Origin of the sequence: Streptomyces sp. NPDC045431 (assembly GCF_040646655.1) — a bacterium.
Lineage (GTDB): Bacteria > Actinomycetota > Actinomycetes > Streptomycetales > Streptomycetaceae > Streptomyces.
In genome coordinates this window covers 386,191-439,979 of the sequence record NZ_JBEZAQ010000003.1, presented here as the reverse complement: position 1 = coordinate 439,979, position 53,789 = coordinate 386,191, and the positions used below count along the sequence as shown (strand labels likewise).

At 71.8% G+C, this 53,789-nt stretch carries 58 protein-coding genes, 1 tRNA gene and 1 pseudogene (2 of these 60 only partly in view); 28 read left to right on the top strand and 32 right to left on the bottom strand.

Annotation, left to right across the window (positions count from 1 at the left end; genetic code table 11):
* The 8 genes and pseudogenes from AB0A69_RS10595 to galU all read right to left on the bottom strand — a co-directional run.
* A protein-coding gene (locus AB0A69_RS10595; protein WP_361418077.1) for an FBP domain-containing protein crosses the window boundary here: on the bottom strand, window positions 1-392 show its 5' portion. 103 nt of this gene lie to the left of the window's left edge; only the first 392 of its 495 coding nucleotides appear in the window; the start codon lies at window positions 390-392; its stop codon lies beyond the left edge, outside the window.
* Between the two features lie 290 nt (window positions 393-682).
* A tRNA-Ala gene (locus AB0A69_RS10590) sits at window positions 683-756 on the bottom strand.
* A gap of 81 nt (window positions 757-837) precedes the next feature.
* Window positions 838-1,899, bottom strand: coding sequence for a gephyrin-like molybdotransferase receptor GlpR (glpR, locus tag AB0A69_RS10585; protein ID WP_361418074.1), 1,062 nt, complete (start codon window positions 1,897-1,899; stop codon window positions 838-840).
* Between the two features lie 144 nt (window positions 1,900-2,043).
* Window positions 2,044-2,646 carry a GNAT family protein gene (locus tag AB0A69_RS10580; RefSeq protein ID WP_361418456.1) on the bottom strand — a complete coding sequence of 201 codons (603 nt, stop codon included), beginning with the start codon at window positions 2,644-2,646 and terminating at the stop codon, window positions 2,044-2,046.
* A gap of 14 nt (window positions 2,647-2,660) precedes the next feature.
* Window positions 2,661-3,131, bottom strand: coding sequence for a MogA/MoaB family molybdenum cofactor biosynthesis protein (locus tag AB0A69_RS10575; protein WP_361418453.1), 471 nt, complete (start codon window positions 3,129-3,131; stop codon window positions 2,661-2,663).
* A 95-nt stretch (window positions 3,132-3,226) separates the two neighbouring features.
* Window positions 3,227-3,825 (bottom strand): annotated as a pseudogene (gene moaC / locus AB0A69_RS10570) (cyclic pyranopterin monophosphate synthase MoaC).
* 33 nt (window positions 3,826-3,858) lie between these two features.
* The gene (glp, locus tag AB0A69_RS10565; RefSeq protein ID WP_361418071.1) at window positions 3,859-5,169 is read right to left on the bottom strand and encodes a gephyrin-like molybdotransferase Glp; all 1,311 of its coding nucleotides are present in this window, start codon (window positions 5,167-5,169) and stop codon (window positions 3,859-3,861) included.
* Window positions 5,170-5,172: 3 nt separating this feature from the next.
* Window positions 5,173-6,075: a UTP--glucose-1-phosphate uridylyltransferase GalU gene (gene galU, locus AB0A69_RS10560; RefSeq protein ID WP_361418068.1), complete on the bottom strand. Its 903-nt coding sequence runs from the start codon at window positions 6,073-6,075 to the stop codon at window positions 5,173-5,175.
* Between the two features lie 94 nt (window positions 6,076-6,169).
* On the opposite strand from galU, the gene AB0A69_RS10555 reads away from it, so the two are divergent.
* A complete protein-coding gene (locus AB0A69_RS10555; protein ID WP_361418450.1) occupies window positions 6,170-6,781 on the top strand; it encodes a 5-formyltetrahydrofolate cyclo-ligase in 612 nt (203 codons plus the stop codon).
* Between the two features lie 74 nt (window positions 6,782-6,855).
* Here AB0A69_RS10555 and AB0A69_RS10550 read toward each other — a convergent pair whose 3' ends face one another.
* Entirely contained in the window at window positions 6,856-9,693 is a 2,838-nt protein-coding gene (locus tag AB0A69_RS10550; protein WP_361418065.1) for a penicillin acylase family protein, read from the bottom strand.
* Window positions 9,694-9,949: 256 nt separating this feature from the next.
* Between AB0A69_RS10550 and AB0A69_RS10545 the strand changes: the two genes are divergently transcribed.
* The 6 genes from AB0A69_RS10545 (at window position 9,950) to AB0A69_RS10520 (ending at window position 15,398) form a co-directional block, all read left to right on the top strand.
* Window positions 9,950-11,437, top strand: coding sequence for a potassium/proton antiporter (locus AB0A69_RS10545; RefSeq protein WP_361418447.1), 1,488 nt, complete (start codon window positions 9,950-9,952; stop codon window positions 11,435-11,437).
* A 321-nt stretch (window positions 11,438-11,758) separates the two neighbouring features.
* Window positions 11,759-13,051 carry an MFS transporter gene (locus AB0A69_RS10540; protein ID WP_361418062.1) on the top strand — a complete coding sequence of 431 codons (1,293 nt, stop codon included), beginning with the start codon at window positions 11,759-11,761 and terminating at the stop codon, window positions 13,049-13,051.
* 69 nt (window positions 13,052-13,120) lie between these two features.
* Complete coding sequence (locus tag AB0A69_RS10535) at window positions 13,121-13,432, top strand: FmdB family zinc ribbon protein (protein ID WP_361418059.1); 312 nt, start codon at window positions 13,121-13,123, stop codon at window positions 13,430-13,432.
* Between the two features lie 87 nt (window positions 13,433-13,519).
* Window positions 13,520-14,371, top strand: coding sequence for an S-methyl-5'-thioadenosine phosphorylase (locus AB0A69_RS10530; protein WP_361418056.1), 852 nt, complete (start codon window positions 13,520-13,522; stop codon window positions 14,369-14,371).
* A 146-nt stretch (window positions 14,372-14,517) separates the two neighbouring features.
* A complete protein-coding gene (locus AB0A69_RS10525) occupies window positions 14,518-14,826 on the top strand; it encodes a hypothetical protein (RefSeq protein ID WP_361418053.1) in 309 nt (102 codons plus the stop codon).
* A gap of 62 nt (window positions 14,827-14,888) precedes the next feature.
* The gene (locus AB0A69_RS10520; protein ID WP_361418050.1) at window positions 14,889-15,398 is read left to right on the top strand and encodes an MscL family protein; all 510 of its coding nucleotides are present in this window, start codon (window positions 14,889-14,891) and stop codon (window positions 15,396-15,398) included.
* A gap of 76 nt (window positions 15,399-15,474) precedes the next feature.
* Here the strand turns inward: AB0A69_RS10520 and AB0A69_RS10515 are convergent, their stop codons facing one another.
* Both AB0A69_RS10515 and AB0A69_RS10510 read right to left on the bottom strand, forming a co-directional pair.
* Window positions 15,475-15,681 carry a hypothetical protein gene (locus AB0A69_RS10515; RefSeq protein WP_361418047.1) on the bottom strand — a complete coding sequence of 69 codons (207 nt, stop codon included), beginning with the start codon at window positions 15,679-15,681 and terminating at the stop codon, window positions 15,475-15,477.
* Window positions 15,682-16,155: 474 nt separating this feature from the next.
* Window positions 16,156-16,320 (bottom strand): LxmA leader domain family RiPP, encoded by a 165-nt coding sequence (locus tag AB0A69_RS10510; protein ID WP_361418044.1) that lies wholly within the window; start codon window positions 16,318-16,320, stop codon window positions 16,156-16,158.
* A 443-nt stretch (window positions 16,321-16,763) separates the two neighbouring features.
* On the opposite strand from AB0A69_RS10510, the gene AB0A69_RS10505 reads away from it, so the two are divergent.
* Window positions 16,764-16,928, top strand: coding sequence for an LxmA leader domain family RiPP (locus AB0A69_RS10505; RefSeq protein ID WP_361418044.1), 165 nt, complete (start codon window positions 16,764-16,766; stop codon window positions 16,926-16,928).
* 216 nt (window positions 16,929-17,144) lie between these two features.
* On the opposite strand, the gene AB0A69_RS10500 is transcribed toward AB0A69_RS10505, so the two are convergent.
* The 3 genes from AB0A69_RS10500 to AB0A69_RS10490 form a co-directional block, all read right to left on the bottom strand.
* Window positions 17,145-17,717, bottom strand: coding sequence for a helix-turn-helix domain-containing protein (locus tag AB0A69_RS10500; RefSeq protein WP_361418444.1), 573 nt, complete (start codon window positions 17,715-17,717; stop codon window positions 17,145-17,147).
* Complete coding sequence (locus AB0A69_RS10495) at window positions 17,633-17,872, bottom strand: hypothetical protein (RefSeq protein ID WP_361418482.1); 240 nt, start codon at window positions 17,870-17,872, stop codon at window positions 17,633-17,635. Before AB0A69_RS10495 ends, AB0A69_RS10500 begins: the two co-directional genes overlap by 85 nt.
* 151 nt (window positions 17,873-18,023) lie before the next feature.
* Complete coding sequence (locus AB0A69_RS10490; protein ID WP_361418041.1) at window positions 18,024-18,197, bottom strand: hypothetical protein; 174 nt, start codon at window positions 18,195-18,197, stop codon at window positions 18,024-18,026.
* Window positions 18,198-18,562: 365 nt separating this feature from the next.
* Here AB0A69_RS10490 and AB0A69_RS10485 point away from each other — a divergent pair, with 365 nt between their 5' ends.
* Complete coding sequence (locus AB0A69_RS10485; RefSeq protein ID WP_361418038.1) at window positions 18,563-19,558, top strand: LuxR C-terminal-related transcriptional regulator; 996 nt, start codon at window positions 18,563-18,565, stop codon at window positions 19,556-19,558.
* Here the strand turns inward: AB0A69_RS10485 and AB0A69_RS10480 are convergent.
* The 3 genes from AB0A69_RS10480 to AB0A69_RS10470 form a co-directional block, all read right to left on the bottom strand.
* The gene (locus tag AB0A69_RS10480; protein WP_361418035.1) at window positions 19,488-20,825 is read right to left on the bottom strand and encodes a cation:proton antiporter; all 1,338 of its coding nucleotides are present in this window, start codon (window positions 20,823-20,825) and stop codon (window positions 19,488-19,490) included. The genes AB0A69_RS10485 and AB0A69_RS10480 overlap by 71 nt on opposite strands.
* Window positions 20,826-20,886: 61 nt before the next feature.
* Window positions 20,887-22,062 carry an ABC transporter permease gene (locus tag AB0A69_RS10475; RefSeq protein WP_361418032.1) on the bottom strand — a complete coding sequence of 392 codons (1,176 nt, stop codon included), beginning with the start codon at window positions 22,060-22,062 and terminating at the stop codon, window positions 20,887-20,889.
* A complete protein-coding gene (locus tag AB0A69_RS10470; protein WP_361418029.1) occupies window positions 22,059-22,979 on the bottom strand; it encodes an ATP-binding cassette domain-containing protein in 921 nt (306 codons plus the stop codon). Before AB0A69_RS10470 ends, AB0A69_RS10475 begins: the two co-directional genes overlap by 4 nt.
* A gap of 154 nt (window positions 22,980-23,133) precedes the next feature.
* Between AB0A69_RS10470 and AB0A69_RS10465 the strand changes: the two genes are divergently transcribed.
* Together AB0A69_RS10465 and AB0A69_RS10460 are read left to right on the top strand one after the other, a co-directional pair.
* Window positions 23,134-23,547 (top strand): hypothetical protein, encoded by a 414-nt coding sequence (locus tag AB0A69_RS10465; RefSeq protein WP_361418026.1) that lies wholly within the window; start codon window positions 23,134-23,136, stop codon window positions 23,545-23,547.
* Window positions 23,547-23,876, top strand: a complete 330-nt coding sequence (locus AB0A69_RS10460; RefSeq protein WP_361418021.1) for a transcriptional regulator — start codon at window positions 23,547-23,549, stop codon at window positions 23,874-23,876. Before AB0A69_RS10465 ends, AB0A69_RS10460 begins: the two co-directional genes overlap by 1 nt.
* Window positions 23,877-24,164: 288 nt before the next feature.
* Here AB0A69_RS10460 and AB0A69_RS10455 read toward each other — a convergent pair whose 3' ends face one another.
* The 4 genes from AB0A69_RS10455 to lxmK form a co-directional block, all read right to left on the bottom strand.
* Window positions 24,165-24,320, bottom strand: a complete 156-nt coding sequence (locus AB0A69_RS10455) for an LxmA leader domain family RiPP (protein ID WP_361418018.1) — start codon at window positions 24,318-24,320, stop codon at window positions 24,165-24,167.
* Window positions 24,321-24,559: 239 nt separating this feature from the next.
* Window positions 24,560-25,906 carry an NAD(P)/FAD-dependent oxidoreductase gene (locus tag AB0A69_RS10450; RefSeq protein ID WP_361418015.1) on the bottom strand — a complete coding sequence of 449 codons (1,347 nt, stop codon included), beginning with the start codon at window positions 25,904-25,906 and terminating at the stop codon, window positions 24,560-24,562.
* 26 nt (window positions 25,907-25,932) lie between these two features.
* Entirely contained in the window at window positions 25,933-26,976 is a 1,044-nt protein-coding gene (locus AB0A69_RS10445) for a T3SS effector HopA1 family protein (protein ID WP_361418012.1), read from the bottom strand.
* A 1-nt stretch (window position 26,977) separates the two neighbouring features.
* Complete coding sequence (gene lxmK / locus AB0A69_RS10440; RefSeq protein ID WP_361418009.1) at window positions 26,978-28,084, bottom strand: class V lanthionine synthetase subunit LxmK; 1,107 nt, start codon at window positions 28,082-28,084, stop codon at window positions 26,978-26,980.
* Window positions 28,085-28,241: 157 nt separating this feature from the next.
* Between lxmK and AB0A69_RS10435 the strand changes: the two genes are divergently transcribed.
* The 12 genes from AB0A69_RS10435 (at window position 28,242) to AB0A69_RS10380 (ending at window position 38,709) form a co-directional block, all read left to right on the top strand.
* Window positions 28,242-29,561 carry a pitrilysin family protein gene (locus AB0A69_RS10435; protein ID WP_361418006.1) on the top strand — a complete coding sequence of 440 codons (1,320 nt, stop codon included), beginning with the start codon at window positions 28,242-28,244 and terminating at the stop codon, window positions 29,559-29,561.
* On the top strand, window positions 29,558-30,826 hold the full coding sequence (locus AB0A69_RS10430) for an insulinase family protein (RefSeq protein ID WP_361418003.1): 1,269 nt from the start codon (window positions 29,558-29,560) through the stop codon (window positions 30,824-30,826). Before AB0A69_RS10435 ends, AB0A69_RS10430 begins: the two co-directional genes overlap by 4 nt.
* A gap of 10 nt (window positions 30,827-30,836) precedes the next feature.
* Window positions 30,837-31,814 (top strand): LLM class flavin-dependent oxidoreductase, encoded by a 978-nt coding sequence (locus AB0A69_RS10425; protein WP_361418000.1) that lies wholly within the window; start codon window positions 30,837-30,839, stop codon window positions 31,812-31,814.
* Entirely contained in the window at window positions 31,811-32,440 is a 630-nt protein-coding gene (locus AB0A69_RS10420; RefSeq protein WP_361417997.1) for a flavoprotein, read from the top strand. Before AB0A69_RS10425 ends, AB0A69_RS10420 begins: the two co-directional genes overlap by 4 nt.
* Window positions 32,437-33,387 carry a hypothetical protein gene (locus AB0A69_RS10415; RefSeq protein ID WP_361417994.1) on the top strand — a complete coding sequence of 317 codons (951 nt, stop codon included), beginning with the start codon at window positions 32,437-32,439 and terminating at the stop codon, window positions 33,385-33,387. Before AB0A69_RS10420 ends, AB0A69_RS10415 begins: the two co-directional genes overlap by 4 nt.
* A 46-nt stretch (window positions 33,388-33,433) precedes the next feature.
* Complete coding sequence (locus AB0A69_RS10410) at window positions 33,434-33,793, top strand: helix-turn-helix domain-containing protein (RefSeq protein WP_361417991.1); 360 nt, start codon at window positions 33,434-33,436, stop codon at window positions 33,791-33,793.
* Window positions 33,790-35,562 carry an ABC transporter ATP-binding protein gene (locus AB0A69_RS10405; RefSeq protein ID WP_361417988.1) on the top strand — a complete coding sequence of 591 codons (1,773 nt, stop codon included), beginning with the start codon at window positions 33,790-33,792 and terminating at the stop codon, window positions 35,560-35,562. Before AB0A69_RS10410 ends, AB0A69_RS10405 begins: the two co-directional genes overlap by 4 nt.
* A gap of 1 nt (window position 35,563) precedes the next feature.
* Complete coding sequence (locus AB0A69_RS10400; protein WP_361417986.1) at window positions 35,564-35,716, top strand: hypothetical protein; 153 nt, start codon at window positions 35,564-35,566, stop codon at window positions 35,714-35,716.
* 131 nt (window positions 35,717-35,847) lie between these two features.
* Window positions 35,848-36,246 (top strand): hypothetical protein, encoded by a 399-nt coding sequence (locus AB0A69_RS10395; RefSeq protein ID WP_361417983.1) that lies wholly within the window; start codon window positions 35,848-35,850, stop codon window positions 36,244-36,246.
* Window positions 36,247-36,325: 79 nt separating this feature from the next.
* A complete protein-coding gene (locus AB0A69_RS10390) occupies window positions 36,326-36,631 on the top strand; it encodes a hypothetical protein (RefSeq protein ID WP_361417979.1) in 306 nt (101 codons plus the stop codon).
* A gap of 114 nt (window positions 36,632-36,745) precedes the next feature.
* On the top strand, window positions 36,746-37,795 hold the full coding sequence (locus AB0A69_RS10385; protein WP_361417975.1) for a P1 family peptidase: 1,050 nt from the start codon (window positions 36,746-36,748) through the stop codon (window positions 37,793-37,795).
* 143 nt (window positions 37,796-37,938) lie between these two features.
* Entirely contained in the window at window positions 37,939-38,709 is a 771-nt protein-coding gene (locus tag AB0A69_RS10380) for a DUF6227 family protein (protein ID WP_361417972.1), read from the top strand.
* 196 nt (window positions 38,710-38,905) lie between these two features.
* Here the strand turns inward: AB0A69_RS10380 and AB0A69_RS10375 are convergent, their stop codons facing one another.
* Complete coding sequence (locus AB0A69_RS10375) at window positions 38,906-40,309, bottom strand: MFS transporter (protein WP_361418441.1); 1,404 nt, start codon at window positions 40,307-40,309, stop codon at window positions 38,906-38,908.
* Between the two features lie 194 nt (window positions 40,310-40,503).
* Here AB0A69_RS10375 and AB0A69_RS10370 point away from each other — a divergent pair, with 194 nt between their 5' ends.
* Window positions 40,504-41,526 carry a transcriptional regulator gene (locus tag AB0A69_RS10370; protein WP_361417969.1) on the top strand — a complete coding sequence of 341 codons (1,023 nt, stop codon included), beginning with the start codon at window positions 40,504-40,506 and terminating at the stop codon, window positions 41,524-41,526.
* On the opposite strand, the gene AB0A69_RS10365 is transcribed toward AB0A69_RS10370, so the two are convergent.
* On the bottom strand, window positions 41,502-42,143 hold the full coding sequence (locus tag AB0A69_RS10365) for a methyltransferase domain-containing protein (RefSeq protein WP_361417966.1): 642 nt from the start codon (window positions 42,141-42,143) through the stop codon (window positions 41,502-41,504). The genes AB0A69_RS10370 and AB0A69_RS10365 overlap by 25 nt on opposite strands.
* A gap of 39 nt (window positions 42,144-42,182) precedes the next feature.
* On the opposite strand from AB0A69_RS10365, the gene AB0A69_RS10360 reads away from it, so the two are divergent.
* Both AB0A69_RS10360 and AB0A69_RS10355 read left to right on the top strand, forming a co-directional pair.
* Window positions 42,183-42,698, top strand: a complete 516-nt coding sequence (locus tag AB0A69_RS10360) for a hypothetical protein (protein ID WP_361417963.1) — start codon at window positions 42,183-42,185, stop codon at window positions 42,696-42,698.
* Window positions 42,695-43,174: a GNAT family N-acetyltransferase gene (locus AB0A69_RS10355; RefSeq protein ID WP_361417960.1), complete on the top strand. Its 480-nt coding sequence runs from the start codon at window positions 42,695-42,697 to the stop codon at window positions 43,172-43,174. The genes AB0A69_RS10360 and AB0A69_RS10355 overlap by 4 nt, the downstream gene beginning before the upstream one ends.
* A 181-nt stretch (window positions 43,175-43,355) precedes the next feature.
* Here the strand turns inward: AB0A69_RS10355 and AB0A69_RS10350 are convergent, their stop codons facing one another.
* From AB0A69_RS10350 to AB0A69_RS10335, 4 genes are all read right to left on the bottom strand, one after another.
* The gene (locus AB0A69_RS10350; protein WP_361417957.1) at window positions 43,356-43,757 is read right to left on the bottom strand and encodes a hypothetical protein; all 402 of its coding nucleotides are present in this window, start codon (window positions 43,755-43,757) and stop codon (window positions 43,356-43,358) included.
* Entirely contained in the window at window positions 43,754-44,002 is a 249-nt protein-coding gene (locus AB0A69_RS10345) for a hypothetical protein (RefSeq protein ID WP_361417954.1), read from the bottom strand. The genes AB0A69_RS10350 and AB0A69_RS10345 overlap by 4 nt, the downstream gene beginning before the upstream one ends.
* 154 nt (window positions 44,003-44,156) lie before the next feature.
* Window positions 44,157-45,413, bottom strand: coding sequence for a helix-turn-helix transcriptional regulator (locus tag AB0A69_RS10340; RefSeq protein WP_361418438.1), 1,257 nt, complete (start codon window positions 45,411-45,413; stop codon window positions 44,157-44,159).
* 352 nt (window positions 45,414-45,765) lie between these two features.
* Complete coding sequence (locus AB0A69_RS10335) at window positions 45,766-46,779, bottom strand: sigma-70 family RNA polymerase sigma factor (RefSeq protein ID WP_361417951.1); 1,014 nt, start codon at window positions 46,777-46,779, stop codon at window positions 45,766-45,768.
* A 150-nt stretch (window positions 46,780-46,929) separates the two neighbouring features.
* On the opposite strand from AB0A69_RS10335, the gene AB0A69_RS10330 reads away from it, so the two are divergent.
* Window positions 46,930-47,463: an N-acetyltransferase family protein gene (locus AB0A69_RS10330; protein ID WP_361417948.1), complete on the top strand. Its 534-nt coding sequence runs from the start codon at window positions 46,930-46,932 to the stop codon at window positions 47,461-47,463.
* Here AB0A69_RS10330 and AB0A69_RS10325 read toward each other — a convergent pair.
* The gene (locus AB0A69_RS10325; protein ID WP_361417945.1) at window positions 47,460-49,721 is read right to left on the bottom strand and encodes a VCBS repeat-containing protein; all 2,262 of its coding nucleotides are present in this window, start codon (window positions 49,719-49,721) and stop codon (window positions 47,460-47,462) included. The two genes, AB0A69_RS10330 and AB0A69_RS10325, sit on opposite strands and share 4 nt — an antisense overlap.
* Window positions 49,722-49,773: 52 nt before the next feature.
* The gene (locus AB0A69_RS10320; protein ID WP_361417942.1) at window positions 49,774-50,589 is read right to left on the bottom strand and encodes a class III extradiol ring-cleavage dioxygenase; all 816 of its coding nucleotides are present in this window, start codon (window positions 50,587-50,589) and stop codon (window positions 49,774-49,776) included.
* A gap of 125 nt (window positions 50,590-50,714) precedes the next feature.
* Here AB0A69_RS10320 and AB0A69_RS10315 point away from each other — a divergent pair, with 125 nt between their 5' ends.
* Window positions 50,715-51,215, top strand: coding sequence for a MarR family transcriptional regulator (locus AB0A69_RS10315; RefSeq protein WP_361417939.1), 501 nt, complete (start codon window positions 50,715-50,717; stop codon window positions 51,213-51,215).
* 15 nt (window positions 51,216-51,230) lie between these two features.
* Here AB0A69_RS10315 and AB0A69_RS10310 read toward each other — a convergent pair whose 3' ends face one another.
* The 3 genes from AB0A69_RS10310 to AB0A69_RS10300 form a co-directional block, all read right to left on the bottom strand.
* Window positions 51,231-52,268: a putative sulfate exporter family transporter gene (locus AB0A69_RS10310; RefSeq protein WP_361417936.1), complete on the bottom strand. Its 1,038-nt coding sequence runs from the start codon at window positions 52,266-52,268 to the stop codon at window positions 51,231-51,233.
* The gene (locus tag AB0A69_RS10305) at window positions 52,268-52,831 is read right to left on the bottom strand and encodes a cysteine dioxygenase family protein (protein ID WP_361417933.1); all 564 of its coding nucleotides are present in this window, start codon (window positions 52,829-52,831) and stop codon (window positions 52,268-52,270) included. Before AB0A69_RS10305 ends, AB0A69_RS10310 begins: the two co-directional genes overlap by 1 nt.
* Before the next feature lie 84 nt (window positions 52,832-52,915).
* Window positions 52,916-53,789: the 3' portion of a LysR family transcriptional regulator gene (locus tag AB0A69_RS10300; RefSeq protein ID WP_361417930.1), read on the bottom strand. 32 nt of this gene lie beyond the right edge of the window; only the last 874 of its 906 coding nucleotides appear in the window; the start codon falls outside the window, past its right edge — the gene reads right to left on this strand; the stop codon is at window positions 52,916-52,918.

The window sequence follows — 53,789 nt, the reverse complement described above, 5'->3', positions numbered from 1 at the left end:
CGCTTCTTGCCGCGTACGTAGAGGGAGCAGTCCAGGTCGGTGCACACGTACAGGCCGACCGAGTTGCCCTCGCGCCCGGCCGCCCCGGCCTTGCGCGCCGTCATCAGCGTGACGCCGCTGAGCGGGTGGGTGGTCAGACAGATCGAGCACAGACTGCGCCGCAACCCGGCGGCCTGCCGCGAGGCGAGACGCAGCGCGACCCCGACCACCTGCTCGCCGCGTTCGGCGACCAGGTAGGCGCGGTCGGGGGCGGACAGATCACGCCAGCCGAGAAAGTCCAGGTCGTCCCACGGCCGCTCGGCCAGGTCCCGCGGGAGGGGGAGGCGGGCGGCCTCGCCCTTCGAGCAATTGACGAACGAGGCACGGATGGTGCGCTCAGTGACTGCCTTCATGGTCAAGGACCGTAGCCAGCCTAGGACCACTAGGCAAAGGATTAATGCCCCTAGGGTCCAAGGGAGGCGGCACCGCAGGCCGCCGCGGCACAGTCGACCCGCCCGATTCAGGAGTAGGTCGCCGAAGCGACGTACGGAGGAGGCCGTGACATCCCCGCAGCGCTCGGCCCAGACGAAGGCGACCGGCACCGGTCCGCCCAGGACGACTCACCGGCGCACTGGGTACTTCGCTGCGGTACAACAGCTCGAAGCCCCCGCCCGGTTTCCCCGGCGGGGGCTTCGATGTTGCGTGGACCTGAGGGGATTTGAACCCCTGACCCCCTCGATGCGAACGAGGTGCGCTACCAGTCTGCGCCACAGGCCCTTGCGACGTGTGAAACATTAGCATCCCGATCGGGCTGCTTGGAAATCCGTTCCCCGTCGGCGGCGCCGAGGGAGACCCGCGTCACTCGTTGGCCGCGCGCGGGCGGTCCTCGTCCGCGTACTGGTCGAAGAGCGGCGTGCGGCCGTGGTCGCGCGTGCGGCGCGGTGGGGGCGGCGTCGCGCTCGGGTTCGGGTTCTGGCGGGTGGGCGGGGGCGGGGTCGGCTCCGCCACGGAGGAGCGGGCGGCGCTCCAGGTCTCCGGGTCCGTGACGTCGACGCCGCCCGTGGCCCGGGGGGCCACCGGGGCGGTGACGTAGGTGGGGAGCGGGACGGGGACCGGGTCCCAGCTGTCGCCGCGCGCCGGGCCCCGGTCGCGCTGCTGGTCCACCCACTCCGCGTGGTCCGTCTGCTCCACCAGCGCGCGGCGGCCCGCCTCCTGCGGGGAGACCGCGGGCGCCGGCTCCGGCTGCGGGCCGGCCGACTGCGGATCGGCGGGCTCCTGCTCCGGGGCGGGCCGGGGGCGGCGGCGGCTTTCGCGCAGGCGCTGCGCGGCGGCCTCGGCGCGGCGCCGGTCCATGACGTACACGAAGCGGCGCCGCTCCTGGGCGCGCAGGTGCACGATGTACGCGCTGAGCAGGACCGCCGGAATGCCCGGGGCCCACAGGAACGCGAGGCCGCCGACGGCCGCGACGATCGCGCCGAAGGTGAACGCCAGGAACAGGACCACCGTGGTGCGGCGGCGCCGGGCGAGGACCCGGGAGCGGCGGGCGCGTTCGGCGGCGGCGCCGGCCGCGCGCGGACGGCCCGCCGGGCGGGGCCTGGCGGGCGGGGCGTCGGGGACCTCCAGGCGCGCCTCCGTCAGAGCCGGGGGCGCGGCGAAGGCCCGGACGTCGACGGAGCTCAGATGCTCCGTCTCGGCGTCCGGGTCGGCCTCGGGCCCCACCTGTCCGGCGGTGCGCCGGTCCAGCTCCTTGGCGTACCGGCGCTCCATCCCCGCCCGTCCGGACAGGAGCCGGATGGCGGTGCTGAAGCGTTCCGTCGGACGGGCCTCGTTCAGCTCGTCCTGCCGTCGGAGCCACATCGGCACCAAGTAGGCGGCCCAGGCCCCGACGATGACTGCGTAAATGAGGCCGCTGCTGCTCACATCCCACACCGTAGAGGGGTTCGCAGCAGGCCATCGGCCAATTGGGCCGGTGTGTCGCACGATCTGGCTGATATCACTGAATTTTTTTGTGATTGATCGGACCGGATCTGGTCGCCTCACGCTTTAATTCGAACAAATATTTTATTATCGCGGTGTTCCCGGCCGGACCCGGTGCCACCGGCGCAGCAGCCCCTCCGGGACCTCCTCGGCCGTGAGGGCGAAGACGAGGTGGTCACGCCAGTCACCGTCGATGTGGAGGTAGCGAGGGCGCAGGCCCTCCTCGCGGAATCCCAATTTCTCGACGACCCGGCGGCTGGGCGTGTTCTCGGGGCGAATACAGACTTCGATCCGGTGCAGTCCCACCGAGCGGAAGCAGTGGTCCACGGCGAGCGCCACGGCGGTCGGCATGACGCCGCGCCCGGCGACCTCGCGGTCCACCCAGTACCCCACGTGCCCCGAGCACATCGAGCCCCAGGTGATGCCGGCGACCGTCAGCTGGCCCACGAGCCGCCCTTCGTACTCGATCACGAAGGGCAGCATCCGGCCCGCGTTCGCCTCCGCGCGCAGATGGCGGACCATCTGGCGGTACGTGGGGCGCTCCACCAGCGGGCCGCCGGGGGCGGGCGGCGGGATGGTCGCCTCCCAGGGGCGCAGCCAGTCGCGGTTGCGCCGGTTGACCTCACGCCAGGCCCGCTGGTCGCGCAGCTTTATCGGGCGCAGGGCGACCCGTCCGTCCACCAGGGTCACGGGCCAGGCGGGGTTCATGACGGTCTGGGGTGGTCGCCGCCACGCAGCTGGTCGACCGCGTGGACCAGGATCCGGCCGAGGACGGCCAGGCCGTCGCGCACGCCGCCGGTGGAGCCCGGCAGGTTCACGATCAGGGTGCCGGCGGCGACCCCGGCGAGCCCACGGGAGAGGGCGGCCGTCGGGACCTTGTCGCGGCCGTACGCGCGGATCGCCTCCGGGATGCCGGGGATCTCGTGGTCGAGGACCCGACGGGTGACGTCGGGGGTGCGGTCGGTGGGCGAGATGCCGGTGCCGCCGGTGGTGACGATGGCGTCGTACCCGGCGGTGACCCCCTCGCGCAGGGCCGCCTCCACGGGGTCGCCGTCGGGGACGACCACCGGGCCGTCGACGGCGAAGCCCAGCGCGGTGAGGCCCTCGACGATGAGGGGGCCGCCCTTGTCCTCGTACACCCCGGCGGACGCCCGGTTGGAGGCGGTGACGACCAGGGCGCGGTACGCCCGGTCCCCGCCCTCCGGCTCGGGCTGCGGCCGGTGGACGTCCGGTGCGTCGTGCGCGCCGTGGACGTGGCCGGCCCGCGGGGTCACTGGGCCGCTCCGTCCGCCTCGTCGGCGCGCCGGTAGTCGCCGGACTTGCCGCCCGTCTTCTCCTCCACCCGTACGTCGGTGATGACGGCCGCCTTGTCGACGGCCTTCACCATGTCGATCACGGTCAGCGCGGCCACCGACACGGCGGTCAGCGCCTCCATCTCGACGCCCGTGCGGTCGGTGGTCTTCACGGTCGCCGCGATCTCCACCGCGTCGTCCGCGACCGTCAGGTCGACCTTGACGCCGGAGACGGCCAGGGGGTGGCAGAGCGGGATCAGGTCGGGCGTGCGCTTGGCGCCCATGATGCCCGCGATCCGGGCGGTGGCCAGCGCGTCGCCCTTGGGGACGCCCTCGCCGCGCAGCAGCTCGATCACGCGGGGGGAGACCAGGACCCGGCCGGTGGCACGGGCGGTGCGGGCGGTCACGTCCTTCCCGGAGACGTCGACCATGCGGGCCGCTCCGGCCTCGTCGATGTGCGTCAGGCTGCCTTGCGTACTCACTGCTGAACTCCGCCTCGCGTGTTCCGGCGCCGATTGCCCCGCCACGGCCCATTGTCGCGCCGGCGGGGGCCGGGGGTGGTCCCCCGGGAAGGCACAGCGGCAGACACCGTACCGCCACACCCGTCCCGTCAGCCGATGAGGACCACTTCCAGCTCGGCGCCCGGCTCCACGGTGGTGGTGTCCTCCGGGACGACGAGCAGCGCGTCCGCGTGCGCGAGGGCGCCGATCAGATGCGAGCCGGCGCCGCCCACCGGGGTGACGGTGCCCGCTTCGGCGTCGTACCGGCCGCGGAGGAACTGGCGCTTGCCGGACGGCGACGACAGGGGCTTGTCGGCGGCGAGGGCGGCCCGCACGCGCGGGCGCTGGACGTCCGGGCGGTCCTTGAGCCCCATGAGGGCGCGGATGGCGGGGCGGACGAACAGCTCGAAGGAGACGTACGAGGAGACCGGGTTCCCCGGCAGGGCGAGCAGCGGGGTGTGCTCGGGTCCGATGGAGCCGAAGCCCTGGGGCTTGCCCGGCTGCATGGCGAGCTTGCGGAAGTCGATGCCGCTGCCCGGCTCGTCCTGGTCGCCGACCGAGGACAGGGCCTCCTTGACGACGTCGTACGCGCCGACGCTGACACCGCCGGTGGTGACGAGCATGTCGGCACGGATCAGCTGGTCCTCGATGGTGGCGCGGAGGGTGTCGGCGTCGTCGGTGACGGCGCCGACCCGGTACGCGATGGCTCCGGCGTCGCGCGCGGCGGCGGCCAGCGCGAAGCTGTTGGAGTCGTAGATCCGGCCGGGGCCGAGCTCCTCGCCCGGCTGGACCAGCTCGCTGCCGGTGGAGAGGACGACCACGCGCGGGCGGGGACGCACCCGCACGGTGCCGCGGCCGATGGCGGCGAGCAGGCCGATCTGCGGCGGCCCGAGGACCGTGCCCTCCTCCAGGGCGAGGTCGCCCGCCTGGACGTCGCTGCCCCGCGCGCGCACGTGGGCGCGGGCCTCGACCGGGCGGTGGACACGGACCTCGCCGCTCGCGCCCTCGGGGGCGGCGCTCGCGGCGCGCATGGTGGTGGCGGGCGCGCCGCCGGTGCCGCCGTCGGTCCACTCGACCGGGACGACGGCCTCGGCGCCGGGCGGCAGCGGCGCGCCGGTCATGATGCGGGCGGCCTGGCCGGGGCCGACGGTGGGCAGTCCCCCGCTGCCCGCCGCGACGTCACCGATGACGGTGAGGACGGCCGGGAACTCCTCGCTGGCGCCGGTGACGTCCGCGACCCGTACCGCGTAGCCGTCCATGGAGCTGTTGTCGAAGGGCGGCAGGGCGACGGGCACCATGACGTCCTCGACCAGGACACAGCCCTGGGCGTCGGGCAGCGGCAGCTCGATGGGGTCGAGCGGGCGGATGGCGCCGAGGATGTCCTCCAGGTGGTCGTCCACCGACCAGGTCGTGCTGCTCAATCCCTACATCTCCTCGGTGACGTAACGCTGAAGCCAGGAACGGAAGTCCGGTCCCAGATCTTCACGTTCGCACGCGAGTCTGACAATCGCCCGGAGATAGTCGCCCCGGTCACCGGTGTCATAGCGGCGGCCCTTGAAGACCACGCCGTGGACCGGGCCGCCGACCTCCTCGTCGGCGACGAGCTTCTGGAGGGCGTCGGTGAGCTGGATCTCGCCGCCGCGGCCCGGCTCGGTCTCGCGGAGTATCCCGAAGACCGCGGGGTCCAGGACGTAGCGGCCGATGATGGCGTAGTTGCTGGGCGCCTCGGCGGGGTCGGGCTTCTCGACGAGGTTGGTCACGCGGACGACGTCGGAGTCGCCGGTCGGCGCGACGGCGGCGCAGCCGTACAGGTGGATCTGGGAGGGCTCGACCTCCATGAGGGCGATGACGCTGCCGCCCTCGCGCTCCTGGACCTCGATCATGCGCTGGAGCAGGGGGTCGCGCGGGTCGATGAGGTCGTCGCCGAGAAGGACGGCGAAGGGCTGGTCGCCGACGTGCGGGGCGGCGCACAGGACGGCGTGGCCGAGGCCGCGCGGGTCGCCCTGGCGGACGTAGTGCATGGTGGCGAGGTCGTTGGACTCCCGGACCTTGCCGAGGCGCTCCTGGTCGCCCTTCTTGACGAGGGCTTCCTCCAGCTCGTAGTTGCGGTCGAAGTGGTCCTCGAGGGGACGCTTGTTGCGGCCGGTGATCATCAGGACGTCGCAGAGGCCGGCGCCCACGGCCTCCTCGACGACGTACTGGATGGCGGGCTTGTCGACCACAGGGAGCATCTCTTTGGGAGTGGCTTTCGTGGCCGGCAGGAACCGGGTGCCAAGGCCTGCGGCCGGGATGACAGCCTTGCTGATCCTGTGGTGCGACTGAGTCATGCGGAGCACCCTATCGGGTTGGTATGGGCGGATGATTAGCGTCCGGTTAACTTCCCTCCCATATAGGCGTATACGAGGGGTTTGAGAGTTCATGATGACCGGCAGCATGTCCGAAAAGACCGCTCTGCGGCGCCAACTGCTCGACGCGCGGACCCTTCTGACCAGTGAGGACGTCGAAAAAGCGGCCTTGGTTCTCGCGGAGCTGGCCCTCAAACTGCCCGAGCTGCGACGGGCACGGACGGTCGCCGCATATGTGTCGGTGGGGAGCGAACCGGGCACGCGCGCGCTCCTCGACGCGCTGCGCGCCCGGGGCGTACGCGTCCTGCTGCCGGTGCTCCTGCCCGACAACGACCTCGACTGGGCCCTCTACGAGGGCCCTGAGCGGCTCGTACGGGCCCGGCGGGGGCTCCTGGAGCCGTCGGGGCCCCCGCTGGGCGTGGACGCCGTCCTGGAGGCCGACACGGTCCTGCTGCCCGGCCTCGCGGTGGACTCGCGCGGCATGCGCCTGGGGCGGGGCGGCGGTTCGTACGACCGGGTCCTGGCCCGCTTCGTGCGGGCCGGCGCGGATCCGTACCTGGTGGTGCTGCTCTACGCGAACGAGGTGGTCGAGCGGGTCCCGGAGGAACCGCACGACCACCCCGTGCACGCGGTGGTGACGCCGGACGTCACGCTCCGGTTCAGGCCCTTCCGGGGCCTGATGGCGTGAGCGCGCCCGGCGCCGCCGTCACGGCGTGAGCGCCCCCGCCGCCGTCACGGCGTGAGCGCCCCCCGGCGGCGCCGTCACGGCTTGAGCACCAGCCGGTCGACCGTCCCGGCGTCCACTGCCCGGTCGGTGTAGGCCCAGTCGAGCAGCTCGCCCTTCGCCCACAGCTCCGTCTGGTCGGTGTAGTGCGAGCTGTACGCGTGCCCGGAGGCGCCGGACAGGTTGATCCAGCGGGACTTGTCCCAGTCGCCGACGTTCACCACCATCCGCATGGACGGGACCCAGACGACCTCGTAGCCGCCCGCGGCGTTCCAGCCGGTGGCGTTGACCGCGCCCTCGCCGCCGGACAGGTTCCAGGGGCCGCGGTTCAGCATGAACTGCAGGAAGCCCGGGCCCTCGGTGCCGAGGGTCTTGTTCTTCAGGGTCAGCTGGTGCAGCCGGCCCCAGCTCCAGCTGCCGACGTCCTTGCCGAGCTTGGCCGTCAGCTCCCAGCGGGCGTCGACCATGGCGCGCTTGAGCAGCTGGTCACGGGTGGCGGTGCCCTCGTCGATGCGGTTGGCCGGCGACTGCCACCACGCGTTCTTCTCGTCCTTCAGGAGCGGGCGCACCACCTCGTACCACCGGTCGCCGCCGTCGGGCTGGGCCGCGTCGGCGGCGCGCTGGCCGCACTCGCGCACGAGCTTGTTCTGCTCGTCGATGGGGCCGGTGGAGTCGGCCGGGCGCACGTTGAGGCACTCGCCCTTGACCCGCAGCTCCTTGGGGAGCTTGTCGCCGAAGGCGAGCTTCAGGACGTTGCGCCAGACCGCGTTGAAGTAGGCGGCCGCGCCGGAGTCGGCGTCCTGGGTGTAGTCCCAGCCCTCCAGGAGCTTCTGGGCCTCACGGACGTACGGGTCGTCGATGTCGATCTTCAGCAGGTAGGGCGTCAGCATCTCGGCGATCTCGCTGCTGTTGTCCATCTGCATGGTGCGCATGTCGTCGGTCGAGATCTTGCCGCCGTCCTTGATCTTCGACTCGATGAGGTCGTTGATCCGCTGGCTGCGCGAGCCGTAGCTCCAGTCCTGGGTGAGCATGTACGGGTACTTCTCCGCGTCGATCACGGCCTGGTTGGCGGTCACGATGTAGCCGCGCTCCGGGTTCTCCTCGTACGGGAGCTCCTCGAAGGGGACCGACTCCTTCTTCCACTGGTACTTCGGGTCCCAGCCGGGCGCCGGCATGGTGCCGTCGTGGCCCTCGGCGCGGACGGGGATCCTGCCGGGCGCCTGGTAGCCGATGTGGCCCTCGGCGCCCTTGGCGTCGGCGTAGATGAGGTTCTGCGCCGGCACCTCGAAGTCGCGGGCGGCCTCGCGGAACTCCTTGAAGTCCTTGGCGCGGTTCAGCTCGAAGACGGCGTCCATGGACTTGCCCGGGTCCAGGGCGGTCCACCGGAGGGAGACCGCGTAACCGTCGCCGCGGTCCGGGGCCGAGGCGGTCACGGGGGCCTTCTCGCCGACCTTCTCCAGCTCGTTGCTGCGGTCGGAGACCAGGGGGCCGTTGTTGGTGGACCGGACGGTGATGGTCCGGCTGCCGCCGCCCGCGATCTTGATCGTCTCCTCGCGGGTGGTGAAGGGCACTTCCTTGCCGCCGTACTGGTAGCCCCGGTCGGAGACCTTCTGGAGGTAGAGGTCGCTGACGTCGGCGCCCAGGTTGGTGAAGCCCCACGCGATGTCCTGGTTGTGACCGATTATCACACCGGGCATACCGGAGAAGGTGTACCCGGCGACGTTGTACCGGCACTTGTCGGACACGGCACGACAGTGCAGGCCCATCTGGTACCAGACGGACGGCAGCTGGGGCGCCAGGTGCGGGTCGTTGGCCAGGAGCGGCTTACCGGTGGTCGTGTACTTGCCGGAGACGACCCAGGAGTTCGACCCGATGCCGCTGCCGTTGGGGCCCAGCAGCGCCGGGATCTCGTCCAGGGACGTCGACAGCGAGGACAGCTGCGCCTGGAAGCCCTCAGCGGCCCCCTGCGGGGTGCCCGCGCCTCCGTCGGCACCCGAGGCCCCGGAGGCGCCGGCGGAAGCCCCGGAGGCCCCTTCGGAGCCCGTCGCGCCGCCGTTGCCCGTGCCCGTGTCCGCGCCGGTGTCCGTGCCCGTGTCGGACGGCTTGGCGGACGGGTCGAACTCGCCCTTGGCGTCGTCCACCGCGCCCTTGTCCACGATCGGCCGGTGCAGGTTGTACGGGTACGCCGGGTACAGGTCCTTGATCTGCTGCTCGCTGAGCCGGCTGGTCATCAGCGAACGGTCGATCTCCTGCTTCATGTTGCCGCGCAGGTCCCACGCCATCGCCTTGAGCCAGGCCACCGAGTCGACCGGCGTCCAGGGCTCGATGGCGTAGTCGTTGCCGAAGGCGAGGGCGGCGTACTCGACGGAGACGTCACGGCCCTCCTTGCCCTTCAGGTAGGCGTTGACGCCGTCCGCGTACGCCTGGAGGTACTTCTTGGTCTCCGGCGACAGCTTGGTGCGGTACTCCTCCTCGGCCACCCGGTGCCAGCCGAGCGTGCGCAGGAAGGCGTCCGTGTCGACCTGGCCCTTGCCGAACATCTCGGAGAGCCGGCCGGACGTCATGTGGCGGCGTACGTCCATCTCCCAGAACCGGTCCTGCGCATGGACGTACCCCTGCGCGCGGAACAAGTCCTCGTCGGTGGAGGCGTAGAGCTGCGGAACGCCGTACCCGTCGCGCTTGACGTCGACGGGGGCGCTCAGGCCCGGGAGGTCGATGGTGCCGGTGGTCTGCGGGAAGGGGGCACGCACCGTGCTGACGGTCCAGTAGGCCCCGTAACCGACGCCCGCGACCAGCGCCAGCACCAGAGCGAACACGAGCAGGCGGGCGCGTCGCCCCTTCTTCTTGGTGGAAGCGGCGGTGGTGTTGGCGGGCATCGCTGTCCTTCGAGGCGCAGGCTGGTCCTGGTGTGCTTTGGAGCAACCATAGGCGCAGCGCTCACCGGGCCCGGACGCGGTGTCAGTACCAGGCCCCCTCGGGGGCCCTCACCGACCCTCACCAGGCCCTCCGCGAGAGTGCGCCGCCGGAGGAGAGGGCGTCAAGGAAGCGTTAAAGATTAGGTAAGGTAACGAAGTAACCCGCGGCCGGCACGGCAAAACGGTCCGGCACGTACGTGAGGGGAAGGATCGGCCACTGACTGTCCACCAGCTCAACGAACTCCTGCTCGTCTGCTCGCTCGTCCTGCTCATCGCCGTGGCGGCGGTGCGCATCTCGTCCCGCAGCGGGCTGCCCAGCCTGCTCCTGTACCTGGGGATCGGCGTCGCCATCGGACAGGACGGCATCGGCAACGTCCACTTCGACAACGCCGGACTGACCCAGGTCATCGGGTACGCGGCCCTCGTGGTGATCCTGGCCGAGGGCGGCCTGGGCACGAAGTGGCGGGAGATCCGGCCCGCGCTGCCGGCGGCGGCCGTCCTGTCGACCGCCGGCGTCGCGGTGAGCGTGGGCGTCACGGCCGCGGGTGCCCACTACCTGGTCGGCCTGGACTGGCGGCAGGCGCTGATCATCGGCGCGGTCGTCTCCTCGACCGACGCCGCGGCCGTCTTCTCCGTCCTGCGCAAGGTGCCCCTCCCTTCGCGCGTGACCGGTGTCCTGGAGGCGGAGTCCGGCTTCAACGACGCCCCCGTCGTCATCCTGGTGGTGTCCTTCTCCACGGCCGGGCCGGTCGACAACTGGTACGTCCTGGTCGGCGAGATCGCGCTGGAGCTGGCCATCGGCGCGGCCATCGGCCTGACGGTGGCCTTCCTCGGTTCGTTCGGGCTGCGGCACGTGGCCCTGCCCGCCTCCGGTCTGTACCCGATCGCCGTGATGGCGATCGCGGTGGTGGCGTACGCGGCCGGCGCCATGGCCCACGGCAGTGGCTTCCTCGCCGTCTACCTGGCCTCGGTGGTGCTGGGCAACGCGAAGCTGCCGCACGCGCCCGCGAACCGCGGGTTCGCGGAGGGCCTGGGCTGGATCGCCCAGATCGGCATGTTCGTCCTGCTGGGGCTGCTGGTGACCCCGCACGAGCTGATCGACGACTTCTGGCCGGCGGTCATCGTCGGACTGGTGCTGACCTTGGTGGCGCGGCCGCTGTCGGTCGTGCTCAGCCTGGTGCCGTTCCGCCTGCCCTGGCAGGAGCGGGCCCTGCTCTCCTGGGCGGGCCTGCGCGGCGCCGTGCCCATCATCCTGGCGACCATCCCCATGGTGGCCGGGATCGAGGGCAGCGAGAAGATCTTCAACATCGTCTTCGTCCTGGTCGTGGTCTACACGCTGGTCCAGGGCCCGACGCTGCCGTGGCTCGCCAAGGCCCTGCGGCTGCGCGACTCCGGCGAGGCGGCCGACCTGGGCATCGAGTCCGCGCCCCTGGAGCGGCTGCGCGGGCACCTGCTGTCGCTGTCCATCCCCGAGGCGTCCAGGATGCACGGCGTGGAGGTCGCGGAGCTGCGCCTGCCGCCGGGGGCCGCCGTCACTCTCGTCGTACGGGAGGGCAAGAGCTTCGTGCCGTCGCCGGCGACCGTGCTGCGGCGCGGGGACGAGCTGCTGGTGGTGGCGACGGACCCGGTACGGGACGCGGCGGAGCGGCGGCTGCGGGCGGTCGGGCAGGGCGGCAAACTGGCCGGATGGCTGGGTACGGGGTGATGCGCTCGTGAGCCGACGGTGGTCCGGCGGGGTCCGGCCAAGTACGGCCGCTTGATCACAGGTGAACAGAAGATGAAGTCGGCAATTTCACAGGCGCCACCCTGCACTCCCCCTGTATCATGAAGGCACACTGATCGACCGAACCAGATCGACCAACTCTGCCTGACGCAGAGCTGGCGCGACCGTATGGCGGCCGTGAAGCCCCTGAAGCAGCCTGAGGCTGCGGGCACCGGTATCTACCGCAGTTCCGCGCAAGAGGACAGCTCTCGGCGGCTCCCGACATCCCGGGGAGCGCCACCAGGCGGCAGAAAGGCACGGGCCGTGGCATCCACGGTCAACACCACTGACGCTGTCAAGCGTCCCGGCTACGGACAGCTCCTGCGCATCCCCGGCGCCTGGACGTTCCTGCTCCCCGGCTTCGCCGCGCGGCAGCCCTTCGCGATGCTGACCATCGGCATCGTCCTGCTGGTCCAGCACACCACCGGTTCGTACGGCAGCGCGGGTGCCGTCGCCGCCGTCACCGGTGTCTCCATGGCGCTGTTCGCGCCGCAGAGCGGCAAGCTCGCCGACCGCTTCGGACAGCGCGCCGTCCTGGTCCCCGGCGTCCTCGTCCACACCGCGTCCGTCTCCGCGCTGACGGCGCTGGCCCTCGCGGGCGCGCCCCTGTGGGCCCTGTTCGCCGCGGCCGTGCCGACCGGCGCCTCCGTACCGCAGGTCGGCCCCATGGTGCGGGCCCGCTGGGCGGCACGCCTGGAGGGATCGCCCCTGATGTCGACGGCGGCGGCCTTCGAGTCCGTCACCGACGAGTTCACGTTCGTCGTGGGCCCGGTCCTCGCGACCGCGCTGTGCACCGGCGTCCACCCCGCCGCCGGCCTGATCGCCGAGGCGACGCTGACGCTCGCCGGCGGCCTCCTCTTCGCCGCCCAGCGGCGTACCCAGCCGGCGTACGGCCTGGCGGCCGGCCTCTCCGGCGCCCAGGCGCGCGGGGAGCGCGTCTCGGCCCTGTCCATTCCGGGCGTACGGGTCCTGGCGATCGCGTTCCTCGGGATCGGCTCGGTCTTCGGCGGCATGCAGGTCTCGCTGACCGCGTTCACGGAGGAGATCGGGAACCCCGGCGTCAACGGCGTGCTGTACGGCCTCTTCGCCGCGGGCAACATGCTGGCCGGGCTCGCGGTCGGCGCGATCGCCTGGAAGACCGGGCCCCGCCGCCGGCTGATCCTCGGGTACGCGGCGCTGACCGTGACCGCCTCCCTGCTGTGGACGGCGCACTCGGTGGTGCTGCTGGGCGCCCTCGGCCTGATCGTGGGCCTGTGCATCGCGCCCGCGCTGATCACCGGCTACACGCTGGTCGAGTCGCTGGTGCCGGCCTCGGCCCGTACCGAGGCGTTCACCTGGCTGACCGGCGCCGTGGCGCTGGGCCAGGCGGCCGCCGTGACGGTGGCCGGACGGCTCGCGGACGGATACGGCGCGAGCACCGGTTTCCTGGTCCCGCTGGCCGGTACGGCGCTGGCGCTGGCCACCCTGGTGGCGCTCCGGTCGCGGCTCGCGCCGCGCACCGTGGGACGCACCGTGGCACGTGGCGTCGGTCACCGAGTGCCGGTGACGGTGGACTGATCCCGCGGAATGCGTCACTATTGACTCTCGTTAGCACTCAATGAGTGAGAGTGCCAGGAGGAAGACACAGTGCCGACCTACCAGTACCAGTGCACCGAGTGCGGCGAGGGCCTCGAGGCGGTGCAGAAGTTCACCGATGACGCGCTGACCGAGTGCCCCGGCTGCCAGGGACGCCTGAAGAAGGTGTTCTCGGCCGTTGGCATCGTCTTCAAGGGCTCCGGCTTCTACCGCAACGACAGCCGTGGCGCGTCGTCGAGCAGCTCGCCCGCGTCTTCTTCGACGTCTTCGGCGAAGGGCTCGTCCTCGGACGCGAAGCCGGCCGCGTCGAGCGCCTCGACCTCGTCGAGCACGTCGAGCGGGAGCACCAGCTCCGCCGCCTGACCTTCCTCCTTCACGCGCCTTCCGGGGACCCCGCCGCTTCGTACGGCGGGGTCCCCGGCGTTTCCGCCCCCGACTAGGGTGACCCGCATGGCGAATGTGAACGCAGAGATCCACGCAGAGATCGGCGTGATCGGTGGCTCGGGCTTCTACTCCTTCCTGGAGGACGTCACCGAGGTCGAGGTCACCACTCCCTACGGGAGCCCGAGCGACTCGCTGTTCTTCGGCGAACTGGCCGGGCGACGTGTCGTGTTCCTGCCACGGCACGGCCGCGGCCACCACCTGCCGCCCCACCGCATCAACTACCGCGCCAACCTGTGGGCTCTGCGGTCCGTCGGCGTACGCCAGGTGCTGGGCCCGTGCGCGGTGGGCGGGCTGCGTCCGGAGTACGGGCCGGGGACCCTGCTCGTACCGGACCAGCTGGTGGACCGTACGAAGACGCGGGCGCAGACGTACTTCGACGGGGAGCCGCTGCCGGACGGCAGCGTGCCGAACGTCGTGCACACCACCTTCGCCGACCCGTACTGCCCCGAGGGGCGCAAGGTGGCGCTGGCCGCGGCGGACGGCCGAGGCTGGCAGGCGGTGGACGGCGGAACCATGGTCGTCATAGAAGGCCCCCGCTTCTCGACCCGGGCCGAGTCGCGGATGCACGCGGCGATGGGCTGGTCGGTGGTGGGGATGACGGGGCACCCGGAGGCGGTGCTCGCCCGCGAGCTGGCGCTCTGCTACACGTCGATGGCGCTGGTCACGGACCTGGACGCGGGCGCCGAGACGGGCGAGGGCGTCTCGCACACCGAGGTGCTGCGGGTGTTCGGCGAGAACGTCGGGCGGCTGCGGGAGGTGCTCTTCGACGCGGTGGCGGCGCTGCCGGAGACGGAGAGCCGGTCGTGTCTGTGCACCCGGGCGCACGACGGGTGGGACCTCGGCATCGAGCTGCCGTAAGCCCTCGTCATCCCCTCGGGGGGCGGCGTTTTCCACAAGCCCGTGGTCGTCCACAGGCTCCAGCGGGATCGGTGAGGACGCGGGATCGTGAGGGCGTCGGCGGAAGACCGCCGGACGTCCGTCCCCACGACCACGGGTGGTGCCCCATGTCCGTCCCCTCCCCCTCCTCCTCCCGCTCCTTCCACCTCTCCCCCTCCGCCTCCCTCTCCCCCTCCGCCTCCCTCTCCCCCTCCGCCTCCCGCTCGCCCGTTCCGGAGTCCTGCGGCGTGCCGCACTTCGCGCCGCTGCGGGTGCCCGGCGGCCGGCACCGCCTGCGCCGGGCCGTGCGGCGCAGGCGGCGGGCGATCGCCGCCGGGCTGGTGGTGACGGCCGCGGCGCTGGCGGTTTCGGACGCGGTCACGGCCCCGGAGGGGAAGGGGGTGTGCGCCGATGCGTACCGGCTCGGGTCGCACTGAGTTCCTGGGGCGTCGCCTGTCCGTGTGTACGGACTGGACGGTCACGCACCGTGCACGGCGTAATGACTGCGCCAACCGCACATCCGACGAAGGGCACCGTGGTGAGCCAGGAGAAGAAGCAGAGCCTGCTGGAGGGTTTCAAGGCCTTCCTGATGCGGGGCAACGTGATCGACCTGGCGGTCGCGGTGGTGATCGGCGCCGCGTTCACCAACGTCGTCAACGCGGTGGTGCGGGGTGTGATCAACCCGATCGTCGGCGCCTTCGGCACCAAGGACCTGGAGAGCTACCAGTCCTGCCTGAAGGGCCCGTGCCGGGTGAACGAGAGCGGGGACGTCGTCAGCGGCATCCCGATCCTGTGGGGCTCGGTGCTCAGCGCCACGCTGAGCTTCCTGGTCACGGCCGCGGTCGTCTACTTCCTGATGGTGCTGCCCATGGCCAAGTACCTGGCGCGGCGGGCGGCACTGCAGAGGGAGAAGGCGGGCGTCAAGGAGACGCTGGAGGTCACCGAGCTGGAGGTGCTCAAGCAGATCCGCGACGAGCTCGTCGCCCAGCGGGGTCGGCCGAGCAGCTAGACCCTTCGGTCAGAGGGCCGCAGCCCGAGGCCGGGGCCGCTCGGGTCCCGGCCCGGGTGTCGGCTCGGGCGCCGGCTCAGATGTGGTGCGGCGGCTTCTCGTCGAGGAAGCGCGCCAGATCGGCGGCGCCGTCGCCCTCAGGAGTCCGCTCGCCCCAACCACGGTCCGTGTCGTCCGCCGACTGCTGGTCGAACGGATCGTCGAAGTCCAGCGCCGGCTTCTTCTTCGACGGCGCCGGCTCGGACTTCGCAGCTCGCGGGCCGGGGGTGGGGGCGGTGCTCATACTCCCAGCGTACGCCGAGGCAGGGAGCGCGGAAGCCACCTACTGGGTGGGCGCGGGCGGGTCTCCGGGCGCGGGCTCGCCCGTCGGGGCGGGCGGCTCTCCGGGCCCGGGGTCGCCGGTCGGGGCGGGCTGGTTTCCCGGGTCGCCCGGCACACCCGGCTCGCCAGGCTCACCCGGCTCGGGCTCTTCGGACTCCGGCGGCGGGGGGTTGCGCGGTGGGGTGGGCACGCGGCCACCGTAGGGCGAGCACCAGGGCTTCGCCCGTTGTGGGGGGCTTCGCGGGTGACGGCGTACCACCTGTACGGCCTCACCCACCGGGAAGACGGGCTCAGCCCGGCCTGTGCACCTGGCGTCAGGTGCCTGGCCGGGCTGGGGCGTCGACGGCCGGGTACGTGGGTACGCCCTGGCCAGCGAGGCGGAGGCCGCCGGCTTGCCGTAGGGCAAGGCAGCGGCGGACCGCTCGTGTCGGTTGGTTCAGCAGCCGTACTTGATGCTGGCGGAGACGGAGGCGCCGACGGCCGCGCCGGAGACCGCCCAGCTGACCGACTCGATCGAGGCGGGGGCCTGGCCGGCCGCGGCCGTGCCGAACTCGTCCGCGGTGGTGTAGGCGGCGTAACCTGCGATCAGCTTCTCGTTCATGGGTCCTCCCAAGGTGTGGTCCGTGCAAGCGGATGTGAGCGGTGATGCGACGGGCGGTCGGCGTTGTCCTGCCGCCCGGCTTCTGGGGAAGACTTCACCACTCGTGCGGGGCCGGGGGCGACCGACGGATGCCGTGATGACTGCCCTCCGGCAGTTCTGGCCTGCGCTTTTGCGGCTCGTTGTGATCTTTGAGCTCATAGTTGAGCACCTGCGCTTGGTACGGGTACAGGGGGCGCGCGCTGCGACAAGGCACTGCGCAAGGTTGTGTTCCGGGGGCGTCCTGCCAGGCCAGGGGCCGGAGCCTGAAGGTGGGACGGGCAGCGGCGTCGACAGGGAAGGAACCGGACTGGTGAGGTCGTGGTCAGCAGCCCAGGGCGTCGGCCCGGGGGCTGCGCGTCCTTCTGGCCTGCTCCGGGCGAGTCCGGATTACCGAAAGGTTCATCATGAACGAGAAGCTGATCGCTGGTTACGCCGCCTACACCACCGCGGACGAGTTCGGCACGGCCGCGGCCGGCCAGGCCCCCGCCTCGATCGAGTCGGTCAGCTGGGCGGTCTCCGGCGCGGCCGTCGGCGCCTCCGTCTCCGCCAGCATCAAGTACGGCTGCTGAGTTCCCCGGCTCAGCCCGAGGGTTCGCCCCGGTCAGCCCGAGGGTTCGCCCCGGGCCATGTGGGCTCCGCCCCTGCCGGGGCTTCACCCAGGGTGTGGTCTCCTCATCCCCCGGAGGAGACCACACCCTGGTCGCTCTCCACACCGGCGTCGGCCGCCGGGCCGCTGCCGCCGCCTCGTCTGCGCGTCACCGCCGCAGTCTGCCGGCAGTCCGGGTTCAGGCGATGGCCGAGGACGCGGACCCCGGGCGTGACGCGGTCACGGCCCGCTGCAGCGGCTCCCGCCGGGAGGTGAGGACGCGCTGAGGCATCGGCGAGCCAGGGCCGACGGGGCGTCTTGGGGGCAGTTGTTTCTGCTGCAGCGCCCGCAGCTGCAGATAGGACTCTCCCAGCGCCCCCTTCAGTGCCTTGATCTCGGAGAGCAGTTCGAGCTCTCGGGAACTGTGGTGTTCGGTCCGGCAGTCCAGGCCGTCCCGGCCCGCCTCGATGAAACGACGCTTCCAGTTGCCGACCGCCTGGCCTGACACTCCGGCGGTTCGTGCGGCCTCCGCGGCGGTGGTCTCACCGGACAGAATCGCCAGGACAATAGCGGCCTTCCTCTCGGCCGGCAGTGCAGGTGGGCGTGACACTGTTTCCTCTCCTTCGGCAAGTGAGGCGATTGCGGCGACGGATGACGGGCGACGAGTCCTCCGCAGTGCCCGCGATGTCAGCTCCGAACGCGGGCCCAGCCCCTCAGCTCTGGTTGTGCCAGTGCCTCGTCGACCGCGGCTTCCACGGCGTCCGCACGGCATTCCGGCTCGGGTGCGATCAGACACACCTCGGCACTCGACGCGGTGCGCGCGTCCAGATGCACGGTCCAGCGCTCAGGCAGCAATGAGGCGAGCCGGACGACCGCTGTCTCGGGGGCGGAAACCCCGGCTCCGGACACAGCGGCCTGGAGGGTCATGCGATGCTCGATAGACATGCGTGGTCGTCGACTTTCTGACTCGGTACGGCAGCGGGGCCCCACATCTCACCCCTGAGCCGGTCGGCAGCCGATGACGTGAAAAAGCGCAGGTCCGCTCCAGGCCGCTGCCGCCGACTGCCATCCGTGACGGTCAGCCCCAGTCGTGCACATCCTTGAAGGACGGCACAACGTCGGTGATGACGGCGCGGACGAAGCCTGCGATGTCGGTCACGGTCTGGCCGACTTCGGCGGGCGGGGCTCCGGGCACGAAGGTGTCCGCGGAGGCCGCGCCCGCGCTCCCCAGCACGAAGAGTGCGGCCCCCATGACGGATTGCGCAATTCTAGCGCTCGTACGACGCGAACTCTGGCTGGTCTTGGCGGAACGCCGCATGAAAAGACTCCCCCCAGTCATGCTGGCAACTGATGTTCTTACGCCGCCAACTCTGCGGCAAAGCGTCTCCGTGATCGACCCCGGCTGGACGCATCTTGCTGCATCCGCCCGTGCCGCATCCTGCATCCCGCCCGACCCGCACTCCCCCACGGCATCGGCGGCCATCGCGCGCCACACGGTCTTCATGCCGAAGTCGCGCCGTCGGAGCGCCAATCTGTGTTGCCCCCCAGCTGACGGCTAATCAATGATGGGCCCGTGGAGTGTGCATCTATCGGCGCCGCTGCACATCGAGGGGGATGATGAGATCACAGAACCTGAGTTTCCTGGGCGTCGCGGAAGAGGACGAGGAGGTCTACCGCCTGCTGCTGCGGCGCGGCGAGATGACGTTGAGTCAGCTCGGCAACCAACTCGGCAGGACGCTGGAGGAGACCAGCCGGAGACTCATCGCGAGCGGCCTGGTGCGCCAGACAGCCGACGGAGCCCTGCACCCCGTCTCACCGGCCCGAGCGGTCGACCATCTCATCGACGATTCCGTGGCCGATCTGCGCACCCGGCTCGAGCAGGAAGTGGTGGTCCGCGGGATCGTCGACTCACTGATCGCGGAGCGCGAACTGCTGCTCGACGCCCGGCGTACAGCGCAGGCCGATGCCGCCATCCAACGGCTGGAAGGCATGGAGGCCGTCCGCGCCGTCATCGACGAGCTCGCCTTCTTCACCTGGACCGAGAGCCTGACCACCAACCCGGCCGGCGTGTTGTCCGAGGACACCATCGCCCACGCCCGGCCCATCGACGAGCGCATACTGCGCCGCGGCGTACACATGCGCACCCTGCTGGGGGCGCACGCGCTGGACGACGACCCCACCATGGCCTACGCCAGGGAACTCGTGGCCAAGGGCGCCGAGATACGCATCTCCCGCGCCCCGCTGGAGCGCCTCATCATCTGTGACCGCAGCGCGGCCCTGACGCCGATCGACCCGGCGCACACGGCCAGGGGCGCCATCCTGACCCGCGAAGCCGGTCTGGTCGCCGCCCTCGTCTCGCTTTTCGAGCGCATGTGGGACCTCGCGGAAGAGCTGCCCGAGCAGGACGTCGTCGGATCCTCCGAGGCGCTGACCGAGCTGGAGCGGCAGGTGCTCCAGCTCATGTGCACCGCGGAAAAGGACGACAACGGCGCGCGCGAGCTCGGTGTCGCCGTACGCACCTACCGCAAGTACGTGGCCGTCCTCATGCGGCGTCTCGGCGCCACGAATCGGTTCCAGGCGGCCCTGCGGGCTCGTGAGCGCGGCTGGATCTAGGAAGTCGGTCTCCGGTGGGCGCCGCGTCGAGGGCCATCGTGCCGGTGGCCCGCCGCTGCAGCCAGGAGACCGCCGGTGAGGTGACGCAGGTGGTGACCAGTGCCATCAGGACGAGAACGGTGAACAGATCGGGGCCGATCACTCCCAGTTCCAGCCCGATGTTGAGCACGACCAGCTCGGTCAGCCCCCGGCAGTTCATCAGCGCTCCGACCGTCAGCGCGGCGGGCCAGCTCTGGCCCGCCGCCCGGGCCGCCAGAGCGGCGCCGCCCCACTTGCCCGCCACAGCGACCAGCAGGATGGCAGCGGCCCACAGCCACAGGGCGGCCGAGCCCATGAGGAGGGACACGTCCGTCTTCAGGCCGGTGCTGACGAAGTACAGCGGAAGCAGCACGGGGACCACGAACGTACGGATCTGGCCGGCGCACCGCTCGATCTTCCGGTTGCCCCGCGGGACGATCGCACCGAAGAGGAACGCACCGAACAGGGCGTGGATGCCGATGCGGTCCGTGGCGAAGCCGGCCAGGCACAGGCCGCTGACCAGCAGCACCATGACGACGGCATCGGCGTGTCGGTCGGCGCTGCGGGCCATGCGGCTGACCAGCGGGCGGACCGCACCGAGCAGGACCGCGACGAAGCCGGCGGCGACCACCGCCGTCACCACGGCGGCGGCCGGCGAACCGCTGCCGGCCACGGCCACGACCACCGCGAGCAGGCACCACGCGGTCACATCGTCGACGGCCGCACACACCATGGCCAGGGCCCCTGTCGGTGTGCCGTACAGGCCGCGGTCGATCAGGATGCGTGCCAGTACCGGAAACGCGGTGATGCTCATCGACACGGCGATGAAGAGCACGAACGCCGGTTGACCGGTGCCGCGCGGAGCCAGCGACGCGTACATGCCCCAGGCCAGCAGGGCCCCCAGAACCAGCGGGAGCCAGATGCTGATCTGGCTGACGGCCAGCGCTGTACGGCTTTGCCCCCGCATCGCGCCGAGATCCAGCTCCAGGCCGAGCAGGAACATGAACGCGAGCAGGCCCACCGTCCCCAGCGCGGACAGGTAGGGCAGGAAGGACTCGGGGAACAACCAGTGCTGTGCCTGCGGCCACAGCCGGCCCAGCAGTGAGGGTCCGAGCATGATCCCGACGGCGATCTCGCCGATCACCGGCGGCTGCCCCAGCCTTTGCAGCAGGAGGGCGCCGGACTGGCACGCCAGGATCACGACGGGGATGACGATGAGCAGATGGGCGGTCGGATCGGGGCCGGGCACGCGAGAACTCCTTGGGTTCGGTCGGGCACGACGGCGAGGCGGTGGCGGCCGCTCGCGGGTCTCAGGCGGCCAGCGCCTGGCGCCAGCGGACGGTGGTGCCGATCCGCAGAATGGAATTGCGGTAGATGCGAGCGGCCAGCGTCATGCAGGCGGCCGTGGCGGCCAGCATGAGGGCACCTGCGGCGAGTTGCTGGACGAGTGAGACTCCCCCGACCGCTGCCTGGAGAGGCATGAGCAGTCCGGAGAACGGCGGGATGTACTGGACGACCTGCACCCAGCCGGCCGACAGGTTGCCCGCGGCCCCGGCCGCGACGCCGACCGGTGCCATCGCCATGACCATGACCGGCATCAGTACCGACTGGAGGTCCTCCGGACGTGAGACCAGGGATCCGGCCGCGGCGAACAGGCAGGAGAAGAGGGCGAACGAAAGCAGGAACCAGAGTGCGGCGGAGGCGAGTGCCGTGGTGCCGGGCAGGGCGTCGGCCTGGCTGCTGACCACGACACGGGCCCCGGCGACGGCGGCCACGAGTACCAGGATCTGCACCACGGCCGCGGTGCCGATGCCGGCGACCTTGCCGGTCATCAGCCGCAGCGGGGTGAGCGTGGACAGCAGGACCTCGACGATGCGCGTGGACTTCTCCTCCACCACGCCCTGCGCCACCAGGGACCCCTGGCCGATGATCTGCATGAACAGGATGATCATCATGCTCACCGCAGTGCCCACCTGGACGGTGCTGCCCGCACCGGCGCCCACCGTCTCCACGTGGGGACCGGCCTGGGCCACGGTCCGCTCGAGCCGATCCACATCCACGTGCTGCTCGTCATAACCCCTGGCGGTCGCCCAGGACTCGGCGAGCGCGACGGCGCCGGTGCGGGCCTGCTCCGGGCTGTCCCCTCGGACGAAGACGGTGGCTTTGCCGCCGCTCACAGCGACCGCCGCCCCGACCTTCTTGTCGATGGTCCGCGCCTTCGCCTCCGACAGCTGCGCGCACGAGCGCACGCGGATTCCGGCCGGGGGTGTGCCGAACCGCTCGGCCGGCGCTCCGCACACGGCCACTGTCTCGGTCTTGGGGGAGTTGGCGTAATCGAGCCCCACGACGAGACCGAAGATGGCGAGCACCATGACCAGCGTCCCGACGAAGTACCCCTTGGACGCGAGCCTGGAGTCGATCTCCCTGCGGTACACGAGCCAGACGTCGGCCCAGGAACCGCGGCGCTTGGGGGATGTGCTCTTCACTGGGCGTCGCCCTCCATCGGTCGTACGTCGACAAGGTCACGGAACAGCTCGGTGAGACCGGGGCGTTGGCGGCTGAGATGACGGACCCGCCCCGCCTCGGTGGCGGCCCGCAGCACGTCGTTCTCGTCATGGCCGGCGGAAAGCTCGATCAGCAGCCGGTCGCCCTCGCGCCGGAAGGAGGCCACCGCCGCGCAGGCACGGGCCCAGCCGTCGCCGTCCGCGTCCACTTCGATGGCCAGGTGGTCCCCTCCCTGGGCACGGCGCAGCTCCTCGAGGGTCCCCTCGGCGACCAGCCGTCCGGCCCGGACCACGCCGACGCGGTGACACAGGCGCTCCACCAGCTCGAGCTGGTGACTGGAGAAGAGCACCGGCACACCCTGCGCCGCCTTGTCCAGGAGTACGTCGCTCATGTCGTCGACGGCCATGGGGTCCAGGCCGGAGAAGGGCTCGTCGAGGACCAGGACGTCGGGGTCATGGACGAGCGCGGCCGCCAGCTGCACACGCTGCTGGTTGCCGAGGCTGAGGGCGTCCACCGTCTTGTCGCGGTGCTGCTCGATGCGCAGCCGCTCGGTCCAGCGGAGCATGGAGGCCCGGGCGTCGGCCGACGACATGCCATGGAGCCGGCCCAGGTAGACCAGTTGCTTGGCCACGGTCATCTTCGGGTACAGGCCGCGTTCTTCCGGCATGTACCCGAACCGGGCGGCCTCTTGCTGGCCGACGGGGACGTCTCCCCACCGGACCTCGCCCGCGTCCGGCGCCAGCACGCCGACGGCGATTCGCATGGTGGTGGTCTTGCCGGCTCCATTGCTGCCGACGAAGCCGAACAGTTCACCCCGCGGGACGGTGAAGGACAGGTCGCTGAGCGCCTGGTGGGCGCCATAGGTCTTGGAGATGCAGTCGATTTCCAGGGGTTTCATCACGAAGGTCTTCCTGGACGAAGGAGAGAGGAGAGCCGGAGAGAGAAGAGGGAGGCGACGCGCGGTGAGGGCGGAGCCCTGACAACTCTCGCGCAAGCAGTTCCCTTGATGGAACTACTTGAAGTTTAGGAAAGTGGATGCCATGATGGCAACCATGGACGCAGAAGAAGCCCGCAACAGCCTCGAACAAGCCCGCCGGTCCTACAGCGCGTCGGTGCGCCCGCCCCTCCCCGCCTGGGCACCACCGGTGTGCGGTGCGATGTACGGCGCCGCCGTGGCCCTGGTCGGCCAGGCCCCCGGCAACGGGTGGGTGCGGCTGGCCGCCACGCTCATCGGCCTCGCTCTGGCCCTCGGAGCCTGGGCGGTGGTCGTGGGCATCCGCGCCCGGCAGGGCGTGCGGGGCCTGCGCGGGCCCGCGCGCCGCACCCAGGCCGCGCTGGTGGCCGGCGCCGCCGCCTTCCTCGTCTCGGCGCTCAACAGCACACCGGAGCTGCGCTGGCTCTATGTGGCCATGGGCGTCGCGGTCGCGGGCCTCGCGTGGTACCTGCTGCAGAGGAAGGTCCAGTAGTGGACGACGTGACCGACAACCTCGACGAACTGTTCCGCACGGCAACCCGGTTGCGGATCGCGGCGTTCCTCTCCGGGTGCGACGAAGCGGAGTTCCGTGCGGTGCAGGAGTACTGCGATCTGTCGCCGTCGGCCCTGTCGAAGAACGTGTCCGCCTTCGAAGAGGCCGGCTACCTGGCCGTACGCAAAGGCCACGTGGGGAAGACGCCTCGCACCTGGCTCGCCCTGACCGACCGGGGGCGGTCGGCTCTGGCCGGCCATCTCGCCGCCATGCAGAGCATCGCCGACGCGGCCGCCCGGCACGCCCGGCAGCACAACCCGCCCCAGTGACCGCTCCGCCGTACGCAAGCACGACAGGGTGCGGCTTCTGACCATCAGGCCAGAAGACCGCACCTATGCCGTTCATCAGGTACCGCTGCTCACCAGCGGTACGTGATGCTCGCGGACGGCCCCAAGCCCGCCGCACGCGTCACGCAGTCCCCGCCCAGCCATCCGGCCCGGGTGACCGGTGCCGGCGCCGCCGTACGACGGCGTTCTTGGCGGAAGCGAGCGGAACGTTCCGCCCAGGACACGACGCTCATGAGGATTCCCCTTGAAGGAGGAAGCGCGGACGAAATGTCAGCACTTCGAGGTGACCGTGGTCGCGGAAAGACCGATCGACGCGATGGTGATGGTGATGGTCTCGGCGGAGGCCGGGGCCTGACCGGCGGCGGCCGTGCCGAACTCGTCCGCGGTGGTGTAGGCGGCGTAACCGGCGATCAGCTTCTCGTTCATGGAAATCTCCTTTGTCGTGGAACCGGGCTTGCGGCGACAGGCCCGGTGAAGGTTTCTTCTCTTCCGCACCGTGACCGGGATCTCGCGTCCGCGCCTCGGCGTTGAAAGAACTTCATCACGCGGGGATTTCGGCCGTCGAGGAATGCGGATCGCCCTCTTTACCCCTCAGGATTCCCGAGCTGGGCGGCTACGCCGGAACAAGAAACTTTGGCGCGTTTGTTGAAACGGCGGCTCGGCCGTCAGGCGCCGACGGGTGCCGTCTCCTGGGACTGGGCCTTCGCCTTGGCCTTTGCCTCTTCCCTGGCGGCCGCCTCCTTGGCGTCGGCGACCATCTGGTTGCGGCGCTTCATGACCTCTTCCAGCCCCTGCTCGCCCATCGGGTCGAAGCTGACCACGTCCGGGAGCGCCTTGATGCCGGAGATCAGGGTGATGAACCCGACCGCCGAGTTCTCGATGTAGGTACGGCCGATGGCCTGCGCCCGCTCCATGTACTCCTCCCGCAGCCGGTTGGGGTCCATGAAGAAGCGGACGTACGCGAGGATGTCGTGGTAGAGCTGCCGGTACGTGGCGTCGAACCGCTCCAGCGCCTGGTCCTGCTCGGCCGGGTTGTCCAGTGCCGCGTCGAGGGCGCGCGCCGCCAGCCAGGCGGCCGACGTGCCCAGCCACACGCCGGAGGAGAACAGGGGGTCGATGAACGCGGCCGAGTCGCCGACCGCCACCCAGCCGGGGCCGTAGAACCGGTCACAGATGTGCGACCAGTCCCGGGTGGTGCGCAGCTCGCCCACCGTGGAGACGTCGGCCATGGTCTTGGCGATCCGGCTGGAGGCCAGCCCCTCGGCGAAGACGTCCTGCTGGCTGCGGCCCTGGCGCGTCAGCTCCGTCAGCCGCTCGACCGGCAGCACGTAGCCGATGCTCAGCTTGTCCTCGGCCAGCGGAATGCCCCACATCCAGCCGCCGCCCTCGATCGCCTCGACGAGAATGTCGTCCGGGTGCTCCAGCGGCGTGTACTGCGCCGTGTAACCCCAGATCGCGACGTTGCGCAGATCGTCCTGCCAGGTGATGCCGGTCAGCTTGCGGGTGAGGGTGCGGTGCTGGCCCGAGGCGTCCACGACGAACCGGCCCCGCACCATGTGCGGGACGCCCGCGTGCTTGTACGCGACGCCCGTGACACGTCCGTCGTCGTTCTGCAGAACGTCGGTGACCTGGGCCTCCTCGACGACCTCGACACCCAGCTCCCGGGCTCTGTCGAGCAGCAGCTTGTCGAACTCGTCGCGGCGCACGTGCCACGAGTGGTCGTACAGGCCACCGGTCGCGCTGAAGTCGGACCGCCAGGGCTGCGGGTCCTTCCCCCACACCAGGTTGATGCCGCTCTTGTGCTGGAACCGCTTCTCGAGCTCCTCGACGACCCCGAGCTCCTCCATGACCGGGATCATCCCGGTCACCATCGACTCGCCTATGTGGTAGCGCGGGAAGCTCTCGCGCTCCATCAGGAAGACCCGTCGGCCCTGCTTGGCCAGCAGGCCGGCGATGGTGGAGCCGGCGGGCCCGCCGCCCACGACGACCACGTCGTACTGTGCTTCAGACATCGTTGCTGTCCTTCTCGTTGGGCGGATCAGAAGGTCCGCAGTACCTCGGTGACCGGAGACGAAAGATTGCGGGCCGGCTCGCTCGGATCGATCCCGGCGTCGATGAAGGCCGCCGCGACGGCCTCGCGCACCGAGCCCTGGGCGGCGTCGGCCGAGGCCGCGTGCTGGACGAGCGCCTCCGCCAGGACGTGTGTGCGATGCTGCCCGAAGCTCATGTCACGGCGCGACAGCCGCCGCTCGTCGGGCTCGAACGCGCAGCCCACCGATTCGTTGACGGGGTGGGTGAACGGCGACGTTCCCGCTGCCAGCAGGCCGGTGTCCGCGAGGGCCTGTGCGCACCCGCGCGCGATCCGCCAGGCGGGCCGGGGCAGGTACACCACCAGGGCGTCGTTGCGGGGGTAGAGCTGTCGCGAGGAGGAGATCTTCGCGCGCCACGGAACGCGCGCCTCCTCGAGGAAGTCGAGGAGCACCTTCCACACGCCCGGCGCGGCCTCGGGATCGTCGAGCCGCGCATAGAGGCGCAGTGTCGCGCCGCCGCGGGTGGCGGGAAGGCTGGAGGTGGCCAGGAAGAAGCCGGGCGACAGGCCGGGCCGGCCGCTCGGCACCGCGACCTCAACGCTGTGCTCGGCGCGGGCCAGTACGGCCGAAGCCGGTACCTGGACCCGCACCCCGTCCAGGACGGCCACGACATGGTCGGCGTCCTCGGCGATCTCGGCGATCTTGGCGTTCCCGGTGTTCCCGGTGTTCCCGGTGTTCCCGGCGTTCCCGGTGTTCCCGGCGTTCCCCGTGACGAGGTGACCCGTCAGTGGGGACACACGGTCGCCGGTCGCCTCCCGCAGCCGTTGGTCGAACTCCGCCTCGCGCCACGTCCGTGGCTGCACGTCGAGCGGCTTTTCACGGCCGGTGTGCAACGTCTGGTAGAGCACGTTGGACAGCTTCTGCACCAGCTGCTGCGGGCTGCCGCTCTCGTACGTCTCGCCCGCCGTCCGGGCACGCAGGCCGCCGGGCTCCACCACCACACGGTCCAGCAGGCCGGTCACCCGCGCGTTGAGTTCCAGATGTCCGTGCATGTCAGCCCTCCAAGCCCAGCGATGAGGTGAATTCGGCGGGGGCGAGCAGCACGGTGCGGCCGATGCCCGCGGCCGCCTTGACCACGGGCGACAGAATCGCCGCGCTCTCCGAGGACGCAAGCATCCGGTCGAGCATGTGCCAGCCGGCATAGGCGGCGGCCCGCACGGCCAGCCCCTCGTCCGCGACGACGGACTCGGGTGCGTGCTTCAGGTAGGACCGGAAGAACGCCCGCACGAGCGGGGCCTGCTGCTCGATCTCCGCGGCACCCGTGGCGACGATCTCCTCGTGACCGGGGATGTGCCCGAGCGGTGATGCCTCGGCCAGCCTCTTCGGGATGTCCGAGGTGGCCTGGAACAGCCACTCGCCCGCGAAGGCGCCGATGTCACGCGCCGGGTCCGCTATCCGGGACTCCTCGAAGTCCGTCAGGTGCAGTGTGCCGCCGGCCCGCAGGAACTGATCCAGTCGCATGTCGCCGTGGATCGGCAGCCGTGTGCCCGCTCCGGCCGCGTCCTCGTCCCGCAGCGCTTCCAGCGCCCGCACCACCTCGGCGTCGTTGTGCAGCAACCGCCACATGGCCAGCTCGGCGCCCGACGCCTCGACGTACCGCGCGAACGGCAGCGCCCTCAGCAGGCCCACCGGCGGGAGCGGGTGCGCACTCGTGTCGAAGCCCGTGGGGTCGAGACTGTGCAGCGCGGCCACCAAAGAGCCCGCCTGGGAACTCAGCTCCTCGTCGAACAGACCGTCCGCCGCCAGTTCGGTCCCCGTCTCGCCGTTGGGGAGGTACTCGAACACCATGAGCGCGTGCTCCGGGTCCGAACCGATCAGCACCGGCATCGGCAGCCGGCCCTGCCCGCGCTCCCACACGGTCCGGGTACGGGAAAGCCGTTCCTGGCGGAATCCGCCGGAGAACCGCTTGACGAAGACATGCATGCCCTTGGCCGTCGTGCCGGCCCAGTTGTCATTGCGTCCACGGGGGCTGGTCGTCGTCTCGGGATCGAGAGGCCCCAAGCCAAGACGAATGAGCAGAGCATCCACGTGGGGAACGCTCAGGAGGTCGACCGGCTGAAACCGGGACGGCCTCTCTCTTGTGCCGATCGTTTTCACCATGGAACGGGACAGTAGAGGTCGGTTCGAGGATCTCTCAACGCTCAACTTTCGCGTTAGTTGACGCCGGACAGGATCGGTGCAATTCCACGGGCGACGATCACCGGCGGAGTCAAATTAACCGTTGAACAGCCCCGACCGGCGAGGTCTAATCTCTCGCATGTCGGACTCGATACAACGCGCGACGTTGGACAACGGACTGCGTGTGGTGGCGCAGCGCGTACACGGAATTCCCGGAGTGGGAGTCGCCGTTCACTATCGGGTGGGTTTCCGTAGTGAGCCGCGCATGCGTTCAGGATTTGCGCATCTTTTTGAGCACATGATGTTCCAGGGATCCTTGAATGTGCGGCGCGGAGAGCATTTCGAGCGCATTCAGGAGCACGGCGGGCAGGTCAACGGCCACACCTTCCCCGATCACACCGACTACTACCAGGTCGTGTCGGCGGGGATGCTGGCCGACGTGCTGGCCATGGAAGCGGACCGCATGGCGGGTCTGGCCATCACCCGCGAGAACCTGGACACCCAGCGGGACGTGGTCAAGCAGGAGATCCGGCTGCAGGTCGAGGGCAGGCCCTACGGAGGGTTCCCCTGGACGACGCTGCCCGCCGTCCAGTTCCGGAAATGGGAGAACACCCACAACGGATACGGCGACATCGCCGACCTGGAGGCGGCCACGGCCGAGGAATGCGCCGACTTCTACGCCCGGCACTACGCTCCCGGCAACGCCGTACTGGCCCTCTGTGGCGATCTCGCCCCCGCGGCCGCCATCGACGCGGCCCGGCGCGCCTTCCGCTCGGTGCCCGCGCGTCCCGTGCCGGCGGCGGTCGACGTGTCCGAGCCCTGGCCGACCCGCGAGCGGCGGGGCACCGCGCACGACCCGCTGATCCCACGCCCGGCCCTCGCCATCGGCTGGCGGCTTCCCGACCCGGGCGTCTCCCTCGCCGACTACGCCGCTTTCGTGGTCCTGTCCCACCTGCTCACCAGCGGTGCGTCCGCCCGGCTGCGGCAGGCCTTGGCGGCCCACGACACCGTCGTCGACACGTCCGTGGGACTGTTCGGGCCCCTGATGGTACGAGATCCCGACACCTTCGTCGCCGTCGCCCACCATCCCGAGGGAGCGGCCGATGCCGTGCTCCGCACCATCGAGGGCGAGGTCCGCCAGATCGGCGAGCGGGGCGCCGGCGTGGACGAGTCACGCCGCGCCGTCGCCAACGCGCTGACCCGGCAGTACCTGCAACTCGACTCTCTGGCCTACCGGGTGCGGGCGCTGGCCAGGGGCGAACTGCTCTTCCGGCAGCCGCTGATCGCCGACCGGCTCGCCCGGCATATCGCCGAAGTCGGCCCCGCACTGATAAGCCGTGCCGCCGGCCGCCTGACCCGAGGCCATGAGCGGGCGGTCCTGCATCTGCGGCAGTCCCCTGTGCGGCAGCCCCCTCCGCAGCAGCTCCATCCGCAGCAGCCCAAGGAGACCGCAGCATGACCTCCCCCTCGGTGCCCCACCTCTCGGACCTGATCAGCCGCCCCGGCCCGCACGGTCTCGGCATCACCACCTCCGTGCTGCCCACCGTCCCCCTCGTCCAGGCCCATCTCGGCATCCCCGCCGACATCGCCGGCCCGGCCGACCTCGCCGACATCGACGTCCTGCTCGCCTGCTGGCCCGACCTGCCGGCCTGTATCCGCTTCGAGCAGCACGGCGGCTCCGTCGACGTCGGCCGCCGCAACCAGTGGCTGACTCTCTCCCTCACCTGTACCAGCGATCGGCTGCCGCTCCTCGCCGATGTCGTCGCCGAGGTTCTCGACCCCCTCTACACGCCCGCACGGGTGGCCGCCGCGGCCGCCAAGGCCGGCCGACAGGCCACCCTCGTGGCCGCCCAGCCGTCGGCCGACTCCGTACGCCAGCTGTGGCGCAGCCTGTACGGGCACGTCCCCGCCTCCGCCGACCCCGCGCCCTCCGCGGACGAGATCTCCGCCGTCACCGCGGAACGCGTCGCCCGCGCCCACGCGCACCGCCTCCGACCGCAGGAGGGACACCTCGTCCTCGTCGGCGACCTGGACGGTGAGCACGCCCACGCCCTCATCGGCACGGTGCTCGCCGACTGGCAACCCCGCTCTCCCGGCGCGCCCCCGCCCCGGCCCCGCATCCTCGCCCGGCCGGCGGGCTCCCTTCACCGGCCCCGGCCCTCCTGGGCGCACACCCAGATCCGCCTCGCGGCGCGTACGGCCTCCCGGCGCAGCCACTGGCAGTTCGCCGTCGACCAGATCGCGGCGCACATCCTCGGCGGCAGTTTCGGCTCCCGTATCAACACCGTCCTGCGCGAGGAGGAGGGGCTCGCCTACCGCACCCATGCCTCGCTCCTGGACCACTTGGACGACGATCTGCTGCTGGTGGAGGCCGATGTCGACAGCGGCAGGTCCGACACCGCCCACGCCCACCTGCTGCGCGTCCTCGACGACTTCGCGGAGCACGGCCCCACCGACCGCGAACTGCGCAGCGCCGTCAGCCATGTTCTCGGCAAGTACGCGCTGAACCTGGGGACCCAGGCCGGCCGGGCGGCGTGCATCCTGTCGTACCTCACCGTCGGCTTCCCTCTGACCGCGATGAACTCGCTGCTGGGGCACCTGCCGCAGCTCACCCGGAGCGACGTCCGGACGGCGGCCGCCCAGTTCCGATCCACCCAGCTCACCGGCGTGATCTGCGGCCCCGTCCGGACGCCCGCCGACACGCCCCTGCCGCACGCTTCCTGAGGAGAACCCCGTGCCGACGATCAGCGTCATCTACCCGGTCATGCCCACGGACATCGGAACGGTCGCCCCCTTCGCCCGCCTGGCCGAGACGACCTCGAGCCGGCGCCTCTGGCTGGGGCAGTCCCTGATGATCGAAACCCATCATGTGTTCGCCGCCCTGACCGGCATGGGCTTCGACCTCGGCTACGGCACCGCCGTGGCCATCATGCCGCTGCGCCACCCGCTCACCGCCGCCATCAACGCCCGCTCGGTGGCGGCTCTGTCCGGCCAGCCCTTCATCGCCGGCATCGGTCCCGGCGCCGCCGCACTGCAGACCCGTATGTTCGGCGCCCCCTACCAGGCACCCGTCACGCAGACCCGCCGCTACGTCACCATGCTGCGCACGCTCGCCGAAGGGAAGACGGCCACCGAACCGGAGGGCCCCTGGGCCAGCGACGGTCTCGAACTGCCCGACCTCGAAGCGCCGCCCGTGGAGATCGGCCTCGGGGTGCTGCGCGAGCCGATGGCCAGGCTCGCCGGACGCATCGCCGACTGGGCCATCACCTGGCTCACCCCCGCCGACTACATCCGAGAGCGGCTCGTCCCCGCCATGCAGAAGGCAGCCCGGCAGGAAGGCCGCGCCGCGCCCCGTATCGCCTCCGTGGTGCACTGCGCCGTCACCCGCCCCGGGCGCGACCTTGGAAGGACCGCCTTCCACGCGGCGCGGAACCATCTGGCCGCCCCGCACTACACGGACATGCTCAACCAGGCCGGCGTACCCGTCGACCCCGACCAGCCGCGCGCCGGAGCCGACCTGCTGGTCGAACACGGCGTCGTCGCCACCGGAACCCCCGACGAGATCGCGGCCCGCCTTGCCGCGTACCACGCCGCGGGGGTGGACGAGATCATCGTCAGCACCGGTGGCGTCCACATCGGGGAGGGCCCCGGTGCGGCCCTGCGGGACCTGTCCGCCATCCTGACCGCCCTCGCCGAGCGGGGCATCCGATGACCACGCAGAACACGACGCAGCACACACAGCCCACGCTCCCCACCGACGCGCCGGCCTTCCACGCCAAGCGGCTCCTGTACGTCGCCACCGGCGGCATCCAGGCCATGTTCCTGCCCATGTGGCTGAACTGGCTGCGTACCCACTACCCCGACACCGACGTCCGGTGTGTGGTCACTCCGTCGGCGCTGCGCTTCACCACTCCCACCGCCATCGCCACCTCCGGGGGCATGGGCCGCCCGGTCACCGATGCCTGGCCGGAGCAGCCCGACAGCGCCCTCCACGTGGAACTGGCCGAGTGGCCCGACGCCGTTCTCGTCCACCCGGCCACCTTCCACTTCGTCGCGCGTCTCTCCCTCGGCTTGGCCGACACACCGGCCCTGCTCGCCCTGCAGTGCACCAGCGCACCCATCGTCGTGTGCCCCGCCCTGCCCCCCGGCGGCCACCGGAGCCCGGCTCACCGCAGGCACGTCGACGAACTCGCCCAGCGTCCCAACGTCACCGTCCTGCCGCCCATCCCCGGCGTCAGCATGTCGACCGGTCGGCAGGGCATCGGCACGGCGGCCCTCCTGCCCGACGCCATCGCGGCACTCGAGGACGCCCGCGCCTGGACGGAGGCCGGCAGATGACCACGCACGCGCCGCAGGTGCTCTCCGAGTTCCGCACCGGCTTCCTCACCACCCGCGTCAGCCGCACCGGCACCGGCACCATCCTGTGGCAGCACACGCCCGGGCCCGACCGCGACCAGCCGTTCCCCACCGTGCCCGTGGCCTTGCTGGACCTGCTGGCGGCGGCGTCCAGCCCTGTACTCACCTGGGTCGCCCCCACGACGGCCACCGCCCACGAAGTCGCCTGGGAAACCGACGGCCGGCACAGCCTCGCGGCCGCCCTGGAATCGGACAGCCACACCGACCGGCAGATCGAGACGATCGGCGCGCACCTCGGCGCCCAACTGCGCCGGTTCCACGACCTGTCGCGCGTTCAGGACCACGCGGCACACCGCGATGCCTACCCGCCCCGGCCCCCGGGCCTCACGCGCCTGCGCTCCTGGCTCGACCAGGGACGCGGGACCCGTGCCGCCCCCGCCTTCCACTACCGGCTGCGAAGCCGGCTCGGCAGCCGCCGATGGGGCCGCCTGAACGAGCTCACCGACCACCTGCTCCAGCCCGGCGGCGACGAGACCGCCACCGCCCTGCACGGCTGGTTCTCCATGGGCGGCATCGTCCTCGGCGACCGGCCCGGCACCGAGGCGATCAGCGTCCTCTCGGGTCCCGACACCTGCTGGGGACGTCCCGAGATCGACCTCGGCTGCCTGGTGGGCGAACTCACCGAGTACCGCATCGCCGCCCGGCGCAAAGGCATCGCCTGGCCCGTCCTCGGCCGCCTGCAGCGTGCCTTCCTCGCGCACTACGGCACCGCCGACACGGAAGCCGTCGCCGCGGGAGCGCTGCTGCGCGTGGCCACCCACGCCCACGACTACGCCTCCTACGTCGGCTGGAGCGAGCAGCTCCACGGGTACGTCCCGATGCTCACCGAGCTGCTCGACGACCCGCTCACCGCTCTCCAGCCCGTCTGACCAGCTCCCTTCACACGTTCCACCACCCACAACCGGGGGACTGCTCATGCCACGACTACCCGCCCTGCCCGCAGAGGAGAAGGCCAGCATCGTCCTGGAGCTGATCGCCGGCCGCATCAAACTGACCGCTGCCGCCAGCCAAGCGGGCGTCTCCGTACAGTCCATATGCCAGTGGCGGCGCCAGTTCATCGAGGCCGGCCAACAGGGGCTCCAGCCCTCGACCCGCGACAGCGAGACAGCGCGGCGCGAGCGCCAGCTCCTCAACGAGATCCGCAGGCTCAAAGCCGCGCTGGGCGAAGCGCACCTGAATCTGCGCAACCACACCACCGCGCGCGTGGTGACCCGGCGCTTCCCCGGCAGCCCTCCCTCGCTCGCCCGCCGCTCCCAGGAGATGACGACTCGATGACCACCCAGAAAGCGCATCCGGCCGAGCAACGGCGGATCAGATTCCGGCGTGAGCTCGCCGCCTCACCCCTGCCCCTGACCGCCGCCCTCGCCCTTGCCCTGATCACCACCGCGGCGACCCTGTCCGTGCCTCTCCTCGTCAAGGAGATCATCACGGCCTTCGCCACCGACCGGCCACTGCACACTCCCGTCACGTGGATGTGCATCGCCGCCGTCGGTGGAGCCACCACCCAGGCGCTGTCCGGATTCCTCATCGCACGCACCGGCGAGAACCTCATCTACCGGCTCCGCAGCCGCATCATGAACCACACCCTCCGGCTGCCCCTCACCACCCTTCGGGCGGAAGGCACGGGCAACCTGACCGCACGCATCACGTCCGACGCCCTGATGATGCGCCAGGTCGTCGACCTCGGTGCTCAGCTGCCCATCGCCGCACTCACCGTCGTGTTCAGCCTCGTGGTGATGGTCTGGATCGACTGGGTCCTCAGCCTCGTCACCGTCGTCTCGCTCGCGATCGTCACCGTCGTCATCACCGCGATCCTCCGCCGGGTCAAGAGCAACGTCACCGGCCAGCAGACGGCCATCGGACAGATCGCCCAGCGCTTCACCTCGACGCTCGGCGCCATCACCACCATCAAGGCCTACCGTGCCGAACGCCTCGCCGGCCGCAACCTCGACACGGATGCCGACACCCTGCGCGCCGTCAGCGTCCAGGGCGCACAGCTCGAAGCGCTCATTCCCGCCGTCACGAGTCTCGGCAACCAATTCGCCATGATCGCCGTCATCCTCACCGGCGGGACCCGCATGGCCGCCGGCGACCTCCAGGTCGCCGAGTTCGCCGCCTTCCTTCTCTACCTCCTCCAGACCATTCCCCCCGCCACCACACTCACCAGCGGGTTCGGACGTCTCCAGACCGGCTTCGCCGCACGGAACCGCTGCAACGAACTGCTGGCGATGCCCCAGGAGACCGGTCACGACGACCACCGCCGCGCGCCGGAACCCGTTCCCGCCGCCCCCGCCGTCCAGTTCACGCGGATCAGCTTCACCCACCACGGAGCAGCCAACCCCACGCTGAGCGACCTCACCCTCAGCGCCCCCCGCCGAGGACTCACCGCCGTCGTCGGAGCCTCCGGTGCGGGCAAGTCCACCGTGCTGTCGCTCATCGACCGCTTCCACCAGCCCGCCGGAGGCGAGATCCGCATCCTCGGCCACGACGCGGCCCACTGGCCGCTCGACGCACTGCGCTCCCGCGTCGCCTACGTCGACCAGGCCTTCACCCTGCTGGAGGCCACCGCACGCGAGAATCTGCAGCTCGGCAGAGAGAACCCGGCCACCGACGCGGAGCTCGCGGCCGCCCTCGAAGCCGTCGGCCTCACCGACGACATCGCCGGCCTGCCCCACGGTCTCGACACCCCGCTCGGCCGCGAGATCGACCTCTCCGGCGGCCAGCGTCAGCGCATGGCCCTCGCCCGGGCCCTGCTCTCCGATGCCGACATCATCCTGCTCGACGAACCCACCAGCCAGCTGGACGGCATCAACGAGCAACGCTTCCGTGACGTCGTCGACGGCCTCGCCGCCGACCGAGCCGTCATCGTGGTGGCCCACCGGCTGTCGACCGTGCACCACGCCGAGCACGTCGTGCTGATGGACGGCGGGCGCGTGGTGGACGCCGGCGACCACGGCGCTCTGATGAACCGCTGCCCCGCGTACCGGGAGCTGATCGCCACCCAGGCGGTCTTCACCGCCGAGCCCGCCCTGGCCGGGAGCTGACATGTCCCGACTCGCCGACCGCTTGGGCCCCACCGAGAAGGCCGTCCTCGCGCTCCTCCTCGGAGCCGGACTCGCCCTCAGCGTGCCGCCCGGCCTGCACCACGCCCTGTATGGCGCCCGCCATCTGCTTCCCGGCGCCGGCAAGCGCGTCTGAGCGCCGGGGGAACGAGCCGACCGCGCCGGACGCGCCACCCGGTACGCACCCCCGGCGCGGTCGCTCACCGGAAGCGGTTTCCGACCACACCCTCCCTTCACATCACCCTTCACCTCAAAGGAGTTGACGTCATGCCCGTCCGCACCCGCGCCGCGGCCACAGCCGTATCCGCCGCGCTGCTCACCCTGGCCGTCGCGGCCCCGGCCGCAGCCACCACCCCGGCTTGGTCCGTCACCCACGAAACGGCGCACGCCGAGGGCGCCCGCCGGATAACGAGCGGGCCCTCCAGCCCCTTCCAGCTCACGCTGACGGGGACGCTCACCAACACCGGGGCGGGCTGCTACGCGGTCTGGACCCAGTTCCAGTACGACCTCGTGCCCGGCCCGCCGTTCAAAGCCGCCGCGCTGTGCGGCCCGGGCACCGCGGAGATCAACGTCGTCCGAAGCATCATGCCCACCACGACCGGCACGATCTTCATCTGCAAGGGGATGGAGAGCCCTGTCGACTGCGGCCCGCGGAAGTACGTGTGACGCCGACCACGGGGCCCCTCGTAACGGGACGGACATTCACGGCCGTTGCCGCCGGTACGACCGAGACAAGGAATCAGACATGAACCGTTCGATCAAGCTTTCCGTGCAGGGCACGATCCTCACGGCCATGCTCGTCCTGGGCACTGTGCACGCCTCAGCGGCATCGGCCCTGGAAAGCGCTCCCGCACCGCGGCAGCCCGTCATCTCCGCCGCCGCGGCCTGGACGGCCCCCGAGGGCTACACCCGCGAAGACTCCTTCTACGGGGTTGCGGCCAAGTGCCAGGCGGTCGGCCAGAGCGGTGTGGCGGACGGCAAGTGGAGCGCCTACCTCTGTGTCCAGGAGCTCCCCTTCACTCCCTTCCAGGCCCTCTACGTCCGGAAGTAGCCGGGCCGCGGGCCGCCGGGCCGTCGTCGCGGCCGGGCCGGTCGCGGCGGCGGCGGCGGTCGCGACCGGGGTGACGCTCACCTGGCGCAGCGCCACGCGTGGTACGTAGGGGGGATGGCAACCAATGACGCACTGACCGATGTCGGCGGGCTCCGGGTCGGGCACGCGCGTGTCGCGGGCGACCGCGCGCTCAGCGGCACCACCGTCGTCCTGGCGCCCGAGGGCGGGGTCGTCGCGGCCGTGGACGTACGGGGCGGGGGCCCGGGCACCCGGGAGACGGACGCGCTCGACCCGCGCAACGTGGTCCAGCGCATCGAGGCGGTGGTCCTGACCGGCGGCAGCGCGTACGGGCTGGAGTCGGCGGCCGGGGTGATGGCCTGGCTGGAGGAGCGGGGCCGCGGGGTGCGGGTGGGGCCCGGGCCGACGCACGTGGTGCCGGTCGTGCCGGCGGCGTGCGTGTTCGACCTGGGCCGGGGCGGCGACTTCGCGGCGCGCCCCGACGCCTCGACGGGGCGGGCGGCCGTGGAGGCGGCGGCCGCCACCGCCGAGCGGGCCCCGGTGGAGTGCGGTGCGGTGGGTGCCGGGACGGGCGCGGTGGTCGGCGCCATGAAGGGCGGTGTCGGCACGGCGAGCACCGTCCTGGACTCCGGTGTCACCGTCGCCGCGCTGGTGGTGGCCAACGCGGTCGGCTCGGCCGTCGATCCGGCCACGGGCGTGCTGTACGGGCGGTACGGCGACGGCTCCCGGCCGGTTCTCCCGGACGCCGGGGTGCACGCGGCGGCGCTGCGCCGCCTCGCCGAGGCGCGCGAGCGCAGCGGGGGCCCGCCGCCGCTGAACACCACCCTCGCCGTCGTCGCCACGGACGCCGACCTGACGCGCGCCCAGGCGCACAAGCTCGCCGGCACGGCGCACGACGGCATCGCGCGCGCCGTCAGGCCCGTACACCTGCTCAACGACGGCGACACGGTCTTCGCCCTCGCGACCGGCGCACGCCCGCTCACCGGGCCTGAGCGGGCCGCGGACCCGCTCGCGCTCAACGCGGTGCTGGCGGCGGGCGCGGCCGTCGTGACCAGGGCGATCGTACGGGCGGTGGAGTCCGCCGGGTCGGTGTCGGGGCCGGGTGGCGACTTCCCGTCGTACCGGGAACTGTACGGCGCGGACTGACCGGCGGGTGGCCGGAGTTGGCGGGGGGCGCGGGAACCGGTCACGTGCGCCCTTCGTTTTGCCGAAGCCGGTCGCGTTGTCGGACCCAGGCACTACCTTAAGCAAGCATCAAGTGACACGCGGCGACGGCCTGGAGTCCCATCTTGAACGTTCCGAACGATCCTCATGAAACGCCGGAGACGCACGTCGAGCGTCTCCTGGGTCGGGCGCTCAACTCCTTCGAGCTGCCCGACGCCCTGGTGGAGCGCCTGGACTCGGCGCTCGCCCACGCCAGTTCGCTGCACTCGTCGCACCACAGCGCGCAGCTGAACCGTGCGACGTACCGGCACACGTACCTGCTGGCGGACGGTTCGTCGCTGACCCTGTGGGAGCTGGTGCACAACACCGGGCGGGACGGCGCCGACCACCACGAGCTGTACACGGAGCAGTCGGACGTCCGGCTGGCGGCGTCCCGCCTCCACGGCGGCGCCGACGCCGCGGGCGGCGCCTTCCCGGACCTGGCGGACGACGGCCTGGAGCTGGAGTTCGACCTGGACGTGCTGGGCGCGTTGATGTCCGACCCCCTGGCGGCCTCGCCCCCGCTGTACGAGCCGGACGACTCCGCCGACCACGCCCGGCGGGTGCTGCGCCGCGCGGAGAACGCCGACCGGCCCGGCGAGCAGGTCGCGGCGCGGCTGCGCGGCGCCTTCGCGCACCACATCAGGCAGGTGTTCGGCCGCCAGTGCAGCGTCGCGGGCCGCGAGGCGGGGTTCACGCTGTACGAGCACGGGTTCCTGCTGCTGGACGGCAGCGAGATGAGCGTGTGGGAGGTGGAGCACACGGCGACGCCGGACGGCCGCCACATGTGCGAGGTGTACGCGGACGAGCGCACGGCCCGCGCGGCGATGGAGCTCCGCGCGCGGGTGCGCCGCTGACGCGCTCCACTGGCCGCTGACGCCACCGCCGCTGACGCGGCCCGCCGTCCCGACGGTCGCCCACGCGAAACGCTCGGCTGGGAAACCCCGGCCGAGCGCCTGCGTGAACTACTCGCGGCCTGACCGACACGACCACGTGGTGCGACGATCACTGGAAGGCGCCCCCGGTGCCGGGCCTTCCGCGTGCCGCCCGGGTTCAGTGCGCAAGCACCGGCTCCTGCTCCTGCTTCGGCCTGGCCGGCAGCGCCGACATCACCACGAAGATCAGCGCCAGCACCGCCACGACCCACCACAGCGCGCTCCGGAACGCGTCCACGAACGCCGCGCCGAGCTGCGCGGGGACCGGGGCGGCGTCGTCGATCACCCCGAAGAAGACCACCGACACCAGGCCGAGGCCCAGCGCGTTGCCCATCTGCCCGGTCGTGTTGATCAGACCGGACGCCGAACCGGCGTGCTCGCGCGGCACACCCGACAGCACCGCGTCCGTCAGCGGCGCCACGATCAGGCCCATGCCCGCGCCCATGACCACCAGCGGCGCGGTCATCTGCCAGGGCGTGATGCCGGTGCCGTACTGCCCGGCCTCCCAGATGTAGAGCAGCAGCCCGGCGGCCATCGTCAGCGCGCCCGCCTGGAGGACCTTCCGCCCGAAGCGCGGCACCAGCTTCTGCACGGAGATCCCGGCCGCCACCGAGACGGCGATCGAGAACGGCACCCCGGTCAGCCCCGCCTTCAGCGGGCTCCAGCCGAGGCCGACCTGCATGTACAGCGTCCAGACCAGGAAGAAGATGCCCAGGACGACACCGAAGGTGAGCTGTACGGCGATACCGGCGGCGAAGCTCTTGACCCGGAACAGCGACAGCTCGACGAGCGGCGAACCGTCCTTGCGCGCCTTGTACTTCTCGTACGCCACGAACGCGGCGAACACCGCCAGGCTGCCCACCATGCAGAAGTGGCCCCACAGCGGCCAGCCCGTCTCGCGGCCGCGCGTCAGCGGGTACAGCAGCATCAGCAGACCCAGCGTCGCCAGCGCCACGCCGACCAGGTCGAGACGGAGCGCCTTCTCGGCGCGGGACTCGGTGATGAACCGGCGGCCCAGGATGAGGCCGGCGATGCCGACGGGGAGGTTGATCAGGAAGATCGGGCGCCATTCGAGGCCGAAAAGGTTCCACTGGGTGAGCAGGGCGCCGAGGAGCGGTCCGGACACGGCTCCGAGGCCGACGACCGCGCCGAACATGCCGAACACCTTGCCGCGCTCGTGCGCCGGGAAGGTGACGTGGACGATCGCCAGGACCTGCGGCACCATCATCGCGGCCATCGCGCCCTGGAGGAGGCGCGAGCCGACGAGCATCTCCGGGCTGGCGGCGAAGCCGCAGAGCGCCGACGCCAGGGTGAAGCCCGCCATCCCGAGGAGGAAGAGCCGCTTGCGGCCGTAGATGTCGCCGAGGCGGCCCCCGGTGATGAGCCCGGCGGCGAAGGCGAGCGCGTAACCGGCGGTGATCCACTGGATGGCGCCGAAGGAGGCCGCGAGGTCGCGCTCGATGCTGGGGATGGCGATGTTGACGATGGTGACGTCGACCAGGTCCATGAAGGCGGCGGTCATGACGATGGCGAGCGCCAGCCAGCGCCGCCGGTCGCCGCCGCTGACGGCGGCCTCGGCGGAGGCCTCGGCGGAGGCCTCCGAGTCGGCCGTCGAGGGACTGGTGGTCGGTGACAGGTCCTGCGTGAAGGTCATACCCGTAAGCTAATCGGCCTATAGGACAGAATGTGTCCTATAGCGGCCGCATCCTTGAAGGCATGACGGACACTCCGGCACGACTCCTGACTCTCCTGTCGCTCCTCCAGACACCGCGCGAATGGCCCGGCAGCGAGCTCGCCGAGCGCCTGGGCGTCACCGCGCGCACCATCCGCCGGGACATCGACCGGCTGCGGGACCTCGGCTATCCGGTCGAGGCCCTGAAGGGCCCCCTCGGGGGCTACCGGCTCGTCGCCGGCGCCGCGATGCCGCCGCTGCTGCTCGACGACGAGGAAGCCGTCGCCATCGCCGTCGGGCTGCGGGCGGGCGCCGGGCACGCCATCGAGGGCGTCGAGGAGGCGTCGGTGCGGGCGCTGGCGAAACTGGAGCAGGTGCTGCCGTCGCGGCTGCGGCACCGGGTTTCCACCCTCCAGAACGCGACCATCCCGCTGACGCGCGGCGACGGGGCGACGGTCGCGCCCTCCACGCTGACCGCGCTGGCGGGCGCGGTGACCCGGCAGGAGCGGCTGCGCTTCGCGTACCGCGCGGGCGACGGCGCCGAGAGCAGGCGGCAGGTCGAGCCGTACCGGCTGGTCTCGACCGGCTGGCGGTGGTACCTGGTCGCGTACGACCTCGAGCGTGAGGACTGGCGCACCTTCCGCGTCGACCGCGTCAGCGAGCCCTTCCCGACCGGGGCCCGCTTCACGCCCCGCGAGCTGCCGGGCGGCGACGGCGATGACGCGGCGCGGATGCTGTCCCACTCGGCGGCGCGGTCTCGGGCGGAGCACGAGCTGGACGTCACCTTCGCGGCCCCCGCCTCCTTCGTGGCGGCCCGCCTCCCCGACCACCTCGCCCCGACCCCCACGGGCCCCGACACCTGCCGCCTGCGCACGCGCTCCGCCGACGCGGTCGAGTGGCTGGCGGTGCGACTTGCCCTGGTGGACTGCGAGTTCACCGTCCACGGGCCGGAGGCGCTGATGTCGTACGTCGGTGACCTGGCGGCCCGGCTGGCCCGGTCCGTGGACGTTCCGCCCTCTTCCGCCGCTACGCCGCAGGAGGTTCAGGTACGGCGGGCCAGCAGGTAGGCGCGGCGGGTGTCCGCCTCGTGGGCGTAGGGGGCGCGCTCCAGGCTCATCTCCACGGTGAACCCGGCGGCTTGGAGCAGCCCGGCGATGTGCCCCGGCTGGAGGAAGCGGAAGTCGACGTCCACGTCGTACCCCCACCACTCGTCGAGGTGCCGGACCTCCTCACCGATGTGAAAGGAGAGGAGGAGTGCACCGGAGGGGCGCAGTACCCGCCGCATCTCCTCGAAGGCGCGGTGCAGGTCATCGGGGTCGAGGTGGATGATCGTGTAGAAGGCGACGACGGATCCGAACTCCCCGTCCTTGGCGGGCAGTTCCCGTAGGTCACCTTCCCGGAACTCCACCTGGGGGAACCGGCGGCGGCCGGCTTCCACCATGCCCGGGGACAGGTCGATCCCGACCGTACGCGCACCCTTCCCCGTGAGCCACGCCGCCACGTGCCCGGGGCCGCAGCCGAGGTCGGCGATCGCGGCCCCGGGTTCCGTCACTTCGAGGAGGGAGGTGAGGAGCGCCCGGTCGAGCGGCTTGCCGTCGAGCTCGTCCTGCAACCGGGCCGCGTACTCCTCGGCCACGGTGTCATAGCTGCGGCGTACGGAATGGTGACGTCCATGATCCCCCATGCGGTCCAGCATGCCAGAGGGCCCGGCATGATGGGCCGAATGAATGACCATCAGATACCGACGGCGGTGGACGCGGAAGCGCTGCTCTCCTTGTCCCAAGGGCACCATGGACGCACCACACGGGCTCTGGGCACCCGGGAGGCGGGCGGCCACCTGGTGAAGACGTACGCGCTCCAGGCACCGGGCCGCACCGTGACGGAGCAGGACGTCACCGCCGCGCTGAAGATCGCGGCGGCGCACCTGGAACTCGGCGGTACCCGAGGGTCGCTCGGGCTCTCCGTCCTGATCGTGCACGCGGGCGGCGATGGCGACTACCTCCTCGTCCACACCTGGATCGAGGGACACATGTCCGACCTGGCGATCTTCTCCGGCCCGGCCGGCCGGCCCGACCAGCTCCGTCCGGGCCGCACCGGACTCGCCCCCTGCGTCTGGGAAGCCGCCGTCCTCGCCCATGAACGCGACGCGTTCTCACGGCACGTCCTCGACGGCAGCGGCACGATCGCCGACCGCCTGGCCGCGTGGAGCTCCGACACCGTGACGGGCAGCGTCCGATGACCGGCCCCGCAACCGTGCGGCGCGCACGCCCCGCCGACCTGCCGCGGGTCGTCGAACTGGCTGCCGAGCACGCCGCCTACGAACGCGCCGCGGCGCCCGTCCCCGACCTCGCGCAGCGGCTCCACGCCCTCCTCTTCGACACCCCGGCACCGCGGCTGCGCTGCCTGGTGGCCGAGTCACCCGACGGAGAGATCGTCGGCTACGCCACCTGCGCGCCCGAGCTCTCCACCTGGCAGGGCGCCGCCTACCTCCACATGGACTGCCTCTTCGTACGGTCCGGAACCCGCGGATCCGGCATCGGCGCGCTCCTCATGGACGCCGTGGCGGCAGAGGCCCAGGACCTTGGCATCACCGAGATCCAGTGGCAGACGCCCGCCTGGAACGAAGGCGCGGTCCGCTTCTACGACCGCCTCGGCGCGAAGGCCAAGGAGAAACTCCGCTACAGCCTGACCACCCCCTGCCCGCCGTCCGGCTGAGGCCGGTGATCGCAGGGACAGGGCGCCGGCCGCACCGGCACGATCTCCCGGCCGGTGAGGCCCATCGACGTCGTGCCGGTGCAGTCGTGGCCCCCGCCGAAGATGCGGGCGCCGCAGCACGGCTCGCAGGGCAGGAGGAGCGTGCCCAGCACGAAAAGACGCTGTCCGGCGGGGGGTTCGGTCATCGCGGTCCGATCATGGCGTCGAGCTCCGCCGCGAGGGTGGCGTGCAGCAGCGCCGGGTCCGTGAGGCAGCGCGTCCTGCCGAGCGGCACGGCCCAGCGCAGTCCGGGGCCCTCCGTCCGCGTCACGGGCGGCACGGCGACGTACGTCGCCGTCCCCTGGACCGCCACATAGGACCCCGGCAGCTCCCACGCGTCGGCGGCACCGGGCCGCACGAGCCAGTAGAAGGTCGCTCCGAACCCGTCCTCGATCACCGCGCCGCTGTCCCCACCCAACCGCGCCAGGACACGCACCCCGACGAACGAGGGCGCCCGCACGGCGTCCCACCAGCGCCCGGCGGCCACCAACTCGACGTTGGGCCCCTGCGGCGGCACCCACGTCTCCACGCGCCCCGCCGTCACCGGCCCGCCCCCAGGAGCCCTCGCCCGCGCGCCCGCTCCTGCGGGTCGAGCACGTACAGCCGTACGGGTACGGTCGCGGGCGGCGGGGCGTTGAAGGCCCGCCGCTGCCGCGCCCGCGCCAGGACAGCTCCCCACTCCTCCGGCGACCGGCGCCAAGGCTGCGGGCCCTGCCGCTGCGCCGCGGGCGGCGCGGCGAGGCGGCTCCGGCTGCTGGGCGCGGGCTGCCCGACCAGCAGCGCTGTCACCCGTTCGAGTGCTCGTGGTAGGAAACGCACGTCGGTCTGCTCCGTTCAGATCGGCCACGCCCCGGGGCCGTTCGCGCGGTCGCCGGGGTCTTCCGTGATCTCCGACCGTAGGAGCAGCGAAAGCAGAGAAGGGGCACAGATTGTGCCCCCTCCGTTACGCAGCGAGCAGGCCGAGTCTCACAGCGAGTTCGGAAGCTCGCCGTCGTCGTTCAGGGCTCTTGGACTCGACTTCTTCCAAGACGATGCACTTCGCATAGCCGTTGTACTTGATGGTTTCCGGGGCGGCTTGATGGGCTTGGTTCAGCGTGGCCAGCGCGACGTCGGGCTGCCCGTCGAGCTGATAGCCACGCGCCTCTTCGATACGGTGCCGCGCCCGGCGCGGCCGAGAAGGGATGGCGACCGCGTCAGCGGCAGCGGCTTGCCGTACGGACTCCCCTCCCGCGTGGAGTTCGACGGCGATGGTGACGGCGTGCGGGCCCATGATGGCCTGAGAGAACGACGTGACGGGGTGGTAGTAGTCGGCGGGCAGTCGGTCGGCCATGGCGCGCGCCTGGTCCCAGTAGCGCCACGCCACGCCCGTCTCGCCACGCCGGGCCGCCGTGTACCCGGCCTCGAAAGTGAGCGCTCCAGCGATGGCGAGCACGTCGTCCTCGGCATCAGGCAGCAACGGTTCGAGGTACGCCAAGGTCTCGAAGCTCACGGCGTCCGCCGCGTCGAAGTGCGCTGGGCCCGAGTCGCGGTGCGCCTGCGCGGCCAGCCAGGCGGCCACGCCGATCGCATGCGGATCCTCGCTCTCCTGGGCCGCGATGAGCCCGCGCTCGGCGACGCGCCACAGCAGAGCGGGGTCCGGCTGGTACGCCACGAAGAACTGACAGAGGGAGTAGACCTCGGCGAGCACGGCCTGAGCCGCCCGCCGCTCGCCGGCCCTGTCGGCCTGGCGTACCGCAAGCTGCGCGTCCCTGATGAGGTCCGGCAGCAGCGCACCGATGACCTCTCGGTGATGAGGCGCCGAGTGGCGCGCTGCCCACGCCCGGGAAAGCCGCGCCCGAAGGTGCGCGGTCGGCGCGGGCGGCCCGTCCGCCGAACTGCCGTAGGGGTACGCGTCGACGGCGGCCTTCACGGCTGCGAGCCGGGGGTGCCCCGGACCGGCGAACAGGCCGACCTGCAGGGCCTGGCTGCCGGTGAGCTCGGCAAGGTCCCGCACCCGCAGCACCTCGGCGATGCGCAGCATCACTTCGAGCTTCGGCGTCTTGAGACGCCCTGTCTCCACGCTCTTGACCCATGAACCGGAGCGGCCGACCAATCCTCCGAGCTGCTCGCGGGTCATGCCTCTGCGGGTCCGAAGGATGTGCAGCCGCTGCCCGAAGACGAGCGGGTCTGCGTACGGGTCAGGGTTACCATCGCGAGACAAGGCCTTGCCCCCTTCTGACGGCTTCGACACTGCCAGCGTATGGGGCGGGCCCGTTCCTCGTGTGGACTCTCCGAGGTACATCCGACCGCACCCGCCCCCAGGCGCGGGAAACGACCACCCGTCAGGGACCGACCACCCGCGTGAGGGGGTCGGGGGTGGAGCGTGGGGGGTGGTCGGACGTAAGACGACTGAACTCGCGCGAAGCGCGGTGAACGAGAGTCCGACCACCCCCCACCGGAACCCCCGGCACCCGCCCCGCACCCACCGGCGCGAGCCACCGCGCACCGGGAACCCAGCACCGGGCCGCAAGCGCGGCGCGACAGGGACAGCGCCGCGGCGGCGCCCCGCAGGGTTACGCCGCCGCGTCGAAGCCGGTGTCGTGGGCCATGCGCTTCAGCTCCAGCAGCGCGTGCTTCTCGATCTGGCGGATGCGCTCGCGCGTGAGGCCGTGTTCCTTGCCGACCTCCGTGAGGGTGCGCTCGCGCCCGTCTTCGATGCCGTACCGCATCCGGATGATCGAGGCCGTGCGGTGGTCGAGCTTGTCGATCAGGTCGTCGAGCTCCTCGCTGCGCAGCAGCGTCAGCACCGACTGCTCGGGAGACACCGCCGACGTGTCCTCCAGCAGGTCGCCGAACTGCGTCTCGCCCGCGTCGTCCACCGACATGTTCAGCGAGACGGGGTCGCGCGCCCAGTCGAGGACGTCGGTGATGCGCTCCGCCGAGGACCCGAGCTCCTCGGCGATCTCCGCGGGCTCCGGGTCGCGGCCGTGCTCACGGTTGAACTCGCGCTGCACGCGCCGGATGCGGCCCAGCTCCTCCACCAGGTGGACGGGGAGCCGGATCGTGCGCGACTGGTCGGCGATCGACCGCGTGATGGCCTGGCGGATCCACCACGTCGCGTACGTCGAGAACTTGAAGCCCTTGGTGTAGTCGAACTTCTCCACCGCGCGCACCAGGCCCGCGTTGCCCTCCTGGATCAGGTCGAGCAGCGGCAGGCCGCTGCGCGGGTAGCGCCGGGCGACCGCGACGACGAGCCGCAGGTTGGACCGGATGAAGACGTCCTTCGCCCGCTCGCCCGCGGCGACCAGCGCCTCCAGCTCCTCACGGGTCGCTCCGCCCGCCTCGCTCTCCACCTCGCCGTCGAGGATCTGCTGGGCGTAGACGCCCGCCTCGATGGTCTGGGAGAGCTCGACCTCCTTCGCGGCGTCGAGCAGGGGCGTGCGCGCGATCTCGTCCAGATACATGCCGACCAGGTCGCGGTCGGCGATCTCCCCGCCCACGGCGCGAGCACTGCTGCCCCGGTCGGTCCCGCCCCCGGCGGACCGGGTCGCGGCCGACTGACGTTGGGCGACGGCACGGGTTGCCATGCGAGCTCCCTTGCTGAGTAGGTGTCGCGACACCCTTCCGGGTGCCCTGCATCCGACGGAAACAACGACCGGAATCAGGACAGAATTCCCATGACACCCACCCATTTTCGCGATCTTGCAGTATCCTCGCGGGCCACCGAGGGAGGGCCGATGCCGCGAGGGCGAACGGATCTGCAGGTCAGAGCGGGGGCGGAGGCCGACATCGGCGCCCTCACGGAGATCTACAACCACTACGTACGTGAGACGGCCATCACATTCGACACGGCCCCCTTCACCCCCGAAGAGCGCCTTCCGTGGCTGCGCTCCCACCCTGAAGACGGCCCGCACCGGCTTCTGGTTGCCCACGAGGGCGATCACCCGCTCGGGTACGCGACCTCCGGCCCCTTCCGACCGAAGGCCGCGTACTCCACCTCCGTCGAGGTCAGCGTCTACCTGGCCCCGGAGGCCGTCGGCCGGGGCGTCGGAACCCTGCTGTACGAGCGGCTCTTCGACGCCCTCGCGGGCGAGGACGTGCACCGCGCCTACGCGGGCATCGCGATGCCGAACGACGCGTCGGTCCGCCTCCACACCCGCTTCGGCTTCCGCCACACCGGGACGTTCACCCAGGTGGGGCGGAAGCTCGGGCGGTACTGGGACGTCGCCTGGTACGAGAAGGAGCTCGGCCGGGCGACCCCCCAGCGCTAGGCGACGGAGTTGAACTTGGTGCCCTCGCCCGCGTACAGCGTGGTCGTCAGCCGGCTGAACGGGGCCGTCGCCGAGCCGGTCGAGCGGTAGACGTACGTACCGTTCGTGCCGTAGGCGATCAGGTCGGGGCGGCCGTCGCCGGTGACGTCGCCGGCGCCGACGAGCTGGGAGAAGGCGTTCCAGCCGCTGCCGATCCGGACGCGGGTGGCGAAGCCGCCCGCGCCGTTGCCCTGGTAGAGCCAGAGCACGCCGGCGGAGTCGCGGGCGACGAGGTCACCGGCCGCGCCGCCCGCGATGTCGCCGACGGCGGTGATCTGGTTATAGATCTGCCAGCCGCCGCCGACCTTGACGCGGGTGGCGAAGGGGGCGGTCGGGCTGCCGGTGCCCTTGTAGAGCCACAGCACGCCGGAGGCGTCGGTGGCGAGCAGGTCGGCCCGGCCGTCGGCGGTGAGGTCGCTGCCACCGGTGAGCTTGTTGTAGATCTGCCAGCCGGTGCCGACCTTCCCGCGGGTCGTGAAGGTGCCGTCGCCCTTGCCCTGGTAGAGCCACAGGACGCCCGAGGTGTCGCGGGCGATCAGGTCGCCCACGGGGGTGCCGGCGAGGTTGCCCGTGGCCTCGATCTGGTTGTAGATCTGCCAGCCGGAACCGACCCTCGTCCGCTGGGCGGTCTTGACCTGGCCGCCCGACGGCCAGTCGAAGAGGTCGTCCCGCCACAGCACGCCGGAGGCGTCCCGCGCGAGGACGTCCGTCGAACCGTTGTCGTTGAAGTCGTGCGGGTTGGCCTGCCGCGTGACCTGGAAGCCCCCCGAGACGGTCGCCGGGGCGCCGACGCCGTCGGCCGGGGTGGCGGTGGCCTGCCAGGTGTAGGCACCGTTCGGGGCGCTGACGCCGTCCAGGACGCCGTCCCAGGCGAAGGCGAAGCGCTTGTCGGCGACCGGCTGCGCCAGGCGCTGGGTGTGCTTCCTGCCGGTGGCCGTGTGCGTGAGCGTGACGTCCACGGTGGCGTTCGCCCGGGAGAGGGTCCACTCCATCGGGACCGTGGTGCCGGGCGTCTCCAGGTTCACCGCGGTGGGGACCTTGGACGCCGTCACCCGGACCGGCAGGACCCGGCCCGTGTCCGCCACCAGCGTGGCGGTCGGGCGGCCGTCGTCCCCGGGCCAGATGCGGAACAGCCCGTCCGCCTCGGCCGTGGCACCGCGCACGAGCAGGGCGCCGTCCGGCGCCTGGGCCACGCTGGAGAAGTGCTCCAGCAGCTTGTACGGCTCGGCGGTGGAGCTCTTGACGTTGCGCGCGTACAGCGGGCTCGGCGCCTCGCCGGCCGCCGCCGCCGTGCCGGGGACGCCGTAGAGCAGCGTGTCCCGGAGGACGCCGGCGATGACGGCACCGCTCATGGAGCTGTCCAGGGTGTACGTCCGGTGGACGTACACCCCCTCCACGCGGAGCGTGGCGGCCCCGCTCCGGTACTCGACCCAGGACTCGTAGTCCGCGCTGAAGGCGCCCGTCGAGGCCTGGGTCCACGGGGCGGTGTTCGCCCTGTCGCCCTCCTTGACGGTCGAGTCGGGATCGACGTTCCTGCGCGTCGCCCAGAAGTCGGTCCTGCGGGTCGCCGGGCTCGGGAACACGCGGTTGCTGCTGAGGAGGAGCATGGCGTCGCTCGAGGAGGCGACGACCTTGAAGTCGAGGCCGTAACCGCCGCCCAGGCGCAGCGTCTTCCTGGCGAGGCCGTCGACCGGGGTGAGCTGCCACAGCTCGTGGTAGTCCTGGTTGCCCGTCGGGACCCGCACGAAGAGGTTCGCGCCGACCACGCCGACCAGCTTCGCGCCGGGCTTGAACTCGGCCGCGAGGTCGAAGGAGGCGGACAGGGTGCCACCGTCCGCCATGTCCCGCAGGTAGACCGTGGTGCCGCCGTCGCTGGTCACGACGATGTCGGAGTTGCTGCCGTGGCCGACGGTGCCGGTGGTGATCGGCAGCACCGAGCCGTCGGCGTACCTGCGCCACTCCAGGACGGGATTGCCGGCGTCGTCCTTGCGGGACGTGAGGTAGCCGGTGTCGCCGGTGCTGACGATCTCCGCGTCGAGCGGCAGGGTGGCCGCGGTGACGGCGGCGGTGGTGACCCCGGCCTCAGCGGCGGCCACGGGAGCGGCTGCCGGAGCGGCCACGGCGCCGGGCGCGGCGAGGACGCCGGCACCGACCGTCACGGCGAGGACGGTGGCGACGGAGGCACCGAGCCGGCGTCGGGTGGTGCGTACGGAAGACAAGTAAGTCCCTCCTGATGAGCGAGCGGTACGCACACCAGTGCGCACTGATCGCTCAGACCGATGAGGCGGGAGGGAGGTTGTACGCGTCACCCGCACTTTCACCGAACTGGAGCGACCGCTTCGCCAGGCCCATCCAGAACCCCTCGATCACGCTCCGCCCGGCGGTGAGGTCCGCCGTCGCGTCCGCGGCGCCCAGCGTGACGAACAGCGGGGCGAAGTGCTCGGTGCGCGGGTGCGCGAGCCTCCCGGCCGGGGACGTGCGCGTGAAGTCGAGCAGCGCGTCCACGTCGCCGGCCTCCAGGGCGAGGCGGCCCCACTCGTCGAACTCCGCGGACCAGCCCGGCACGCCCTGGTGGCGCAGCGCCGCCAGGTTGTGCGTGAAGAACCCGCTGCCGACGATCAGTACGCCCTCGTCGCGCAGCGGCGCCAGCTTGCGTCCGATGTCCATCAGCGCCGCCGGGTCGAGCGTCGGCATGGAGATCTGCAGGACGGGGATGTCGGCGTCCGGGTACATCTCGACGAGCGGCACGTACGCCCCGTGGTCCAGGCCCCGGTCGGGGATGTCCTGTACGGGGGTGCCGGGGCCGCGGAGCAGTTTGCGTACGGCCTCGGCGAGGTGCGGTGCGCCGGGGGCGGCGTACCGGACCTGGTAGTAGTGCGCGGGGAAGCCCCAGAAGTCGTACACGAGCGGCACGGTCGTGGTCGCGCCGAGCGCCAGCGGGGCCTCCTCCCAGTGGGCGGAGACGACGAGGATCGCGGCGGGCCGGGGCAGGCGGGCGGACCAGGCGGCGAGCTCACCGGGCCAGACGGGGTCGTCGGCGAGGGGCGGCGCGCCGTGGGAGAGGTAGAGGGCGGGCATCCGAGCCATGACGATCGACTCCCGGGTCGATGGTTCCGACCTTACGCCGGATCATTACTTGAAACTTAAAGCTCTACACGACCCGACCGTAACAGCTATCTAGTTAAACTTTCAAGAGAAGTAGAGTGGGACGCATGAGCGACGACCACGACGGCCCGCGCTGGCTCAGCGACGACGAGCAGCGCGTCTGGCGCGCCTATCTGCACGCCACCACGCTGCTGGAGGACCACCTCGACCGCCAGCTCCAGCGCGACGCCGGTATGCCGCACATCTACTACGGCCTCCTCGTCCAGCTCTCCCAGGCACCGCGCCGCCGGATGCGCATGACCGAGCTCGCCAAGGACGCCAAGATCACCCGATCCCGCCTCTCCCACGCCATCGCGCGCCTGGAGCGGAGCGGCTGGGTGCGCCGCGAGGAGTGCCCCTCCGACAAGCGGGGCCAGAACGCCTACCTGACGGACGAGGGCTACGAGGTCCTCAAGCGCAGCGCCCCCGGCCATGTCGCCGCCGTACGGCAGGCCATGTTCGACCGGCTCAGCCCCGAGCAGGTCGAGCAGCTCGGCGAGATCATGCGGCTGATGGCGGAGGGGCTCCAGCCCTCGGAGCCGGGGGCGGACCTGCCCTGGCGGCGCTGACCAGCAGGACACCCCCTAGCCCGTCAGCGCCACCCCCGCGTACGCCGCCGTCGCCACCAGCACCCACGCCGCGAGGCCCAGCGTCGCCATGCGCGCGCCCGTCCGGGTCGCCAGGGTCGGGAGGTGGACCGCGGTGCCGAGGGCGAACAGGGCGGCGGTGAGGAGCAGTTCCTGGGCCGTCGCGGCGGCCGTGAGGGCGGGGCCCGGGAGCAGGCCCGTGGTGCGGAGCGCCACCATGGCGAGGAAACCGGCGACGAAGAGCGGGACCAGCGGGGGGCGGCGGCCGTCGGGGGTGGGGCGCGGGTCGTGGCGGCGTGCGGCGACGACCAGGGCCGCCACCAGCGGGGCCAGCAGCGCCACCCGCAGGAGTTTGACCAGGACGGCCTCGCCGAGGGCGGCCGGGCCGGCGGTCTGGGCCGCGGCCACCACCTGGCCCACGTCGTGGACCCCGGCGCCGACCCACCGCCCGAACTGCTGGTCCGTCAGGCCCAAGGGGCCCTGGAGCAGCGGCAGTACGGCGATGGCGAGCGTCCCGCACAGCGTCACCACCGCGACGGCGGCGGCCGCGTCGTCCTCGTCGCTGTCGCGCACGGCGCCCACCGCGCCGATCGCGGAGGCCCCGCAGATCGCGTACCCCGCGGCGATGAGCACCGGCTGGTCGCCGGGGAGCCGCAGCCGGCGGCCCAGCCACCAGGTGCCACCGAAGGTGGCGGCCACGACGGCGAACACCATCGCGACCGTGCGCCAGCCGAGGCCCAGCACGTCGGACAGGCTCAGTTTCAGCCCGAGCAGCACCACCCCGAGCCGCATCAGCCGCCGGGCGGCCAGGGCCAGCCCGGTCCTGCACCGGCCCCGGCCGCGTACGGCGGTGCGCAGCCCCGGAGCGTGCGCGGCGGCGACGCCCAGGACGACCGCGGCGGTGAGCATCGGTACGGAGGGCAGCGCGCGGTGCACCAGCCAGGCGGCGCCCACTCCCCCGGCGGCGAGTGCCAGCCCGGGCAGCGGCCCGGCCGTCAGGGCGACGGGAGCCGTCCGCGCGCCGAGGAGGGTCATCACGCGTCCACCGGCAGCCGGTAGACGCGCCGGATGCTCGTGGAGAGCCGCGTGATGTCGGCGCCGTACACGTGCAGGGACACGGCGGTCTCGGTGCCGCCGTTGCGTACGAGGTGGATGTCGCCGGGCGGCGCGAGCGCGGCGACCGTGCCCCGCGCGTTGACCACGTCCTCGGTGGCGACCAGCCGCGCCGCAGCGCCGTCCGGCACGAGCCGGAAGCGGCGCTCGTGCTCCTCGCCCCGGTGGACCCCGGTCACGCACCACGCCACGTGGTCGTGGACCGGCGTGGCCTGGCCGGGCAGCCAGACGAGGGCGACGAGCGAGAAGGAGCCGTCGGGCTCGGCGTGCAGCACGTGCTGGCGGTACCGGGCGGGGTCGCCCTCGCACTGGGCGTCGGTGAGCAGGTCGGACGCGCCGAGGTGCGGGGCGAGGCGCTCGGCCACGAGCCGGGCCGTCGGCCCGGGCGGCAGGCCCCGGGCCGCGGCGGCGCGCACCTCGCCGACGAGCGTACGCAGACGGGCGGTGGCCGTCGGTTCCGGGGAGGTGAGGGGGGTGGTCGTCATGGCGGCAGCGTCCGGCCGCCGGGCCGGGCCCGTCCAAGGAGGGTTCGTTGCCGGGGGGCCAACTCCCCCTTATGGAAGGCGGCTTCAGCAGCCGACCTTGGCCTCCGCCGCGGTGACGATCGCCTCCAGCGCCAACGCGGTGGCGGGGATCCGCAGGTGGTCGCGGAGGACGTACGCGTACACCTGGCGGCGGGTGTGCGGTTCGACCATGCGGCCGGTGACCTTCGCGTGGCACAGGAACGACAGCACCAGCGCCGGGACCAGCGCGACGCCGATCCCCGCCGCCACCAGGCTCTGCAGCACCAGGTTGTCGTCCGTCGTGCAGGCGATGTCGGGGGTGAAGCCCTCCTCGGCGCAGACGTGCAGGAAGTTCGCGCGGCAGCGGGCGCAGCCGGCGATCCACCGCTCGTGCCGGAGGTCGCCGACGTGGACCGCGCGGCGCCGGGCCAGGGGGTGGCCGGTGGGCAGGAGCACCGTGAGCGGGTCCTCCAGGAGCTTGTACTCGGCGAGTTCGTCCGGGACCTCGGCGCGCAGGCCGGGGTAGGTGAAGGCCAGCGTGATGTCGCACTCGCCCCGCGCGGCCATCCGCAGCGACTCCGGCGGCTCGGCCTCCGTCAGCTCGATGCGGATCCCGGGGTGTTCCTCCGTCATCCGGGCCATCGCCTCGGGCAGGATCGTCGCCCCCGCGCTGGGGAAGGCGCACACCCGTACGCGCCCGGAGCGCAGGCGCGCGATGGCGTCGATCTGCTCCTGCGCGGCCGCGAGGGTGTCGAGGATGGTGGCGGTGTGGCGGGTGAGGGCCTGGCCCGCCTCGGTGAGGCGCAGGCCGCGGCCGACGCGGGTGAACAGCGGTGTGCCGACGTCCCGCTCCAGCGCCTTCATCTGCTGGCTGACGGCCGGCTGGGTGTAGCCGAGGGTGCGGGCGGCTGCGGTGTACGAACCGGTGCGGACGACCTCG

What these genes read in the sequence shown, in the direction of transcription:
- galU (WP_361418068.1), bottom strand. Translation starts at nt 6,075, where the DNA reads ATGACTCAGTCGCACCACAGGATCAGCAAGGCTGTCATCCCGGCCGCA.
- AB0A69_RS10470 (WP_361418029.1), bottom strand. Translation starts at nt 22,979, where the DNA reads ATGAAACCCCTGGAAATCGACTGCATCTCCAAGACCTATGGCGCCCAC.
- AB0A69_RS10310 (WP_361417936.1), bottom strand. Translation starts at nt 52,268, where the DNA reads ATGACCCTCCTCGGCGCGCGGACGGCTCCCGTCGCCCTGACGGCCGGG.
- AB0A69_RS10415 (WP_361417994.1), top strand. Translation starts at nt 32,437, where the DNA reads ATGACCACGCACGCGCCGCAGGTGCTCTCCGAGTTCCGCACCGGCTTC.
- AB0A69_RS10530 (WP_361418056.1), top strand. Translation starts at nt 13,520, where the DNA reads ATGGCGAATGTGAACGCAGAGATCCACGCAGAGATCGGCGTGATCGGT.
- lxmK (WP_361418009.1), bottom strand. Translation starts at nt 28,084, where the DNA reads ATGGTGAAAACGATCGGCACAAGAGAGAGGCCGTCCCGGTTTCAGCCG.
- AB0A69_RS10320 (WP_361417942.1), bottom strand. Translation starts at nt 50,589, where the DNA reads ATGGCTCGGATGCCCGCCCTCTACCTCTCCCACGGCGCGCCGCCCCTC.
- AB0A69_RS10405 (WP_361417988.1), top strand. Translation starts at nt 33,790, where the DNA reads ATGACCACCCAGAAAGCGCATCCGGCCGAGCAACGGCGGATCAGATTC.
- AB0A69_RS10335 (WP_361417951.1), bottom strand. Translation starts at nt 46,779, where the DNA reads ATGGCAACCCGTGCCGTCGCCCAACGTCAGTCGGCCGCGACCCGGTCC.
- AB0A69_RS10525 (WP_361418053.1), top strand. Translation starts at nt 14,518, where the DNA reads ATGTCCGTCCCCTCCCCCTCCTCCTCCCGCTCCTTCCACCTCTCCCCC.
- AB0A69_RS10390 (WP_361417979.1), top strand. Translation starts at nt 36,326, where the DNA reads ATGAACCGTTCGATCAAGCTTTCCGTGCAGGGCACGATCCTCACGGCC.
- AB0A69_RS10510 (WP_361418044.1), bottom strand. Translation starts at nt 16,320, where the DNA reads ATGAACGAGAAGCTGATCGCAGGTTACGCCGCCTACACCACCGCGGAC.
- AB0A69_RS10505 (WP_361418044.1), top strand. Translation starts at nt 16,764, where the DNA reads ATGAACGAGAAGCTGATCGCTGGTTACGCCGCCTACACCACCGCGGAC.
- AB0A69_RS10555 (WP_361418450.1), top strand. Translation starts at nt 6,170, where the DNA reads ATGACCGGCAGCATGTCCGAAAAGACCGCTCTGCGGCGCCAACTGCTC.
- AB0A69_RS10355 (WP_361417960.1), top strand. Translation starts at nt 42,695, where the DNA reads ATGACCGGCCCCGCAACCGTGCGGCGCGCACGCCCCGCCGACCTGCCG.
- AB0A69_RS10330 (WP_361417948.1), top strand. Translation starts at nt 46,930, where the DNA reads ATGCCGCGAGGGCGAACGGATCTGCAGGTCAGAGCGGGGGCGGAGGCC.
- AB0A69_RS10515 (WP_361418047.1), bottom strand. Translation starts at nt 15,681, where the DNA reads ATGAGCACCGCCCCCACCCCCGGCCCGCGAGCTGCGAAGTCCGAGCCG.
- AB0A69_RS10485 (WP_361418038.1), top strand. Translation starts at nt 18,563, where the DNA reads ATGAGATCACAGAACCTGAGTTTCCTGGGCGTCGCGGAAGAGGACGAG.
- AB0A69_RS10550 (WP_361418065.1), bottom strand. Translation starts at nt 9,693, where the DNA reads ATGCCCGCCAACACCACCGCCGCTTCCACCAAGAAGAAGGGGCGACGC.
- AB0A69_RS10435 (WP_361418006.1), top strand. Translation starts at nt 28,242, where the DNA reads ATGTCGGACTCGATACAACGCGCGACGTTGGACAACGGACTGCGTGTG.
- AB0A69_RS10495 (WP_361418482.1), bottom strand. Translation starts at nt 17,872, where the DNA reads ATGACCCTCCAGGCCGCTGTGTCCGGAGCCGGGGTTTCCGCCCCCGAG.
- AB0A69_RS10455 (WP_361418018.1), bottom strand. Translation starts at nt 24,320, where the DNA reads ATGAACGAGAAGCTGATCGCCGGTTACGCCGCCTACACCACCGCGGAC.
- AB0A69_RS10365 (WP_361417966.1), bottom strand. Translation starts at nt 42,143, where the DNA reads ATGGGGGATCATGGACGTCACCATTCCGTACGCCGCAGCTATGACACC.
- AB0A69_RS10395 (WP_361417983.1), top strand. Translation starts at nt 35,848, where the DNA reads ATGCCCGTCCGCACCCGCGCCGCGGCCACAGCCGTATCCGCCGCGCTG.
- AB0A69_RS10500 (WP_361418444.1), bottom strand. Translation starts at nt 17,717, where the DNA reads ATGCCGTGCGGACGCCGTGGAAGCCGCGGTCGACGAGGCACTGGCACA.
- AB0A69_RS10420 (WP_361417997.1), top strand. Translation starts at nt 31,811, where the DNA reads ATGACCACGCAGAACACGACGCAGCACACACAGCCCACGCTCCCCACC.
- AB0A69_RS10450 (WP_361418015.1), bottom strand. Translation starts at nt 25,906, where the DNA reads ATGTCTGAAGCACAGTACGACGTGGTCGTCGTGGGCGGCGGGCCCGCC.
- AB0A69_RS10400 (WP_361417986.1), top strand. Translation starts at nt 35,564, where the DNA reads ATGTCCCGACTCGCCGACCGCTTGGGCCCCACCGAGAAGGCCGTCCTC.
- AB0A69_RS10375 (WP_361418441.1), bottom strand. Translation starts at nt 40,309, where the DNA reads ATGACCGCCGCCTTCATGGACCTGGTCGACGTCACCATCGTCAACATC.
- AB0A69_RS10445 (WP_361418012.1), bottom strand. Translation starts at nt 26,976, where the DNA reads ATGCACGGACATCTGGAACTCAACGCGCGGGTGACCGGCCTGCTGGAC.
- AB0A69_RS10385 (WP_361417975.1), top strand. Translation starts at nt 36,746, where the DNA reads ATGGCAACCAATGACGCACTGACCGATGTCGGCGGGCTCCGGGTCGGG.
- AB0A69_RS10315 (WP_361417939.1), top strand. Translation starts at nt 50,715, where the DNA reads ATGAGCGACGACCACGACGGCCCGCGCTGGCTCAGCGACGACGAGCAG.
- AB0A69_RS10370 (WP_361417969.1), top strand. Translation starts at nt 40,504, where the DNA reads ATGACGGACACTCCGGCACGACTCCTGACTCTCCTGTCGCTCCTCCAG.
- AB0A69_RS10410 (WP_361417991.1), top strand. Translation starts at nt 33,434, where the DNA reads ATGCCACGACTACCCGCCCTGCCCGCAGAGGAGAAGGCCAGCATCGTC.
- AB0A69_RS10490 (WP_361418041.1), bottom strand. Translation starts at nt 18,197, where the DNA reads ATGGGGGCCGCACTCTTCGTGCTGGGGAGCGCGGGCGCGGCCTCCGCG.
- AB0A69_RS10305 (WP_361417933.1), bottom strand. Translation starts at nt 52,831, where the DNA reads ATGACGACCACCCCCCTCACCTCCCCGGAACCGACGGCCACCGCCCGT.
- AB0A69_RS10430 (WP_361418003.1), top strand. Translation starts at nt 29,558, where the DNA reads ATGACCTCCCCCTCGGTGCCCCACCTCTCGGACCTGATCAGCCGCCCC.
- AB0A69_RS10465 (WP_361418026.1), top strand. Translation starts at nt 23,134, where the DNA reads ATGGACGCAGAAGAAGCCCGCAACAGCCTCGAACAAGCCCGCCGGTCC.
- AB0A69_RS10360 (WP_361417963.1), top strand. Translation starts at nt 42,183, where the DNA reads ATGAATGACCATCAGATACCGACGGCGGTGGACGCGGAAGCGCTGCTC.
- AB0A69_RS10520 (WP_361418050.1), top strand. Translation starts at nt 14,889, where the DNA reads ATGACTGCGCCAACCGCACATCCGACGAAGGGCACCGTGGTGAGCCAG.